Source organism: Aporhodopirellula aestuarii (genome assembly GCF_023701485.1).
Taxonomy (GTDB): Bacteria; Planctomycetota; Planctomycetia; order Pirellulales; family Pirellulaceae; genus Rhodopirellula; species Rhodopirellula aestuarii.
This window is the reverse complement of sequence record NZ_JAMQBK010000059.1, coordinates 1-57671: the sequence shown is the minus strand read 5'-3', so window position 1 is coordinate 57671 and position 57671 is coordinate 1. Positions and strand designations below refer to the sequence as shown.

Sequence of the window (57671 nt, the reverse complement as noted above, 5' to 3'; positions counted from 1 at the left end):
GTCGTCGGTTCGCCGACAATCCTGTCAGCGGCACCGCCGTCGGCTGAGGACGACATTGATTACGCGGCCAGCGGATTTATGCTTCCGCCTGGGGTTAACCCCTCGGCGTGGTCCACCGCCGCCGGCGTAAGTGCTGTCGGAGGAATGAATTACGCTAGTCAGCCGGCAGTCAGCGGCCCCATGCTCGGTGGCCAGATGCCTACCGGCCCAATGGTCGCGGCACCTGGCATCGGCGGCCCGATGATGGGCAACACGCCTTTGGCACAAACCATTCCGAGTTCGTTCCCATCGGGACCGATTCCTGGAATGCCCGTGCCGACTGGACTACAAGGGCCGATCGGGCCGGCAGCCTACCAGGCGGCGATGCAGAGTCCGTACGGTCACGTCATGCCGATCAGCTATCAAGATGGCGGAATGGGCGGGCAATACCAGGTTTACGACGGTGGCTACGCTGATTCATACGGCTATGCATGTAGCTCATGCGATGGCGGTTCCTGCGACGGTGCGGCGTGTGGCTCGTGTGGTGGCGGCGGAGGCGGGTTCAACGGAATTCTGCCCGCGTTGATGGGCAAGTGCGGCTCGTGCAACGGCCAAGGCTGTGGCATCTGTAACTCAAGCCTGTATCAAAGCGGGTGCCTCGGCAAAGGCGGCATGTTGGGTGATTGGTGCAGCGGAAAATGCATGCAAGGCGATTTCGGGCTGTTGATGGGAACCATCGGCGGCAACGTCGCGGCCATTTGTGATGCCATCAAACCTTACAGCGAAGCGGGCAAATGTGCTCAGCGTTGGTACGACGTGTCCGTCGAGGCGATGTTCTTGGGACACAATTTCACCCAAGACGACATGGTGATCAGCACCCTCGGTGTCAGTGGTACCCCACAGATTAGCCTGAGCGATGCAAAAGTAGGCGATCTGGAGGCGGGTGTGCGAGTCTCTGCTGCGATGATTATGGGAGTCGGTGGAAATTTGGAGATGGTGTATGTCGGGGGACATGAATGGAGTAACACCGCTCAAGCGGCAGCGACGAGCACCGTCGCTCCTAATTTGTATTCGTACATTTCGAACTACGGCGTCACTCCCGCAGGTGGCTATGACGACCCCGATCAATCGCTGACTCATTCAGTAACGGTTGATTCGGTGTTCCACAGCGGGGAATTGAATTATCGTCGCCGGACGGTGGGGCCGGGATGTCGCTTCCAAGGCTCATGGTTGGGCGGCTTTCGCTACCTGCGTCTGGACAACGGATTCGGCTTCAACGCGGTCGGTACGTTGACTGATGGTGCCGGAAACGTGGTCGCCGGAACCCCAGGCGGTCCGGGTAACGACGAACTGCGATTCTACAATTCGTCGACGCTTACGAAGAACAACCTGTTCGTCGGCCAGATCGGCTATGACGTTTGGTGGAACATGATGCCTGGCATCCAACTTGGCTTCGGAATGAAGGGTGGTTGGGGACAAAACGACTGGGAACGGAATACGTATATCAACGCCAACTCGGCGGGAGTGGGTGCGACGGCGGGTGTCGTCAGTATCAGCGACCGCGATCGGCTTTGCACGGTCATGGGCGAAATCGAAACCAAATTGGTTTACCGATTCTCGCACTCCTGGTCACTCCGAACGGCCCATCACTTGATCGCGATCGACGATGTTCTCGACACGGTTCCATCGGCCGGTTTCGTCCAGAATTCATTGACCACTGTCAGTGCGGGGAACCAAGTTACCACGCCACCTGCGGCAAGCTTCAGCTCGGTGGTGATGCAAGGTTTCACGATCGGTGCGGAATATATCTGGTAATTGGACCGGTATTGCCGAAATGCCGGCTCGCTCCTCGCGGGCGTCGCCGGCAAATCGAGATTCGGGGTGCGACGGCGCCGTTGAGCGAAGGAACCCTCTGTTGAGGGCCAATGCCGTTGCTGTGTGAATTTCGCACGGCTACGAAAATGGAGGGGAACGATCTACACTACGTTTCCCAGTACTCTTCGCTCCGACCTGAATATCTTCTCTTCATGATTCCACGCAAACCTCTTTTCCCCGGTGTCATCGAGCTTAACTTCCAAGCCGGTGAGGTCCTCGGTTGCAACCTTTATCTGGTCTATGACCAAGATGAGTGGGTGTTGATCGATATTGGGTACGAAGAAACGGTCGATGACTACATTCAGATCATCCGTGATTTGGATTTCCCTCTGTCTCGATGCAAATCGTTGATCGCCACGCACGCCGACGTGGATCACATCCAGGGTCTTGCGAAGGCCAAACAGGCACTCAAGACGACGGTAACGGCGCATCCCAATGCGGTGGAACCGCTGCGGACGGGTGACACCCTCAAGACACTGGCGTTGATCGAAGCCCAAAACCTGAATTTGGCCATGCCACCTGTCGAGATCGAGAACCAGGTCAATGACGGCGACATCATCCGCGTCGGAGACCTCGAACTCGAAGTCTGGCATACACCGGGACACACCGACAGCCAGTTGGCGTTTCGTTTGGGCGACGTTTTGCTCTCGGGAGACAACGTCTACCGCGATGGGTGCATCGGAGCGATCGACGCCCACCACGGAAGTGATATCAAAGCCTTCATTAAGTCTCTGACTCGAATCCGCAATAGCGACGTCCGATGGTTGGCCCCGAGTCACGGGCCGATCTTCGCTAAGGACAACGCGATGCTCGATAAAGTCATCGAGCGTGTGCAAGGCTATTTGCACATGGCGGACTTCGGAACCCTCGCTGACGGTTGGCCGTTGATGGATCAGTGGGACGATGAAGTCGCCCAGGGGATCCTTCCCGAAGGTTTGCAACTGCCGTCCTGATCTGTCCCGGTACGCCGCGGGTTGGGCGTATGAACAGGGCAATGTGTCAACAGATAAAAAAAGGCTGATGTGGGGACCACAGCAGCCTTTCGTTGGATAGTCGATTGTGAACCGTCGCTATTCGCCTTTTCCGATTTCTTCCGCTTCTGCGGCGAGTTTCGCTTCTTGTTCTACCAAGGCGTTGTAGTCATCGATCTGCTGTTGGCTGAGTCCGTCAGCAACGGACGAGGCTTCAGGTGACGAGCATCCGATGATGACACCCGCAATAAAGGTGCAAAGCAAAATTCTGGATCTCATGTAATCTCCTTAAAGATGTGTTAATGGTGGTGTGACGAATGGTACGGGCTTTAGGCGAATCTTGATGGGAACGGATGGCTCGAGCCCAATTCCGTCTACCTTCGCACTAACCGGGTGGTTTTTATCGCGGAGCGGCGCGAGCCACCCGGTAGATTTCGAACTTCTTACTCGCTGTAACCGGGCAGCTTGCGCCGCACCGCTAACAAAATAGATGGCATTGGGCTTAGCGCCGTCGGCTCTCTAAGCCTGTGCCATCGAGTGGTGTGACCCGATCCCGGCCATCGAACGCGATGGCCGGGGTTTGTGACTGGTCATTCGAACGTTCGGTCTAGAACTCTTCGTCGATCACTTCTTTGTTGGCACGTGTACCGAGCGAACCCCAAAGCCCATAAGGACTTGGCGAACCCGGAGCAGGAGTGCTCGTGTGGTACGACACCATTCTGGTATTGCTGTTGCCAGCCTCGATGGAATCGGTAACGAATTTCACTGCTCCGTCACCCATCAGGACGTGAGCACCGCCTTGGTGGCGACTGGAAACGGTGACCATCGAGTCATTGCTGGTCCGACCACCTGTGCAAATCCCTGAGTTCGGAGGCAGAATGGTGTGCACTTGGGTGAAGAAGTGCATGGCATCATGCCAGCGATAACCGCGTCCGATCAAAACACTTGGGTTTGCTCCGGATTGCCAGAACTGAGGCCTTTCGGGATCGTGGAACTGGTCCATGTAGCGTGGGTTCTTGCGGCACTCTCTTCGACCATGACCTGCTTTATCGTTGATCGAATCGTTCTGCGGCATCGATGTCCGGTTATCGGAATCGCCCAAGTCCGTGGCGATTTCACCACACATGACTGTATTGGATAGTCCGTCGAGCGTGTCCCGGAATTTCATTTTTGTGTTTAATATGAACATGCCGCGATGAACCATCCGTGATCGCTCAGCTTGCTGTTGATTGTTTGCCGTGTAAGGCATCGTTGCACCGCTGCTGACCTTGTGAACGAATACGGTTCCTTCACGAGACATGACCGACGAGTCGCCCGTGCAGGCGGCGTAGTTTGTGCGGCCGAGCGAAGGCAAGCCCGTGCCGGGGTCGCTGGGACAACGGAAGGTGGGGATGTTGGTTGCCCATGGACCGTAGTCGAGTCGAGCAACGCCAGGTCCCATCGCTTGCCATGGTGGATTCTTGCTCGATCCATCCGCCTTAACGTTGAGAGGATTGGAAATTTGCTCCCACAGTGCTTGCTGCTCAATGAATGGCAGGACACTGATCAGGAACGATCCGCGACGGTTGATGCTCGTTCCGTTGCTGTCACCCGCGTAGATCTGCTGGCCAGCAGGACGGTCCGTGCCGGTTCCGTGAACTGGGAGACCTTTGTATGCGGAGTGATAGTTGTGAATTCCCAAACCGATTTGTTTGAAGTTGTTGCTGCAGCTCATCCGACGAGCCGCTTCACGAGCCGCCTGCACGGCCGGCAAAAGAAGGCCTACGAGCACGCCGATGATCGCGATGACCACCAACAGTTCGACGAGAGTGAATGCCGATCGATAACGTTTCATGTGAATACCCTTAACAGAGAAGAATGTAACGGGAAATCGTTCCGCTTAAGTTGTTGTTTGCGGTGCTTTGGATTCCCTGGTAGTACATCCGGTCTCCATGCAGGTTATTTGCGCTAAAACTCAGAAGTTTTCTTTCTAATATAAGCCTGGCTTCTAAATGAGCGTTTCTGGGATTCCTCGCCGGGTCATGCACGCTCGGTTTGAAACCTCGGATTGTTCTTAAAAACGTCGGTTTCGACTTTGCGTCAAATGGTTTCGGTTGTGCGTCAGCCGAAGCAGTTGCGGTCGCGACGGCAGGCGATCGCTCCGGACGCGCTAGGCCGATACGACGTAGCAAGGTGGTTGCCGAGTTTGGCTACGTTCTTGATCGCATTCACTTTGCTTGACAATTGAAGTCGATCACGGTTGCTTTCGTGCGATTGCAGGCATGCGTCTGTGCGAAGCTTTGCCGAAAGCACGGTGATCCAAAGCTCCGCCTAAGCGTTAGCGACACCTTCACGACAAAAATGAAAGTAGCGATGCAGATGCTTCGTTCGACTTTTGCACTTTTCGGGCGATGCGTCGTCCTATTGTAGAACAATTGTCTCAATTGTTTCGCCAGCACAGCCGGCTCAGGGTTTCAAGCAACTGGCACAATTGTTTTACAAAGCGAATCGCAAGTGATTCGTCCAAAGCAAAACGTGAAAAGTCAAACTTAGAACGCGAGCTTGTGAGAACCGGAATGCGGCAGGATTCCGTTGTGGCGACGCCGCTGGCATCGTGTGTGGGGGGCGGTTTGCGATTCGCGTGACACAGTTATCATGCGAAGTTCGTCGAAAGATACGTTGACGTGAAAGTCCGAATTGTTGCCGTCTCGTGATGGATCCCATGCATAACCCATTGCCGCACTCCGGTGAGCCGACTGAGATTGTTTCGCCTCCTGTTCATGTGGTGTTGTATCAGCCCGAAATTCCTCAGAACACAGGCAACATCGGACGCAGTTGCGTGGCCGTCGGGGCGAAGCTGTGGATCGTGCTACCGGCCGCGTTTTCGTTTGACGAAAGACGCCTGCGTCGAGCCGGACTGGATTATTGGCAGCATCTCGATATCGAAATGGTTCCGAATTGGGAGACGCTGACTTCTCGACTGGATCCATCGAGATTCTTTTTTTTATCACGCTTCGCCAAACGCAGTTTGTGGGACGCTCCGATGAACGTCGGCGACGTGTTCATCTTCGGACGCGAGACGAGTGGTTTACCAGCTCATCTCATGGATCCCAACGATGAGCGAGCATTGCGTCTGCCCACGACCAGCAAGGTTCGCAGTCTGAACCTCGCAACGACAGCCGGGATCGTGCTGTTTGAACATGTTCGACAGTGTTCTTATTTGAGCTGAGTGTTGCTATTCGACTCCGTTGACTTGTCGTCGATTTGTCGTTGATTTGTCGTTGATTTGTCGTTGATTTGTCGTTGATTTGTCGTTGATTTGTCGTTGATTTGTCGTTGATTTGTCGTTGATTTTCTACGTCGTCGTTTGAGACCTTCGAAAGGCAACGGATTCCGTCTTCCAACGGCTCTTTTTCGATGATCTTGAGCGGCAGTTGGCCTCGAAGTCTGGGCCACGCGTGAAGGCGCGTCCGCAGACCATCTGTCTTCGCTGAGTCGGTCGATGAATACGGCGTAGCGGCCTCCACCGTCACCGGGAGTGAGGTCATGTTCAACGAAATGGGGTTTCATCGCGATTCGCGAAATCAGGTACTTCGCGGACTCGTAGCGTTGGCGAATGTACTGCGTCGGGCAATCGCAACGTCGAGGTAGGTTTGCAATGTCTTCGTGGCGCGTGGACCACATTTTTTTGGGCACGACAACGCTCAACGCCATTCGACTGTCGTCAAAGCAGGCATGTCGGATCGCGGGCAACGCAAACATTTTGTCAATGCCAACGGTGCACGGGTTGGTTATCGCGATAGCACACGGCCGTCGCGCAGAGCGGTCGTGAGTTGTGGAGCGTTTGGACGGTCACCGCGTCGGCCTCGTGGGCAGCCCGAATCGACAAAGGCGAATTCGCGGGAAACGTGTCGTGGGAATGCTCGAACTCGATTCGGTGTTCCTGGATCATCCGAAAAATGTCATCGACAACCGCACGATTCCAATCCGTATTCCTCCGATTGGCCGGCCGTCCCTGATTGACCATGTCCTCGTTGCGTCGTGTGTAGCACATTACCTCGTGCCCGAATCCTTCGAGCATGTCCGCCTCCGCCTCGAACACCACATCCTTTCCGCCACGCAATCGATCGTAGCTACGGACTAGTAGAACTGCGTATGCGAGGGTTGCTTGCAGTTGGAAAAATAAGATCGGATCGGCAGGAGATAACGTCCCGACTAACGCGGGCGAAACCGCCGAGCGATCGCTATCGTGGGACTCCGAGAGCAGACGGCGAATCGACAAGTTCGTCACGAATGGAGCTCAGTCCAGGCATGCGAGCCGACCCGTGGTGAGCCGATTCGTTGGTGGTGACGAACTCTCGTGACTCTTCGTTAGGGCGATCAAATCGAGGGCCGATCCGGGAAGTCAAGCCGCCACGCCGCACGGCGTGGTTGGGTGTTCGGTCGAACAATAGCCCGCGAGTGACCGCTTGGAAAATGCCAAATGCGAACGCCAACACGGTCACCAGAATTGCCAGGATGCCGCGTTGTGGTTTCACCTTTTTCAAACCCAAGCTGGCGTCTTGTACGACGGCGATTTCACTAACGCGGCCCGACGCGAGCTGGTCAATCATTTTGGCGTTGTCGCGTGCTTCCGCAGCCCGAAGGTATTCCTGCTCGGCCAGGGAAGCCTCCCAGTTCATCTGCGTCAGGTCGACTTCGTCGTGGTTAAGTTGATCGAGGTCTTCGAGAAGCTTTTCCCGTTGCGAATTCAATTCACGCTGTTTGGATTTCAGTCCGGCGAGGCGGCTCAAGGTTTGACGACGGGATAACTCGAGTGATTGTCGGATCGGATTGATCGCTTCGCGAGTTTGTGGCTGATCGCCACGTTCGGTGTTTGCGATTTTGGAGGAAGCGGCGAGCTGTTCTCGCAACGCACGCATTTTGGGGTGGTCGTCTTTGTATTTGGCATCCAGCTCGTGGTATTGGACTTCAAGATCATAAAGGCTTTGCCGCATCGTGCTGGCGGTCGTTTTGGGAATGCCGTGAATGACTTCGCTCTCGATGGTGCTCGGAGAGGATTGAATTTCGTCGCTGAGACCTTGGATCTCAGATACTGCGGATGCCAATTCGCTTTCGGTTTGGACGAGATCGCCTTCAATCCGGCTGAGGAGCGTTCGCAATGCGGTTTGCGAGGACCCCACGTCGATCATGCCACGATCGGAGTGGGCCAGACGCAATGCTTCTTTTGCGGCCATCGCTCGCTCGTAGGCGATGTTCGCTTGTTCGGCAAAGAATTCGTACGAGCCTTCTGAGCGATGAGCGGCGGCGTGATGTTCTTGGTAGACCTCGATCAACGTGTTCAGCAGATCACGCGATAAGAACGGATCTTCGGTGCGGACTTCCAAATCGATCGTGTAAGAATCGGGCGCTGTGAACAGATCCATCGCCTTCTGGAATTTCATGATCGCCAACTCCTCTTGGATCTGGGCGGTCACTTCTTCGGCGGACATGTCGCCGAGCGGCCTCGGTTCGCCTGCGGGAATCCACCCGGTCAGATTTTTGCTCAGTTTCGAGATCGTGCTACGTGGTTCGAGAATGCGTTGGGCACCTACCTCGCGCACGACACGCTGGGCCATCACGCGGCTTTGCAGCATCTCCCGCACGCTGTTGACCTGCGAACTGCGGCTGTCTTGCAGTGAAACCGACGGCGAAAGAGACGCGGTCGGGTCCAACGAAACCGCACCGCGGCCAAGCCGGACGAGCAGTTGTGCATACGAATCATACTGAGCCGGGATCAGAAAAACGGCTAGCAGCAGGAATGGCAACAAGAGAGTTGCGACCACCACCGCCGAAACGCGGTGACGCCAAAACGCGCCGAACAGATCGTCTAAACGCATCGGGCGGAAATGATCCAGGTCGATGCCGTTGTCTGGGGGTGGGGCGTGATTCATTGCAAAAACAACAAAATTGGGCGCGGTCAAGAAGCATCCAGCTTAGTTGGAATTTGCATTTTCGCAGCATTTGGTCCGTGCACCGGTGTGGATTTGCCCACCACAGCACGAAAATTCGGTGCGAGCATAAAAAAACCGGCAGGTTGTCTCCATCGAGACGACCTGCCGGTCCAATTCGGTCTCAGCCACGCGGCGGCAAATGGAGCCGCTGGGAGAAACGCGTGAGTCTCGGCGTGCTACTGCACATGCCTTGGATTGACTCAGGCGTGCCCTGAAAATGATCCCTCTGCCGATGTTATGGGCTGAGTCCTGACAAGCCTCACAAGGCTTGCTAAATGCATTCTAGGCACGAGGCCATCTGCAGCAAGGTAGATCGGCGAATTTCGTTGCGGAGTTGAACAGTTTTTAGAAAACTCACTCGCGAGCTTCGCGATTGGGGGTCTCTTCACAGTTCGATGCGGTGGCCGGATTCGCTGCTCAGCTCGGCGGCTTTCAGGATCGTGGCGGCTCGGAAAGCGTCTTCGAGTCCGCTGAGGTTTCGCACCAGGCTCGTCACCGCCCGATGAAATTGGCCCAAGATTTTTTCTCCCACCGGCGATTCGCTCTCGAGCGATTCCTGGTGACGCCCCGCATCATCGAACCAAACCAACGTCCCGGGGAGGTCGATGAAGGCGACTCCGTGTTCACAACAAACCTGCATTCCAGCGGGAGGCCGGAATCCGATCGCCTCCTGCCATTTGGCGGGGATGTAGTTGCCGCAGCTGATCTGCGCGGTTGCCACAGGAATCGCGGGCTCCGCAGGCGTTGGTGCGGAATATTGCGGGAAGGAGTGGGGCGATCGGGTTTCCCACTGCTTTGCGGCCGCCTTTCGCAGTTGAATCGGCGTATTGGATGGGGGCGAGAATCGAAGGCTCAAGGCCCGGTAGTCCCACTCGGTGTCGGGCGAGCAATTGGCCGACATCACACTCTCAGGTTTTCCTCCGACGACATAATTGCACCAATCGATCAGTTCGATTAGTTCGTTGCGCATTGTCGCCTGGGCGTCGACATGGCCGTGCGAATTCGTCGGCCTTGTGTCATCGCGGGATTTCTCGCCACCGCTGCGACGGACGGAATCACCCCGCCGGGAGAGCCGCGTTTGTTGCTCCAACAGGCTCAGCCGTTTGTGGCAAAAAAGCAGTCGCGGCGCACCGAGGTTGGTCGCGATCAATTCTTTCAAACGCAACGTCGCGGGTGCGAAGCGGCGTGGGAAACTGGCCATGAAGGCGATCCCTGAATCCTCCACACAACGTTTGAATTCGGCGTCTTCCACCGGATCAAAATCCAGTCCGCTGGCCCAATAGATTGCTTTCCCCTGGCTACAGGCGGCGAGGGCGGGGAGGTGTTTGAGCCAGGTCTGTTCCAGGATCAGAACCGCGTCGATGTCGTCACGGGCGACCATCGTTTGGTAGCCATCGACGGGATCAGCCTGGAAGTCAGTGACCGCATTTTCGGCCAACTTCGCCACCGAACAGTAGATGGCTCGGACGTCAAAACGCTCGCTGAGCATCCGTAGGGCGGGTCGGTGCATGGTTTGCCAGTGGTCACCCAGACCGATCAAGCCGACACGTAGCTTCACTTATCGCGAGTCCTGACGAGTATTCGAACGAGAAGACGGAACGAGCCATCATAACAGACCTCACGGGCAGGGGTTAGGCGACGACGACGGCACGAAAAAACCCCGCACGCGCGGGAGCGTACGGGGTTCTGGGTCAATTGAATTGACTGTGGGAATGATCTGTGCGGGCTTCTACTCCCGAGGGCGAATCGCTCCGGTCAGACCACTGTAGTCAACGCGATCGGTGGTGTGCCACAAAGGCTGGCCCAATTCCACTCGACGCCGCAAAACCTCGATCTTTTCGGGGCTGCCTGCGGGCGCGTCGGTAGCAACGAAACATTCATCCTCTTGTGGGCTGAAGTCTTCATCATGGCCATACCGAAGGATCGCTTCGAAAACGTTTTTGCAATGGGTCATGCGTCTCTTGTATTCCTGAAGGTATCGCTGTCCCATCCGTTCGGATCGCGATATCAAATAGTTGGTCGACAGTCCGGTGGCGAATTCCGTTTCGGCGTGGGACATCACACACGAGTGGATTATTCGCGAGAATGATGGGTAGTCAAGAAAATTCCATTGGAGCCTCGTGCACAAACCCCGATGAATGCGTTGCTGCGTTCGCCTAGCAGTTTCGTCCTGAACAGGTAAGGAGTGACGAAAAATGATGCGCCAAATTCCTGGCAAATCTTCATGAATCCTTCAAGGGGGGCGTATCTTACTTTGGCGTGCTTGTGAAGGGGCTGTTGGTGGTTTTGCTGAGTGGGGTTGCAATTGGGATTTAGGCGGTCTGAAGATTGCATCTGACCTCGTTTCCCCCCACTTTCGGATAATCCGCAGGACCGGTTGGGGCAACAGAAAAATTTTCGGTTTTTTTTTAGCACACCCCTTTTTTAGGACATTTCCGTGACCGCTTGGTATCAGTACGAACTTCAATTGCCGGCCCGACCGCGAGGATTTCACTTAATCACTTCGGCGATCGAACAAGCGGCAACCGATTTGTCACGATTGCGGATCGGGTTGCTGCACTGTTTTATCACTCACACCAGTGCCTCCTTAACGATCAACGAAAACGCCGATCCGGATGTGCGGATTGATTTTGAAACCGCAATGAACCACGCGGTGCCCGAAGATCTTGCCTATGTTCACACGCTCGAAGGACCCGATGACATGCCTGCCCATGTGAAGGCATCGATGATGGGAGCCAGTGTCTTTGTGCCGGTACGTGATGGTCGTTTGCGTTTGGGAACTTGGCAGGGAATCTATCTCTGCGAACATCGCGATCGTGCATCATCGCGGAGGCTCGTGCTGACGCTGCAAGGTGATCACAGCAGCGCCTAAGCCGTGGTCTGCAAACGTCACTTGGTTAAACTTGCTAGTTTGCCTAGCTTGAAGCGTCGCGGGGGTGCTTAGGATCGTGTTCGTTGCAGTTCGCTATCCGATGTGATCAACCGTCCATGATCGCTTCTTTAATCATTCGCACGATCGCTTGACGAGACATGCATGAGGCGGCGATCGATTCGACATCGAGGCCCAGGTCGACGGCAATCCGTTTTGCCAGATCGACGTCACGGACACCGTAGTACTGATTGACGATCCGGCGGCCGGTGTCAGGATCGGTAACGTATATCGTCTGGCTGCTGACACGGTAGCTCGTCTCGAACGCATCGGCCAGTTCGTCGATCCATGACTGCGGGACACGCCGTTGGAGACAATGCTCAACGCTCCATAAATCGTCGCCGGTGCATTCGTCGAGGAGTGCCAAGGCGACATCGGGGCTAAGTTTCATTTCAGGAGCTCATCAATTTTTGCAGCGATGATGAAGTCGTTTTCGCTCAGGCCTCCGATCGCATGGGTCGAGAGGACGATTTGGAGGTGGCGGTAACCGGTGAGATGGAGATCGGGGTGATGCGCTTGTTCCTCGGCGAGGTCCGCGATCTGATTGATCAAAGTCACCGCCCTGGCAAAATTCTTGGTGTTGATCTTACGGGAGATTTGGGTCCCGGTCTCATCCAGATTCCAGTCTGTTAAAGCCTGCACATATTGCTGGGCTTGTTCACCCGCAATCGGTTCGACTCCTCCCTCACAGGGGACACACCGTCCCTGAACAAGCGAATCACGCAAGTCGCAGCCTGGATGGGCGTCGTCTGGGTTGGGATTGGCGGAGGAGTTCATATCAATGCTCTTCGGAAAAATCCGAAATTCCACGGCGGGGAATTCGGAAGTAACTGGGGCACGAGTGTTTGGTCACCGTATCTTATCGATCAGGCTAGGATCGTGCCTGACTGACGAGAGTGTTAGATTAATTGTATGAGCGATCCACTTTCCGATGCCGCTGAAACGCCTGAGTCATCCGAATCCGAATTGATCGATGCGATCCAGGCCGGTGATGAAGCGGCGTGGCGTCGACTCATCGATCAATACGAGGGACGGCTGCTCGCCTATGTTCACCGGCGGCTACAGGACCGCAGCGTCAGCGAGGACATCGTCCAGGAAACTCTCGTCGGGTTCCTCGTTTCGCTGCCGAATTATGACAGGCGAAGGCGACTCGAGAACTACCTGTTTTCGATTTGCGGATACAAGCTGACTGATCACCTTCGTCGAACGGGGCGTCGGCCGACTTTGCCTTTATACGGGCGCGGTGAATCTCAGCGGTCGTCCGGCGAGGAGATGCAAATTCCGGGGCGGATGCGCGGGGCGAGCTCGATCGCACGAAGCGCAGAACGTATGGAGCTGGAACGAAAAGTGGTCGCCCACGCGATTCGCGACCAAATCGAGCGTTGGCGAGAAACCGGCAATTACATCAAACTGCAATCGCTCGAGCTAATCTTTGTGGCCGGACGAGGCAACATTGAAGTGGCCGAGCGTTTGGGGATCACACAACAACAAGTCGCCAACTTGAAAAGCGATTTCCTGACGCGCATCAAAGCGATCATTGCTCGCCAAGATCTTGATCCTGGCGTGTTTCCAGAACTCAGTGAAAACTCCTAGCCGGCGGTCGCTGACGCCGGCAAAGCGTCAGAGAGATATTTCACCGGCTTGCGGGAGCGACCGCGTAGCAGCCGACGACCACCACGAGGCACTGGCTGGTGGTCGAGGCGGCGGCGATGCTATCTCAAGTCGTCACGGTCGACGACCGGGTTGGCCGTTCCTTGGCCGATCAAGAACAGCACGCCCTGTTGTGGACGATTGGCCTTCATCGCAGTCCGGTCGAAGGGGATGCCATAGCTGGCGTAGTTGCCCGATGCAGTGTCGAGGACGTAGACGACGGAGAAACCGAGCGGACGATTGCTGCTGCTGGGGAAGTCAGCGGTACCGGTTGCCATGATGTAGTTGCCACCTTTTGCGTCCATCCCCAATGCGTCGGCGACGTTAACGGTGTACGTTGCCATGAATCGGCCGAGTCGCGGATAGAGCACGGAGCACTGCAGCAAACCCGAGTTGTGGTCGAGCACAAACAGGGCTTCGCTTTCTTCGCTGATCAGACCGGTGCACATCGAGAATTTTTCACTCGTGACTGCGGCGCTCGCATTCGCGATCGGTAGCCCCGCCCAGTTTACGGTCGCGTCGCTTGGTCGGGAGTTCGCGTGGTTTGCCATGCCGGCGAAGTAGGTTGCCGCGTAGGTCGCCGTCACGGCAACGATCGCGAGCAACGCAACACCCAATCGGCCAAGCGTCGTTGACTGAAATAGCCCACAACAGGACTGCGTGTTGACAACGGGGAGGCCCGTGAGGTCCTCCTCGGTTTGTGACGATGAGGAGGCGACAAAGTTTTCAGAGGAGTTTTCGTGCATCACGGGACCACATGGTTGGGTTGGCAGAAAAAACGGAGCATCCCGAATGGGAAACGCGTTGGACGCCTGTTGGCGCTCTGATTGTACCCGTTCCCTAAGAACTTTACGATTGGAGAATTCGCCGCTCTTGCACGAACCGGACGTGGGGGCATCGCGAATCGGTATCGGACTCGGTTTCTTGACTACTTACTTCTGAGAATTGACATGGCTTTGAATCCTCCCCTGAGTCGTAGACTTCGCATGGGCATCGTGGGCGGCGGACTGGGGTCGTTCATTGGTCGCGTTCACACGATGGCCGCGGGACTCGATCACCGCTGTACATTGGTAGCAGGCGCGTTTTCGAGTGACCCGGAGAAGAGCAAGAAGACCGCCCCCACCTACGGTGTCGATGAATCGCGAGCATACGGCAGCTACGAAGCGATGCTCGACGCCGAGTCACGCTTGCCCGACGACGACCGGGTCGATTTCATCAGCATCACGACACCCAATCACACGCACTACGAAATCGCCAAAGCGGCCGTGGAAGCCGGCTTCAACGTCATTTGCGATAAACCGATGACGTTCGATTTGGCTCAAGCGGAGTCATTGCTCAAAACGGTTGAGAATTCAGATGTCGTCTTCGCCCTAACGCACAACTACACCGGCTACCCGATGATCCGCCAAGCCCGCGAGATGATCTTGGCGGGCGAACTCGGACAGATCAATGCGATTCGAAGTCAATACATTCAAGGCTGGCTCGCCGAGAAGGTCGAAGAGGGGGATCACAAGCAGGCCGCATGGCGGACCGACCCGGAAAAAAGTGGTGCCGCCGGCGCGTTCGGCGACATCGCCACGCACGCGTTCAACTTGGGCCGTTATGTTACCGGGGAATTACCCGAGTCGGTCAGTTGTCACCTCAAAACGTTTGTGGAAGGACGGCGACTCGATGATTATGGAACCGCGGTGATCCGCTATCAAAACGGTGCCCTCGGCACGGTCACGGCTTCGCAGATCAGCCATGGACGCGAGAACGATTTCGAGCTCGAAGTCGACGGCAGCCTCGGGTCGTTGAAGTGGCGACAAGAATCACCCAACGAGATGATCGTGCGGCGAAACGGAAAGCCACACCAAATCTATACTCGCAGCCCTGGTTCGGGATTCATGACAACGCTTGCCGAAGCCTCTTGTCGTTTGCCGGCCGGACACCCCGAAGGTTTCTATGGCGCCTTCTCGAATATCTATGCCGCCGCGTTTGACGACATCGCCCGTCGCGCCCAAGGGTTGCCGTTCGAACGACGCAACACCGTATATCCGAACGTCTATGACGGCGTCGAAGGCATGTTGTTCATTGAGCAATGCGTTGCCAGTCATCAGCAGAACTCGGCGTGGATGCCGTTGAGCCATCCTGCGGCCCGGCGTTAGGCGATCCGGTGCGAACGCTCATGGGGCTTTCACGCTTGTGAAGCCCATCCGATTCCGAAAGCCCAGTCCATTTTAAGCTGCTGTTCGCTAAGTTAACGCTCGCTACTAAAAGCGATCGTTTTGCCATCGGGCGAAAAACTCATGCCACGGTTGATCGTTCCGATCCGCTGCGGTTCCAATAGCGAAATCAGTCCTGGGTCGGAAACCGAGAGCGTGTAGAGATAGGTGTTGTCCCATTGACCCGATTGCCGCTGCGGTTGAGGTTCCGCTATGGAAACGACGATTTGCTCTCCGTCGGGTGACCACGCGGGTGGTCCGTGCAAACGAAAACCTCGTCGGTGTTCGGTGTAGAGGATTTCGAGCGAGTCGATGTCACCGGATGCGTCAATCGTTGCGACGTGTTGTTGCCCATTACGCTCGCCGACAAAGACGAGCGCTTGACCGTCGGGAGACCAATTCCCGCCCGCGTATTCGATTTCCATCTCGTCTCCGAGGATATCGGTGAGGTCGCCGGTCTCGATGTCGTAGATCTGAATGCGATTGGGACGCTTGTTGATGCACTGAATGGCAAGCCGTGTTCCATCAGGGGACCAGCGAGGGTACCACCCGTCGCAAAGGTACTTTCGTTCGCTGCCGTCGGAATTCATGACCCAGATTCCACCGCGGTCGTTACGCGGGTTTGAGCCATTGAGCATGAATGCGATTCGCATATCGTCAGGCGACCAGGTCGGCACGTTGCCATGCCCGAGATCTTGAAGGCGTCCGCGAAAGGGGCCGGCGATCCCCGCAACCATGATTCGGCTCAGCGTGAATCGGCTCAGTTGAGGCGTCCCGTCGAATGCGATGTAGTGCCCATTGTGTGACCATTCGGGAGTTGCCGACGAAATCAAACCCGGTCCGGCCACGAGATAGCGAACATTTCCACCGTCCCGGTCCATCGTGTAAATCGCCCGGAACCCTTTTTCGTTGCGCCGGGCGTGCAAGTCGACAAAGGCGGCACGCTCGTCCGAATGGGGTTTGCCCAGCTCATGAACTGACTGTTCGATCCGTCGGAGCACGCGAATCTCGGTGTCGTCATCCTCTGACCAGCACGACGGCGCGAGGTAGAAGCCGAACAAAAGGATAGTGATGGTGAACTGACCTCGTCGTGGGGTGCGGATCAAGACAGGTTCCCTGTGTGAATGCGTTGGAGGCAACGTTGCGAGTTTATTCCAAGATAACGTTTGAGACGCGGCCGATAGGATGCCCGATCGCGGCAATCATGGGTGTTGCAAGATTTTCTCCGTCCATGTGATCGTTCGGTTGATCCGAGGTGAATTGCGCGGGGGCGAGTCCGAGCCTTCGCGGTGACTTGGGGAGGAAGTTTCGAGGCGTTTACGGTTGGAATAGCGGTCGATACGCTGGCATTTTTCCGCCCCAAAAAGCGTCTCGGCCGAAACATCTTCCCTGTCACACCGACTGTTCACGTCCCATGCAAGTGCTTCATCTCTGTCAAGCGATGTCCGAAATCGCGCCGCTGCGGCTCGCTGAGGATTGGGACAACGTAGGATTGCTATTGGGCAATCGTTCGGCTCCGGCCGCCCGAGTGATGACTTGCCTTACGGTGACGCCTGCCGTTGTCAGTGAAGCGGAGGACGAAAACGTCGATCTGATCATCGCCCACCATCCGTTACCGTTTAAACCGATGGGCAAAATCAACACCGACTCGGCGGCCGGGGAATTGGTGTGGCGGCTGTGCCGATCCGGGACTGCTTTATATAGCGCCCACACCGCCTACGATTCCGCGGCCGGTGGGATCAACGACCAATGGTGCGAGGCGATGAAGATTTCGGGCCTCAGGCCATTGATCCCGCAACTCGGCTCGCCGCTTCCCTCGGCTGCCGCCGGCGGAGGATCGTCAGTTTCCAGCGACGACACGGTGCCGCTCGGCGCGGGACGCTATGGAGATTTGCCGGAAGCCGTCGCGGCCAACGAATTCCTTCGCATGGCAGCGGAATTTTCGGGAGCCACTCTGCCGCGGCTGGTGGGCGATCCGCAACGGCCAGTTCGGCGGATCGGCGTCGGATGTGGCAGTGGTGGCAGTTTCGTGGGAGCCGCCCGACGGGTCGGTTGCGACATGCTGCTCACCGGCGAGGCAACCTTTCACACCTGCTTGGAAGCGGAAAACACTGGTTTATCGCTCGCCCTGGTCGGACACTACGCCAGTGAACGGTTTGCGATGGAGTCTCTGGCCCGGCGTTTGCAAACCGAGCTGGCTTCCCTCAAGCCCCAAGCCAGAATGGCGAATGAGGCAGGGCCGGAGGTCTGGGCGAGTCGCAGAGAGCGTGACGTGATCGCAGTTGACCCAGTTTCCCAGAACCCGTAACGTTGAACGCTGGCACGGTTTACGTAAACCGCACGCTTTTCCCCTTTCCTGACCGCACCGTTTCGCCCTCGCCCCCCTTAACATCTATGTCCATCCTCGAGCGCATCTGGGACCTTCTCGGCCTTCTTTTCGGAGGAACCTTCGAAAAAGTTGGTCAGCTCGCCACCAGCGTTTTCGGTTCGGCTAACGCACGCCACGTTGCCAGGTTGCAAGAACGCGTCGATAAAATTACCGCTCTGGAGTCTCGTTACGAGGCGATGAGTGATACCGAGCTTCGTGCCCAAACCGAAAACTTTCGGAAACGCCTCCGGCAAGGTGAAACGCTCGACGATCTTCTCGTGGAGGCGTTCGCCGTCTGCCGCGAAGGCAGTAAACGTTTCCTCGGGATGCGGCACTACGACGTGCAGCTCATCGGGGGCATGGTTTTGCATTCGGGTGCGATTGCGGAAATGGTCACCGGGGAAGGTAAAACGCTCTGTGCGACCCTAGCTGCCTACCTCAATGCGCTAGAAGGCAAGGGTGTTCACGTCATCACGGTCAACGATTATCTCGCCCGTCGTGACATGGAATGGATGGCACCGCTGTACATGAACCTGGGATTGACGGTCAACGCGATCCAATCGGGGATGAGCACTGAAGCCAAACAAGCCGCCTATCAATGCGACATCACTTACGGAACGAACAACGAATTCGGTTTCGATTATCTGCGGGACAACATGCGTCCGGCCGGCAAGGGCGACGATCGTTTCCCTCGAGAAGCTCAACAGTGCCAAGGGCCGCTTAACTACGCGATCATTGACGAAGTTGACAATATTCTGATCGACGAGGCTCGGACTCCCTTGATCATCAGCGGCCCTGCCGATCTTGATTTGGGACGTTATGCCGAGGCCGATCGAGTCGCTCGACAACTGCAAAAGGACATCCACTTCACCGTCGATGAAAAACAGCACAACGTCACGCTGACCGATGAAGGCGTGCGGGCAGCGGAAGAACTCGCGGGCGTGGAGAGCTTCTACACGGCCGGCAACATGGAATGGCCGCACCTGATCGATAACGCGCTCAAAGCACATTATCTCTACAAGCTCGACGTGAACTACGTGATCAAAGACAAGCAGATTGTCATTGTCGACGAGTTTACCGGTCGTTTGATGGAGGGCCGGCAATGGTCCGATGGTTTGCATCAGGCCTGCGAAGCCAAAGAAGGCGTGCCGATCAAGCAGGAAACACAAACGTTTGCCACGGCTTCGTTGCAGAACATCTTCAAGATGTACAAGAAGCTCTCCGGGATGACCGGTACGGCGATGACAGAAGCCGACGAGTTCTACAAGATCTACAAACTCGAAGTGGTCGCAATCCCAACGCACCGTCAAATGCAGCGGATTGAACACCCTGACCTGATTTACCTCACCGAAAAAGACAAATTCAACGCGATCGCCGACGACGTCGAACGGACCCATAAATGGGACGTCTTGTCGCTTAAAGACGGCAGCGAAATTTGGGGTAAGATCCAAAGTGAAACCGATGATGAGGTAACCATTATTGCCAAGAACGAGAAGGCCGCGAACACGGTTGCTCGTAGCGAGATCATCGCGATCGAGCGTGCCGGGCGTCCCGTACTCGTTGGTACCGTCAGCATCGAGAAGAGCGAACGGCTCGCTCACATGCTCGAACGCCGCGGCATCCCCCACAGTGTTCTGAACGCAAAACAACACGGTCGTGAAGCCGAGATTGTTGCACAGGCTGGGCGAATCGGTGCGGTCACGATTGCCACTAACATGGCCGGTCGGGGTACCGACATTATTCTCGGTGGTAACCCGGAAACGATGGCGTGGGCACAACTGCAACACACCTATCCGACGCGTCTGGAAGTGCCAGATGACGTGTGGAATCAACTCGTCAAAGTGATCGACGAACGCGAAGGCATGAAAGCCGAAGGCGAAGTCGTGCGTCAACTCGGTGGCTTGTACGTGCTCGGTACCGAACGTCACGAATCACGCCGGATCGACTTGCAGCTCCGTGGTCGTTGCGGTCGTCAAGGCGACCCCGGTGGCAGCCGATTCTTCCTGTCGCTCGAAGACGATCTGATGCGGATTTTCGCAGGTGATTTCGTCAAGAGCATTATGGAACGGATGGGCATGAAGGAGGGCGAAGCGATCGAATCAACGCTCGTGACCCGCCGCATCGCCGCCGCTCAAAAGAAAGTCGAAGAACGCAACTTCGAAATTCGCAAGAGCCTGCTCGAGTACGACGAAGTCATGGACGAGCAACGCAAACGTGTTTACCGTTACCGCCAAAACCTGCTCGACGGTCACTCGTCACGCAACATGATTCTCGGACTGATTCGTACCGAGATCCAAACACACGTCGACACCTTCCTCGAACCGAATTACGGCGTCGATACCTTCGCGACGTTTGCCGGGTCGAAGCTCCAGTGCCAGCTCGATTCTCGTGATTTCATCAACATGGATTTCGAGATGGCAGACAGCTATGCGAAAGACCAAGCGGAGCGGAAAGCCGAAGTCATGGTCGCCGAGGCGGTGGAAGAAAACTTGCCGAGCGGTATGGATGACGAGTGGAATTGGAAGGCCATGGCGACATGGGCCAACACGCGTCTGCAAACCCAATACGATGATCATCAACTCAAAAAACTCGATCGCGATGAGATGGTCGACACGTTTGTGGAGAAGGCTCACGAACTGATCGCGAGCACCGACCTCAGCGAAGGCGAACCGTTACTCGATGCCGAGTATGGGTTGCGAGTTCTGTGCGGTTGGATGCGTCATAAGTTTGGCATCGAGACCACCCCGGAAGAGTTCCGTGATGTCGAAGATCGCCGGACGGTCACCGAATCGCTGATGCTCCGCGCCGAAGCGGCTTATGCGGAAAAGGAAGCCGAATATCCAGTGCTCACCGGAATCTCGCGGTACACCGAAAAACAAGGCACGCAAGTTTCGCTCGACCGTGAAGGCTTGATCGGTTGGGTGAAGGGGCGGTTCAACACTGAGTTGTCGCTCGATGAGATCAAGCTCAACCGCGATGAGCTGAAACAGCAGTTGATCCAACACAGCAAGGCGACCGCAAGTGCGTCGGTTGTGGCTCAAGACGAAGCGATTGCGAAGGTTGCCGAGATCTTCTCGGGTGCCGACGACGAAACGACCGCTTTGTTGGCCAGTGGTGACAGCGGTCAGCTCGAGTCACTCGTCGATTGGCTCCGCAGCGATCTGGATCACGAAACCACCGTCGAAGACTTGTCGCGGATGAACCGCGCCGAACTGACTCTCGCAGTCCAAGGTGCGGTCGATGACCGATACTATCCGGAGATGCGGCGGATGGAGCGTCAGATCCTGCTGAATATCGTCGATGATTCGTGGAAGAATCACTTGCTAACGATGGATCACCTCCGCAGCAGCGTGGGGTTAAAGGGCTATGCCCAAATGGATCCGAAGGTCGAATACAAACGCGAAGGGATGCGGTTGTTCGAGACGATGTGGGGTGCGATCGGCGAACGTGTTTCCGATCTGATCTTCCGCATGGAATCGTTCAACGAGGAATTTATCCGCAGTACATGGATCGACGCACGAGCCCGCCATGACGACGCACACGAGGCTGGCTCGACCGCGAGATTGTCAGGCGATACCGCGGCACAGCGGGCTGCGTCTAGCAGCGAAGGCGATCGGGAAGAAGCCAAGCCGGAACCGATCCGCAAGGAAGAACCACGTGTCGGACGCAATGCGCCTTGCCCATGCGGCAGTGGCAAAAAGTACAAATCGTGCTGCATGAGAAAAATGGTTTGAAAGAGATAAAAGCGACCCGCTGCCGGAAAGACGGACGGATTCCTCTCTGAGTTAATCCGTCGCCCAGCAGACGCGGGCGTGATGCCGCTGAGCCGAGCGGGCCGACCAACATCGACCGTATACAAACTCGAAGGAACAAGGATGTTTCTGAATCTGCTTTACGCCGCTGCGCTGACGATGTTGTCACCGGTGATCCTGTACCGGATGTTTCGTCACGGACGCTATCGACGCGGTGTGGGGCAAAAACTATTCGGGTTGTCACGTCGCCGCGCCGCCGAGTTGGTTGGCGATCACAGAGAGACGATTTGGTTGCACGCGGTGAGCGTGGGCGAAGTCGGTTTGCTGCCCGAACTCGTCAAACGGCTTGCCCGGCGTTCGCCCGACACCGGGATTGTGATCAGTTCGTCGACCGACACCGGGTATGACTTGGCGGTAAGACTTTTTGGGGCCGACCAGGTCTTTTTCTGTCCGCTTGATTTCTCGTGGGCGGTTTCTCGCACGCTCCGCAATCTCCGGTGCAAACAATTGGTGCTCGCGGAGCTGGAGTTGTGGCCCAACCTGATCGCCGCCGCGGATGGAATCGGATGCCCGGTCGCCGTGATTAACGGGCGACTGAGTGAACGAAGTGCGGCAGGCTATCAGAAGTTCGCCAAGCTGCTCGCACCCACTTTCTCACGTCTCTCGGCGGTCGGATGCCAAGACGTCACGACGGCCAAGCGATTTGTCGATTGTGGTGTCGATCCGACGCGAACGCGTGTAACGGGATCGTTGAAATTCGACAACGCTCCCCGCTCGCGAGAAACGGCCGAAGTCGCCGCCCGAATGAACTGGGCCGGAGTGGACGCGTGGCATCGTGTCTGGTGCTTCGGTAGTACCCAGTCGGGTGAAGAGGCATTGGCCCTGAGCGTTTATCGTCGCCTTCGTCAGGAGCACCCCGAGTTGCGATTGATCCTCGTCCCGAGGCATCCGGAGCGTTTTGACCGCGTCGCCGACTTAATCACCACAAGTGGTGATCGTGTGATCCGGCGGAGTCGAAATGACAGCCAATACGCGGATCAGTGGGAGAGCGACGAGATTATCCTTATTGACACGATTGGCGAGCTAAAACACTGGTGGGGCGTTGCCCATCTCGCGACCGTTGGTGGCAGTTTTGGCGACCGGGGCGGGCAAAATATGCTCGAACCGGCCGGCTACGGGTGCGCGGTCTCGTTTGGTCCCAACACGAAGAACTTCGATACGATTGCAGGTCGGCTCATCAATGGCGGAGGCGCGGTTCGGGTTGCCGATGAGGCTGAGCTCGAAAAGTTCGTTCGACGTTGCCTCGATGACATACCCGCCGCTGACGAACTCGGGCGAACCGCTCAGTCGATTGTTGAAGAGCATCGCGGAGCCTATGACCGAACGATTGACATGCTCGGCATTGGCAATTCACGGGCAAGGCAGCAACGCCGAGCCGCTTAGCAATCGCTCCCGTTGCGAAGGCGGTTTGTAAAGTGATCCGCAATCGCATTCCATAAGTTATTGGTCGTCGGTTGGATCGGTAGCGGGGATCTGCTGTTTCTGAAATTGGCGAAACGCATCGGTGTCCCGGATCGAGTTGAGATCGGCATCGCCTTTGAATGTCGATCGCCAAACGGGATCGTCAAAAATGCCCCCCGCAGTGGCTTTCTCGAGACCATCGATGGCGTTGGTCAGATACCACTGTGAGAGAGAGTCTCTCACCGGTTGGCTCATTGCCGTGTCGAGCTTTATGGCCCTGATCGCGAGCGAAAAGTTGACTGCGAGGTTGTAGTACGACATGGCATCGAGATTGTCGAGCTTGAGCAACGGCGCCGATCGTTCTGTTCCCGCTAGAAACGAACCGAGCCGGATCTCCGCGTCGCTCAGGTTGACGGCGATCGTCGACGCTTGCGGGCTCTCGTCGCTGATCTTGTAGGCTTCGGACAAAAAGTACCTTGCCTGTTCGTAGCTTTTCTTGCTGTGAAAGTGGGCTGCGGTTTGGCGATACGCGAGCATCGCGGTGTCACGAACGTTCGCGGTATGTTGGTAATCAATCAGCATGCTTGTGACCGTCTGGTGCAACGAGTTGACCAAGTCGTCGACGTCACGGTTGAGTTCGAGCAGATAGCCGATGAGCAGGTTGTCGACGAGCAATCGATACGTGAGATGATCGATCGTCGGTGAGCGACGGTGCAGTTCGAGTGCCGCCTCGCGAGCCCGGGTGCAGTCTTCCACCGCGGTTTCGATTTCTCCGGTGGCGGAATGAATCGTGGCGAGTTGTGCGAGGTCGCCGATCATCGATTGCAATTGCGAATTTTCCAATTCCTTCCATTCGACGTCTTTGAGAATATCGAGACTCTGCCGCGTGTACGCATTGCTACGGCTGTCGGCATTTTCGAGATCGAATTCTTTCAACCAATCGCCGTAGTCTCGCAGTGACAGTGCGAGGCTTTTGCGAAGCGTCGGCTCGGCTGGGAAACTGCTGACGAGCGTTTGCCGGATCGCGATTGCGTCGTCGAGTCTTTTGAAACCCTCGTCGACCTGCCCCGCCGCGAAACGGTATTGCGCTTCGGTGTCGAGCGAATCGACACTTCGTTCGTTCGGGAATGGAAACGCCCAATACTCCGTCGGGAATTGTTTCATCAGTTCACGTCGTTCGACTTCCTTGTTTGCCGCATCGATCCAGTTTTCTGATGCCTGATCGATTCGTCCAAATACTGAATAGAGGGTCGCCCAGGTTTCGGTGCAATCGACCCGTGCCGGCAAACCGTCCAGTCGTTTCAAGACACTGGCCGCGTCTTCACACCGTCGCCGGATTTGCGGTATCGATGAGCCGTCATCAAACCACAGCGACAACAGGGCGTTGTTGATCAATGTTTTTGCGTAGAGCACTTGAATCACGGGCAGCTGCGGAAACTGCATGGCGAGATCGTCGACGGCAGCCAAAATCTTGGACGCTTCGGCTTTGGCATCGTCCGGTGAATTGCCGGCTCTGAGTTCCGCGAACACCAGATTCAGACGAGCTTTGAGCCAGCGATAACGGCGCATCACCACACGCGGATTTTCGTCGACGAGTCGACCGTATATTTCGATGCCTTTGGTCAACCCGTTTCGAACCGCATCGGGATCGACGCCCGGTCCGGCGATCGCACGCATTGTCACCAAGGTGTTTTCAACGTCGATCAGGAGTTCAGCGTAGGTGAGGTTGTCCGGGTGTCGGTTGGCGAGTTGTTGTGCGAGCTCTCGTGCTTGTTGCGCGTACTTGAGTGAACGATGCGGCAGGCGAGCGTTTCCGATTTCTCTGGCGATCTCGATCAAAACGCGGGTGCGAAATTCGATCGCGGTGATTTTGTTTTCGCGGCTGATTTCGAGTGATTCGACCTGATCCAATGCCGATTGCCAGTCATCGACCGCAGCTTGAATGTCTCCCGTTGCCGCCCGGCAGTCGGCGCGGGCAACCAAGGCATGGTTGAGTCGTAGACGCCACTCGTCGGGGAAAAGATCGCTCGCCGAGGCACGGCGGTTGATCGCGGTATCGAGCGTTTTAATGGCAGCATCGGTTTGTCCCGTGACGAATTGTGTTTTCCCCAATTGCGTCAATGCTTCGATCTGCGTCAATGTCGTTTGAGGGCTGACGACTTCTTCTGCGTATTTAATCGCTCGCCGAGCGTGGTCGATCGATTGATCGTATTGGCCGGTCAGCTCATAGAGCGACGCGAGTTGCAATTGCGTTGCCGCACGCAGGTTGGCGTATTCGATTCCCGTCGTCTTGTCTGGCCACGAGTTTGGCGATTCGAAATCATCGGCGAGGCTTTGCAGGTTTTCCTGAACCGTTTCGTAAAGTTCGATCGCGTCGACGGGTGATTCGGTGTTGCGAACGATATCGGCGAGCAATGATCGCCACTGGGCCTGTTCCAAACGGAGTCGCGGGTCTTCTGGTTTTTGAGCGAGGAATTCGACGAAGAAGGGTTCGGGCGATTTGAGAAGATTGAGGCGGAGTTGTTCGAGTCCTTCAGCTTTGAGCCGTTCGTCCTCGCTGATTTTGACGAATGATTCCCTTACCGCTTGGCGGGCCGCGACGAGGTTGCGCTCGGCGGTGTCACGTTGTGCGGCGATCTCGTCATTTTTCGTCGAAAGCAGCACGGCGAAGATGCTCAGTCCGATGATCGACATCAGCAATGCCGCCAGCGTGGTCGTCACGAACGTTCTGTGTTGTCGCATCCAGCGACGGAGTCTTTCGTGCCAACGTTCTTGGTAGGCGGTAATGGGCTCGTCGGCGAGCCAAGCCTCGAGGTCGTCCGCGAGTTGTTTGGCGGTTTGGTAGCGATCGGATTGGGATTTGGCGGTCGCTTTTTCTAAGATGGCGGCCAACGCAACGGGGATGCTGGGATTGATTTGGGTGGCGTCAATCGACTCACGCAGTTTGGCTTGCTCGAGCAGACGTCCGTTTGACGATGCCGAGTACATGAGTGTCCCGGTGAGGATCGTATACAGCGTCGCGCCGAGGCTGAATACGTCGCTGGAAGGTTGCATCTCCGCTTGTCGGCCCTGTGCCTGCTCGGGCGACATGTAGGGCACGGTGCCGAGGACTTTGTCATCGGAAGCGTCGGTCAGACGGATCGATTCAAATCGGATTGCGTGGTTGTCGAATGAATCTTCGATGGTGCCGTCACCATCGGCACCCTGACGTTGATAGATCGCGGCGAGTCCCCAATCAACGACGAGAGTTTCTCCGTAAGGCCCGAGCATGATGTTGTCGGGTTTGATATCGCGGTGAAGTACCCCGCGACTGTGCGCGTAGTGGATCGTGTTGCAGACGTCGAGGAATCGATTGAGAAGTTGCCGCAACGCGAGCGAAGGGTCGCGCGCGTTCGTAAAAAGAGGCTCGCCCGAATGAAGCTGTTTGATCGCAGCTTTCAAACTCTCGCCGTGAATGAAACGCATCGCGTAAAATGGGCGGCCGTCTTCGTATTGCCCCATGCCGTAAATCGGCACGACACCGGGGTGTTCGAGCGACCCGGTGATGGAACCTTCGACGATGAACAGTTGCCGACTCGCCAGGTCATCGGCATAGTGATTCTGGATTTCCTTCAATGCGACTTCGCGTTGGACTTCCACGTCGGTGGCGAGATAGATTTCGCCGAGTCCGCCCCGAGCATGAAATCGCTTGGAACGAAAACGAGAAGGAATGCTGGCTTTGTCGACCGCATGATGTCCTGAAACGTTCGAGGAAGTGTTGCCGAGTTCGTCAGGGACAATCGTGCGATAGGTCAGTTGCGATTCGGGCTCGACAGCGAGATTGACATCGTCCGGATCGCAGGTTTTCAAAAAATGGTCGAAAATGGATAAGGGGAACGGGAGCGGATCGATTGCCGCCAGACCCGCTGAACTGTCGTTTTGATGCCGGCTCAGGTGGTTTTCAATGGCGGCATCGATTTCCCGGCGTTGTGTTTCGTCGATCATGCCGGAGCTGACCAACGTCTCGGCGATCGTGTTGCCGACGCTCGTTTTCGCTACCGCTTCGCTGAGTTGTTCACGGTCGATATTAGCTTTCTTAACTGCAAAGGCGGCAAAGAGTAGTTCAAGGTCGATCTGACGGTTCATGACTCTGCTCGAATCGTTTGCTGATGAGGGCGGCTGTTCACATCTTCCGTAGAATACCGAATTGACTGGCCGTATTTCGATTGATCGATCGGTTTTGGTCGTCGACAATGAATTCTGCTTCATCATCACGACTGCCCCAGGATGAATTCGATGTGTCGTCAGTCCTCCCGATCATTCGTTGCGATTTGTTTCGCGGCGTTGCTGCTGTCCGGTTGCGTTCAAAAGGTTTATGAAATCCATCTTCAACCCGACGGGGCGTCGATCACGCGAACCCTGACGGTATGGACTGAAACCACTGGCTCGGATGATACGAAGATCTCTCCGCTGCCTCAGGCCGAGTTGGATCGGGTGCGTGAGTTTTACGATCCCAAAAACGACGTCATTGAAGGTGACAGGCACGTTTTCGTCGGTCAGTTCGGTGAGAACATGCCGGGCGACGTGGGAGGTGCAGGGCGTTATGTTTTTTTCGATTCGTCGCTCGGTTCGACATCGTTTTATAGCGAGCGGTTTCGCGGTGATGATGATTTGCTGGCGTCCATCGATGCGCGGCATCAAGCAGTCGACAATATCATCACGCTGTTGTTGCACTGGTCGCGATCGGAATTTTCGCAACCCGAGGTTCGGGAGCGTGTTGAGTCGTTTGTCGACCAAGACTTGCGGCGAGATCTCAAAAATTTCTCGACGTATTGTTGGACGCACGCGATGCTCAGCGACCTTGATGAGCAGAAGGTGCTCGAGCGATTTAGTGCTCGGATGATGCAGTATCTCGTCGAACGCGATTACATCTCTTGGCAAGACGTGCCCAAGGTGCTGCGTGCGTTTCAGTCCGAAGACCCGCAACGCCTCGCGGAACTGCTGCATGAGACCGTCGTGCGTAAGTTGGGATTGCCCGAACGTGAGTCGGTCGCGATCCTTGCCGATCCTGAGCGGCTGGCGACTTCGCTGAGAGAATCCATTCGCGAAACGGAAATTTTTCGAAGTGAGTTCACGCGACACCAACAGGAGCACGCGTCGAGTGTTGATGACGGCGAAGAACCCGAACCGTTTGATCCTCTCGGTTTATTGACCAGTTATGCGTTGCAGGCGACGCTGCCCAAGAGCGATTCGGGGCGGACGACGGTCCGGGTTAAAATTGATTGTGGCGTCGAACCTTATGCGACCAACGGGGACTGGGATGACGATCAACAAGCGGTGACATGGTCGGATTCGATCGACGATGTGAACATACCGGCGATGGTGTTCGCCGGATGGAGCAATCCCGACGAAGAAATGCAACAAGCGGTTTTTGGTAAGGTCGTGTTGTCGGGCGAGGAACTCGCCCAGTATGTTTTTTGGTTCCAGGGATTGGACACGGATGAGAGAACTCAGTGGGACGCATTCCTTGGCGGATTGGACCCGGGTGACAACCTGCTTGGCCAGATCGAAGCGTTTGAATTTACCGATGATGAGAACCTCGCGGAGACTCCCCGCGAGTTGTTGCTCGAAGCGTTAAAAGAGGCAGAGTCACCATGACGGTCCCGAGTGTTTTTGCAGATGCGTCGACGCTCGTTGACCGATTCCGAGAATCCGGGTGGCGGCTCGCTCTCGCTGAAAGCTGCACGTGCGGCATGGCGGCGGCGATGATCGGTCGGGTTGCCGGGGCGAGTGATGTGTTCTGCGGTAGTGCGGTGACCTATCGCGAGTCTGCCAAATCCGAATGGCTCGGCGTCGACCCGGGCACCCTGCGACAGTTTGCCGCGGAAAGCCGGCAGACCACCGACGAAATGGCTGGCTGCCTTTTGCGACGAACGTCGGAAGCCGATTGGGGCGCCGCAATTACAGGACACCTCGGTCCCGGAGCCCCTCTTGAGATCGACGGACATGTTTTCGTTTCGTTGGCAAATCGCGAAAGAGGCGCGAGTGAGGGTCGATTGGTCGCGAATCGGGAGTTCGTTCTCGCGAGCGAAACGCGAATCGAACGGCAGATCGAAGCCGCCGAAATCATGATTCGGTGGATTCTCAACGAAACCGTGGGGCGAGTCGGTTCGTAAAGGAACGTCCATTCCGGATGGCTTGATGAGAACAATTGCAATGGATGTCGCGTTGAAACCTGCATAGCGGTTAGGTTTAAACGGACTCATTTGGTATTCTGGTGCGTTGGTTCACTGACCTAGCCCTCTGCCACGTGCTCCGGCCCGTAAAACCTCCCGCCTCAGCCTCCCCCTACCTCCCCTGTGCTGTTCAATTGTCTACTCTTTTTGATTCGTTGAATCTGATTTCTTCCAAAACGCTTGCTCGGTTTTGCGTCCTTGGAGGCATTGCCGCCTGTTTGTTCCTGTCAGGATGTGCCGAAGAGGCGCCGATCGTGACTTATCGCATTCCGACTGCGGTACCCGCGGCGCTGGCGACGGAGGATACGCGGATGGTTGCCGCGATCCTGCCGCAAGAGAAGCAGGCGTGGTTCTTCAAAATCATGGGGCGTGTCTCGGCGGTGGACCGGGTTGCCGATGATTTTCGCAAATTCGTTGAGCAGATTGAATTTAAAGACGGCGAACCGGTGATCGGCGAACTTCCCGAGAATTGGAAACGGGGCGGAAACCGAGCGATGCGTTTTGCGTCGATCGATATCAACACGCCCGAGCAGCAGCTCGACTTGAGTATCTCGCAACTCGCCCGGATGGAAGATTGGGACGCGTTGGTGACTAGCAACGTTGTGCGGTGGCGAGGACAGGTCGGGCTCGACCCTTCCGATGAGAAATGGTCAGGCGCCGAAGAATTGGATTGGGAGAACGCCGATCCGAGTGCCGCCGGTGAGGAGGATGCGGCTGCGGTTTGGGTCGATATCACCGGTCGTCCCGAGAACGCAGGTCCGCCGGCAATGGGCAGCGCTCCGTTTGCGGGTGGGGCTCCGTTTGCCGGGGGCGGTCCGTTTGCCGGTTCGATGCCGCCGGCGGATTCGGGGGCGGACCCTCACGCCGGATTGCCTCAGTCGGCACGCGAAGAGATCGCGGCGCGGTCGAAAGCCAAAGGTTCAAAAAAAGGCTCGAAAGAGGCGACCGCGAAAAAGGACGACGATTCATCGGATGCCGACGATGCTGAGTCCAAACTCAAATACGACCAACCCGAGGGCTGGCGCGAGGGACGAATGAGCATGATGCGGATGGCCGCTTTCAACGCCGGTCCTGAAGACAGCGCTGCCGAGGTCACCATCATCACCGCGGGCGGAGACCTGCGAGGAAACGTTGCCCGTTGGATGGGACAAATTCGCCAAACGGCAGTTTCGGACGAAGAAGTTGACGCGGCTCTGGAAGACGCCGAGAAACTCGAAGTCAGTGGGCGACCGGCGCAGCGTTTTGTTCTTTTGCCCCCTGCTAGCGGCGCCAACGACGATGCCGATGCGGCACCCACCGCGATCGACGCGACGATCATCCCGCTCGAAGAAGGGTTCAGCATGTTCGTGAAAATGACCGGACCGGTTGAGACGGTCAACGCACAGGCCGAACAGATGAAAGCCTTCTTGAAGAGCATTCAGTTTTGACGGCCAACGTCATCACAAAACCCTACCTCAATCCCCCGCCTCCAGGCCTCAACGATCATGGCTTCTGTTACTACCAATTTTCCTGCTGATACATCCTCGTCATCGACGACATCTGAGCAGGGCCGGACGGCTTATGGTGTGCTCGCCGCACTCGGTTCACTGAAGATGACCGTGGTGCTGTTTGCGTTGTCCATTGTGTTGGTTCTGGTCGGGACGTTGGCGCAGGACCAGATGAACATGCAGGAGGTGAAAGAGCGATACTTCCTGTCGTGGATTGCACCGCTGCATATCGACGATTTTTTCCCGCAAGCGTTCTATCGTCATGACACGCCGATTCCCGGTGTGATCCCGTTTACGGGTGGAGCTCTGATCGGGTTGCTGTTGATGGTCAACTTGATCGCAGCGAAGATTACTCGGTTTCGATTGCAGGCGACCGGTGGACGACTCGCCGCAGGGCTCGCGTTTCTCGCATTGGGGATCGGGATCGCAGCGATGGTTGTCTTTCTCGGACACAACGATGACGGGTTGCAGGGCACGCCGCCTAAGTGGCTCGGTTACGAGCGTTTATGGGCTTTGATCATGGCGACCTTGGCCGTTGGCGCGGTCGCCTGTGGCGTCGCCGCATCGAGTGCCCGCACGATCGTCTTTCGACGACTCGGTTACATCACGGCAGCGTTGCTCGCGATCGCCGTAATCGCTTCGTTGGTGACGGGTTTTCGAATTGGTGATCCCGGTTTGCGAATCGTTTGGCAATTGGCCAAGGGGCTCGGCGCGGGGCTGGTGATGCTACTCGGGTGCCAGATCGCGTTTGGCAAACAAGGCGGGAACGTGTTGTTGCACCTCGGCGTCGGGCTGTTGATGGTCGGCCAGTTTGCGTTTGGCGACCGGCAGACCGAACAACGACTCAGTTTGGTCGAAGGCCAATCGACGAATACTTTTGTCAATCTCGATCAAGTCGAGTTGCAACTGATTCGCACCGAAGATGAGGTGCAAACCGTCACCGCAATCCCGTCACAGCGATTGGTGGATGCGGCTAATCGTGAGGCCGTGATCAGCGATCCGGCGCTGCCGGTGGACGTGCGAGTGATCGAGTTTTTTGAAAACTCCTCGCTCGTGGATGTGAAGGAAGACAATCCCGCGACGCAGGGCGTTGGACTCGAAGTGGCTGCGGCGCCGCGCGACAAGTCCGGTGGTGCGAAGATGGAAATGAACACACCTTCGGCCTACATCGAACTGATCAACTCGGCCACAAAGGAATCCCTGGGGACCTTTCTCGTCAGCCACTCCTTGAATGATCGTGCGATCTTGGTTCCCGACGGCAAGAGCAAGGACATTATGGATTCGGTCACGGTCGATGACGCGACCTATGAATTCGGTTTGCGTCTGCATCGTGAAGTGAAACCGTATTGGGTGCAACTCGATGATGTTCGCCGCGTGAACTGGAGCGGGTCGGACACGCCTCGTGATTACTCATCGTTCATTCGCATCGTCGATGAAGAGACTGGCGATGACCGGAAGGAACGCGTCTGGATGAACAATCCGTTGCGTTACCGAGGCGAAACATTTTATCAGTCCAATTACACCGAGTTGCCAGGCGGGAAAGAGCTGACCGGGATCCAGGTTGTGCGTAACTCCGGTTGGTTGATTCCGTACGTTGCTTGCAGCATCACGGCATTGGGGATGCTCGTCCACTTTTGGGGAACACTGACCCGATTCATCGCTCGTCGAAAACGTGAGACGAGTGGCAGCGCGGCGTCGCCGATGGAAGCCGATCCGTTCGGACGATTTAGCGAAGAGGAACTCTCGGGTGTGCCACGCGATGCCGAATTGAAACGTGTGGTCAAGGAGGATCGTCCGTCGTGGCCGATCGTGTTGTGGGTTTCCGCTGTTGTATTGGGGGTCGTGTATTTATTGCTGCCCGCCTCATCGATGCAGAATTTGCGGCGTCCGACTGAACGCGACGCGAAGTTTGATTTTGCCGCCGCGGGAAAAATCCCGGTGCAGTTTGGTGGCCGCGTCATGCCTCTCGACGCCTACGCACGGCAAACTCTCAAAGCGATGACGAACAAGGATTCGTTGCCGGTCACTGGTGCCCCATCGAAGATCCAAGAGCGGGTGAAAACTCGCAAAATGCCCGCGGTTCAGTGGTTGATGGAAGTCGCCACTGACAGTGAAGAGATTCGCCGGTTGCCGATGTTTCGAATTGACGCCGAAGAAATTCGTGCCGAACTCGACCTCGAACGACGCGAGAGCAAACTGTATTCGCTGCAAGACATTGGCGATAATCTCGAACGATTCACCACGTTGGTGCGGGAGGCCGGTGCGAAAGATACCCGCGAGCAAGATTTCAAGGACAAGAAGCTGATCGAGCTCGATTTGCGGACGCGGCAGTACACTCTTGCCGCGGCGGCATTCCGACTGCCGATTCCTGACGCGATCCCCGCGGACTTTTTCCCCGAAGGAACGAGCGAGCAGACCCGTCAGCTCTTTGCACTTCGCCGACTCGAAGAACGAATGAACAGTCTGGCAAGTATGAAGGCCCCATCGCTGATTCCGCCAGGCCAAGAGGCTGCTAGTTCGACGGTGAATCAGCCGAAGTGGATACCGTTTGCTCCGGCGTTCTTTGACATGGCAAAGAACGGCTTGGACGAAGACGAAACGCCCGCCGGCATTCGCACGTTTAGCGAGATGATTCGTTCGTATGGGAATGAAGACGCGGCAGCCTTCAACGCGGCCGTTGACAAGCATCTCGCGAGCGTGCAGTCGTATCCGATTGTCGGTTACGATCATACCGCCGTTTCGTTGGAACGTTGGATCGGCGGTGCCAGTCCCACGAATGTTGCGATTGTCATTTACACGCTCGCATTCGTGCTCGGGCTGATCGCGATGGCGATCGATGCTCCTCGTCTTAACACGGCGGTGTGGGGGACGATTGCCGTGGCGTTCATCGTGCATACGATTGTGATCGGGGCACGGGTTTACATCACTGGACGGGCTCCGGTGATCAATCTCTATTCGTCGGCGATCTTTGTCGGCTGGGCTGCGGCGTTGTTTGGATTAGTCGTCGAACGGATTTTCCGTTACGGGACTGGTAACCTGCTCGCCGCGTTTGCCGGGTTCATGACCCTGCAGGTGGCCGACTATATCACGCTGCCGGTCGGTCAAGCAGAAACGATGGGTGTGTTGCAGGCCGTGCTCGACACGCAGTTCTGGTTGTCGACGCACGTGATCACGGTTGCCCTCGGATACGTCGCCACGTTGGTTTCGGGAATGCTCGGCATCGGTTACCTGATTTCGGGTTGGATCGGTGCGAGCGATCGAGCGAAACGCGACTTGTACCGCGTCATCTACGGGGCGTCGTGTTTTGGGATCCTGTTCAGTTTTGTCGGCACGGTGCTCGGCGGCCTGTGGGCAGACGACTCGTGGGGACGTTTCTGGGGTTGGGATCCGAAGGAGAACGGTGCTCTGCTGATCGTGATTTGGAACGCGCTAATGTTGCACGCCCGTTGGGACGGGATGGTGAAGGCGAAGGGATTTGCGATTCTTGCGATTGGTGGCAACATCATCACCGCGTGGAGCTGGTTCGGAACGAACGAACTCGGGATCGGGCTGCATAGCTATGGATTCACCGAAGGCATGCTCAAGGCGTTGGCTCTGTTTTTCGCCGTGCAGCTGGCCTTTATCGTCGCTGGCGTTTTCGTTCCCAGTCGCAATTCGAAGGGTGTGCTCCCTGAATGAGCCTCGTGATTTGGGGAGCCGACCGCGGTTGAGTGGCAGCTGAGTCGGCGACGCGGTCAGGCACTTGTTCGAGAGTGGCGGCTTTCGATCCCTAATAGGCGGCTTTCGGTGGTGGTCGGGGCATGGTGCGTCGATTTCCATCGCCGAACGCTCACTACCCGGTGGAGCGTGGGCGTGTTCAGATTTCCATGATTCGGGTTGGATTGCCCGTCTGGTGAAATGCCCGTCCATGCGTGTAGAATATGACGACACAGGAATGGTCGCCTGGCAATGTTTGTGAGGCGACTGCAGCATGACGCCGCTATCAACCGGATCGTCTCACGCAAACTCGTTTTATCCGCCGGAGCCCTCTGCCGTGAAAAAAGTCGAAGCCATCGTTCGCCACTTTAAGCTCGAAGACGTTAAAAACGCACTTACTGAGCAAGGCATCCACGGCATGACCGTTAGCGAAGTACGCGGTTTTGGTCGTCAAAAAGGGCATACGGAAATCTATCGCGGCACCGAATATGCCATCGATTTCGTGCCGAAAGTCAAGATCGAGGTCGTTTGCACGAGCGACAATTTGCAAACCGTGATCGACACGATTTTGCAAACCGCCCAGACCGGCCAGATCGGTGACGGGAAAATCTTCGTCACCAACCTGGAAGACTCCGTCCGGATCCGGACGGGCGAACGGGGCGAAGAGGCCCTCTAAAAACCCAATGGCTCGTTTTCGAGTAGATTGGTAGGCTCGCTATTCTCCCCCCGAGCACCCGGAATTCACGCTGTCCGATCAAAAAACTGTGGCTAAGTCAATCACTTTAGCCTCATCAGCTCTGAGATATAGAGATCAACTTTCCGAAGGAAGATCTCGAGTCGAGTCACGATTTCGAACCGGGTTGCCTAGTTTCCAGACCGCGACGGCACTTAGCGATCTGTACGATCAGATCGTTAGTTCTGTGTTTGAGGAAGCGCTCCAGCACGCTCTTACCGGCGGTGCCAAAAGCCTGCACACCGAAAAATTGGCGCTGGTTGCCCACGGGGGGTACGGGCGGCGGGATATTTCACCGTACAGTGATGCCGACCTGATGTTATTAACGCCGCGGGGTAGTGCGTCGTGTGCTGCGCCCGTCGCTGGTGCCCTGGTCCGCGATTTGACTGATGCGAGCTTGGACGTGGGGTTCTCGGTGCGAACGCCTGCGGAAGCCTGTTCGCTGGCGTGGACGGATCCCAAGATTTATACGTCGTTGACTGAGTCGCGATTGTTGTGCGGTGACGAGACGACCTTTCGAAAGTTTCATGAATCGTTTCGCACTGGTGCGAAACGACGTTGGAAAACGTTGAATCAGAACGCAATCCAAACGCGCCGCGAGGAGCGGCGGAAATGGGGCGAGACGATCTATCTGTTGCGTCCCAATGTCAAACGTTCCCGGGGCGGATTGCGTGACATTCAGTTGGTGCGTTGGCTCGGCTTCGCCACGCACGGGGAAACCGATTTGGCGCAACTGTTTAGTCTTGGCGCGTTGTCGAGTGATGACCTCGAAACGCTGCGGCGTGCCCACGGTTTCATGTTGCGTCTGCGTCACGAGTTGCACTTCCGAGCGAAGCGTAGCCAAGACGTGTTGGACCGACCGACGCAGATGGAGATCGCCCGCGATTGGGGGTATCGCGGTGAACTCGGGGTGCTGCCGGTCGAGGAGTTCATGCAGGACTATTTCGAGCACACGCGTGGCGTGCGTTATGTCTCGGCTTTTTTTGATGACGATCACCGCGCCCGTTCGCGTACCGCGATGGCGCTCGAACGTGTGTTGTCACGGCGGATCGACGATAAGATCCGCATGGGGCCGACTCATATCTGGGTGATCCCTAAGCGGCTCGATGCGTTTGCGACCTGTTTGCCTGATGTATTGCGACTGATGCAGTTTGCCAATGAAAATCGCAGGCGAATCGCGCACCCGACGTGGCAGGCGATTCGGACGGCGATGCAGAATCGGCGACTGAGTCCGCCCGATCCACAGAGCGTGCAGAGTTTCCTGGCGCTGCTGAGTCAGCCCGGGCGGTTGGCGTCATTGCTCAGGCGGTTGCATGAATTGCGGGTGATCGAGCAACTGATTCCGGCGATGCGGCGGTGCCGAGGGCTTTTGCAGTTCAACGCCTACCATCAATTTACGGTGGATGCCCACTGTCTCCGGGCCGTGCAAGCGGCCACCGAGTTTGAGGACGAAGAAACTGCGATGGGGCGACGATATCGCCGCATCAAAGACAAGACGCTGCTGCATTTGGCATTGTTGATTCACGATCTCGGCAAGGGGTACGACGAAGATCACAGCGAGGTGGGACGTCGGATCGCGGGCGATGTTGCCGATGCCCTCGAGCTCGAAGCCAACCAGAAAGAAACGCTGCAGTGGTTGATTCACAAGCACCTGCTGATGAACACCGTTGCGTTTCGGCATGATCTCAACGATCCCGATGTCGTGCATGATTTTGCTGCCGAAGTCGGTTCGGTCGGACGCTTGGAATTGTTGCTCGTTCATAGCGTGGCGGATCTGATCGCTGTCGGACCCGACGTGCTCAGCGATTGGAAGATGAAACTGATCGAGGATCTGTATCTTCGAACGCGTCGGTATTTTGAAACCGGTAACTTGCCCGGCGAAAACGATCCTGAACTGGATTTGCATCGCACCGAAATCGTCAGTTTGATCGAAGCGGCGGGTGGTAGTCGATCTGTCGTTGATCTGGTTAGTGAGTTGCCGTTGTCGCTGTTGCGGCATCGCGCGAGTGATGAGATCGCAAACGAGCTTATTCAGGTTGGTAAGTGGCTCGGCGAGGAGAAGGGGTGTTACTGCGCCGGTGTGATCGAGCCCGATGGCAGTGCGGTGCGTTACAACGTAGTTGTTCGCCAGGGTGATCGTCGCGTCGGTACGTTTGCCCGGATTACGGGGGCGCTCTTTGCGTGTGGGTTGACGATTTTTCGCGCGAACATCGAAACCGTCGGCGAGGATCTGTTGTGGGACTCATTCTGGGTGAGTGATCCCGACTTTGCCGACCAACCCCCGGTGGATCGGATCCAAAAGGTTTGCAAGGTGATCCGCAAAGCGATCGACGAACCGGAGTCCACCCTGCCGGCGGCACGACGGGTTTGGAAGACCAAGGGAAGTGACGAACCCGAAGTCGTGCACCTGTTGCCGACGAAAATCATTTTCGACAACGACACATTTGATCATCAAACCATTCTGTCGCTTTTCACCTATGACCGACTGGGATTGTTGGCTGAAATCGGAATGGTCTTGTTCGCGAACGACGTGTCGATTCAGTTTGCCAAAATCGATACGCATTTGGATCAGATAGCCGACGTGTTTTACATCACCGATGCCGCCGGCCAGCCGATCATTGACGAGGCGTACCAGAATCAAATCCGCGAGGCGATTCTCGAGGTGATCAACAAGAGCACGAAGTCTTCATAGTTGGCGGCACAAGCGACTGAGCAAAAGCATCTGCTGTCGTCGCCATGTTTTTCAATCGGACGCGTGTGTTTGGTCTATCATCATCGATCCAGATGATGGATCACCGTTTCGATTTTCTTTGAGTGAGAGCTAGCATGAGAGTGAGCTGCCCGGCGGGCTGGTGTGTTGTCGTCGTCTCGATGGTTTCAATGTTCGGGTTGTGGGGGATGGCCAATGCGGACGACGAGCAAACGCCTCGTCGATGGCAACCGTTGATCACCGAAGGCTTACCAACCGCCCGGCATGAAGCCGCTTTCGTGGAGTGCGGAGGTCGCTTTTATCTGTTAGGCGGGCGGCGTCTCAACCCGGTCGATATCTTTGACCCGGAAACCAATACATGGACGCAGGGTGCGAAGCCTCCGATCGAAATCCATCACTTTCAACCGGTGGTGTGGGAGCATCGCATCTGGCTCGCCGGCGCGATGACGGGACGGTACCCGCATGAGACTCCGATTGATCGGATTCTGATCTATGATCCGAGGACCGACGAGTGGTCATGGGGCAGCGACATCCCCACGGACCGTCGACGCGGAGGCGCGGGTGCGGTCATTCACGATGGTGGCTTGTATTTGGTGTGTGGGATTCGCAATGGCCACTGGGATGGCTGGGTGAATTGGTTGGATCGGTTTGATCTCGCGACCAAACAGTGGCAGCAGTTGCCGGATGCGCCACGCGTTCGGGATCACTTTCAAGCCGCTGTGGTCGATGGAAAGCTGTACGCCGCGGGCGGTCGTAAAACATCCGGGATCAGCAAAGAGGTGTTTTCGTTGACGATCCCCGAAGTCGATGTTTTTGACATTTCGACGGGGACTTGGTCAACGCTCCCTGAGGAGGGCAATTTGCCAACTCCTCGGGCGGGATGTTTTGCGATGTCGCTTGAAGGGAAGCTCTTGATCGCGGGCGGTGAAAGCAGCACGCAGAAGCAGGCGTATTCTGAAATCGAGTCGTTTGATCCAGAGTCGATGCAGTGGGAAACCATGTCGACGTTTTCAGTGGGGCGACACGGGACAGGAATCGTTTACTGGGACGGAGCACTGTATACGTGTGCGGGCAGTGGCGGCCGGGGCGGAGGTCCTGAGCTCAACACGACCGAGACGCTGCGTTTGAAAAAATGAGCTGCTTCCGACGCTGCCGTTAACGTTTCAGTACTCTGGAATGAATCGAGCACGTCCGCTGCAGCGCAGAAAAAAAGCCGGGGAAGTCGCCCGGCTTGTCGGTATTTGCAATCCGTTGATCGCAAGGTGCTGGCTCGGTCAGGACACGTTTAGGTCTTTACCGAAACCGTTCGCAGTTGCAATTCATTGAGTTGGTCTGCGTCGACGGCACCAGGAGCTTGTGTCATCAGGTCGGCAGCTCTCTGTGTTTTGGGGAACGCGATGACTTCGCGGATGTTCTCCAAGCCGGCGAACAGCATGACCCAGCGGTCGACCCCGAGGGCGATCCCGCCGTGCGGTGGGGCACCGAAACGCAGTGCGTCGAGCAGGAAGCCGAATCGGTCTTTTGCGGTGGCTTCGTCCATGCCGAGAAGTTCGAAGACTTGCGATTGCACTTTGCTGTCGTGAATTCGAATCGTGCCACCACCCGCTTCACTTCCGTTGATGACCAAGTCATAGGCTTGAGCACGACATTTTTCAGGTGAATCAACCAAGTATGGCAGGTCTTCGGCGAGCGGTGCGGTGAACGGGTGGTGCATCGCGACATAACGGCCGCTCTCTTCGTCGCGTTCGAACATCGGGAACTCGGTCACCCAACTGCAGTTGAGTTCGCCGGGCGAGTAGAGCTTCATCTCCACTGCGAGGCGTTTGCGAAGACCTGAGAGGCCTTTGCACGTGACTTCCCAAGTATCGGCAAGGAACATCAGCAGGTCGCCGGGCTCACCGCCGAGCAGTTCCCGGATTTCCTCGAGATGTTCCGGTTCGAAATTCTTGGCGATCGGACTCCACAGGGTTTTGTCGTCTTCGACACGGAACCACGCGAGGCCTTTGGCACCGAAATCTTGTTGAACGTAGGCGGTCAGTTCGTCAATTTGGCGTCGGGAATACTGCGTGGCTGCACCGGGAACGCGGATCCCGCGAACAAAGTTTCCGGCGTCTGCGGTTCCCCGGAAAACGCGGAATTCGGTTTTTGCCGCGACGGGCGTCACGTCAACGATTTCGAGACCGAATCGCAAGTCGGGTGCATCGCTACCGAAGCGTCGCATGGCTTCGGCGTATGTCATCCGCGGCAACGGTAATTTGATGTCTTTGCCGAGCACCTGTTTGGCGGTTCGGGCGACGAGTCCATCGATCAACGCCATGATGTCGTCGGCGTCAATGAACGACATCTCGAGGTCAAGCTGCGTGAATTCAGGTTGGCGGTCCGCTCGCAGGTCTTCGTCACGGAAGCACTTCGCGACTTGCACGTAACGATCAAAGCCGGCGACCATCAGGATCTGTTTGTAGAGCTGAGGCGATTGCGGGAGGGCGTAAAAATGACCCGGGTGCACGCGGCTGGGCACGAGGTAATCGCGAGCTCCCTCGGGCGTGCTGCGTCCCAGGATCGGGGTTTCGACGTCAATGAAGTCGTGTTCGGCGAAGTAATCTCGCATGCATTTGATGATTTGGCTGCGGCGGATCAATGCTTGCTGCATTTCTTTCCGACGCAAATCGAGATAACGGTACTTCAAACGCAGGTCTTCACCGGGCAGATCGGATTGGCCGGGGGTGAACGGTGGCGTTTGGGCGGCGGAGAGGATTTCGAAATGCTCGCTGCGGACTTCGATTTCGCCGGTCGCGAGTTTGGTGTTCGTCTTGCCTTCGAGACGATCGGCAACGAGGCCACGGATCAGCACCACGCTCTCGTTAGGTACGTGTCCGGCGGCGTCGATCAGTTCCGCGCTCGCTTCGGGCGGTCCCACGACGACTTGTGTCAGTCCGTAGCGGTCTCGCAGGTCGATGAATACCGCACCGCCGTGGTCGCGTTTGTTTTCGACCCAGCCACAGAGGGTGACAGGTGAACCGACGTCGGATTTACGGAGTTGGCCGCAGGTGTGGGTACGGAGCACAGGAGGGGAACCAAAGGCGATGTGAAAAGGAACTGGAATTGCCGACGCGTAAGATAAACGCTGGCGTATAAACCGCAACGGGCTGCATGATTGAGGGTGAGAAACAACCGTGACGGGCCGTTCGCAGTGCAAGAGTGGCGGGCGGCCCGGTGAAGGTTCGCCCGCCGGCAATGGTTCCGGCACTCGCCGCAGTGAAGCGTCTCAGTGAAACGGCGAGCGGAACGACTAATTGCGTTTTTTGTTAGGCTTGGGCCGTTTTCGGTCTCGGGGCAGTGGTGCGGCAGGCTCTTCCGGATTCATCCGTTGCCGCAGGCGATCCGCCCACGATTCTCCGCCGCCACTGCCGGTCGGCGAGTTGACCGGTTTTTTGGGTGTGACCAACTCACCACCGGGGCCTTTTCCGTCGCCTCCACCGCCGCCGCGATGGTTGACCTTCCCTTCCAGGACGGCTTTGTCGAAGTGTGGCGACTTGGGCAGTGTTTTCTTGACCAGGATTCGCTCTCCGATGCCCCAGATACTGCTCGTGATGAAGTAGATGCACAGGCCAGCGGGGACTCGGAAGAAGAACAGACCCATGATAAGCGTCATGTAGCTCATCATCTTTTGCGTCATCGCGGTCTGTTCGTCAGTCGCAGGCGGCATGAACAGTTTTTGTTGCGCCAAGAACAATCCCATCACGATGACGGGCAGGATGTTGAAGTACGGGCCGAGCCAACCGGTGCCCCGGCCGGCCATGTAGTCCCACATCCAGTCGCCCCAGTAATACAACATGTCGGGGGCGGCGAGGTTGGATGCCCATGTGGTCCAGGACGCGAACGCGGCTTGTCGAAGTTCGATGTCGACCGACAGGGTGCGGTAGAGCCCGATGAAGATCGGCAATTGCAAGAACATCGGAAGGCAACCTGACATCGGGTTAAAGCCGACTCGCTGTTGCAGTTCTCGTTGGGCGCGAACCCGGCCCTCCATGTCGTCTTTGTACTGCTCCGAAATCTTCTTGAGCTCTGGTGCGAGCTCTTGCATTCGCTGTGCATTGACGGCAGCTTTACGAGACAACGGGAACATGGCTCCGCGGACGATCACGGTCAGCAAGAAAATTGCGAGCGCGTAATTGCCGACACCGGAAAGCACGTGGAGTAGCCTTCCGAGCAGTTTGGCTGGCCAGGAGAACCAACCGTAGTAGATGCAGTCTTCAAGGCCGTAATGTGCGAACAGATCGGGTTGTTTGGGGCCGGCGAACAAACGCAGGCTCTGTTTCAGACTTGAGCCTGCTGGGACCTCGACGACGGCGCTATCGAGATAGAACGTCGTATTGACGGCACGTTCTTTGTTTTTGGGGATCGCGTCGGGGTCAGCCGCCAAAGATGCGATCGCGCGGCGGTACGTGTTGAGCGTTTCTTTGCCTTCTTGGGGCAAGTAAGCGACTGTGAAATACTGCGCGTCGATGCCGATATAAGACAGATCGCGTTCGGGAGCCTGTGAGTCGGGGGCAAACAGGTTCTGATCGTCGGGGGTCGTTTCGTTACGTGCCCGTTTGAGAAGCCCGTAACCCGAAACGAGTTCATGACCCTCAGCTGTGGTTTGGTAAACGAGATCGCGAGCCGCCGAGCCACCCCAGTTCGGGCTGATCTTGTTGCTGTACCACCAGCCCTCGAGGGTCACGCCGTTGATGCCTTCGAGTCGGTAGGCGAGCTCTTGCGCCTCCTCGGCGCGGTTGTCGATTTGGACATCCATGTCGAGTACGAAACTGCCCGGCGTTAACGTGTAAGAACGTTGCAGTCCGATCGCATGGCCACCGACGGCTTGCATTTCTTTTTCGCTGAGTTGGACTTCAAACGACAGCGTTTGGGCTTTGCCCGAATCGGCGGCGTTCTCGCCTTCTTCGTTAATGTTCCAAATCAGCCGGGTGGGGTCGGTTAAGGAAGCGATTGTTCGTTCGCCGGGAGCGATCTCACGTCGGCCTACCTTGCTGACGGTGAGCAACGATGACAGACGCGACAGGTTGCCAGCGATTTGGTCATCGCCTGCGGTATCGGCCAAGCGAACGAGGTCGAGCGGGTGTTCGGTGAGCGTGACGTCAAACTGAACGATCGAGCCTTGTCCGCGAATCACGTCGAGCGTGACCAGGTCGTCAGGCTTGGTTCCGTCGAGCCAGTTCTCCAGCATCACAATGTTGCTGACCGTGACTCCGTTGATCGCTACGATTTTGTCGCCGGGTTTCAAACCGTTTGGGACGTTCGCGGCTTTTGAAACGGCGTTGTCGATGGGCGTTCCTGGGCCGACGACATTCACGACGACGCCGTCGGTGGTCGCCGTCGCGTCAGCCGCGAGATAGCCCATGTATCCGCTGCGGACGTCCACGCGTCGGTATTTCAGACGTCCATTTTTCTTGCGTTCGGTGACTTCGATGCGTTCGATACCCGCGCCCCGGCTGTTAAGCGTGACGAGCATCAGGTGGCCGCTGGCCGGGTCCATCGATCCGAGCGTCCGCCACTGCGGAGACTCGGGGCGGGTGATCGGTTCGTCGGTGTCTTCGCCGTCCGAAGCGGTCTCGATGGCATCCGAGGAAGCGATGTCGATTTCCGCGGGTTCGACCTCGGCTACCGCATCCGGCTCAGGCGGAAGTGCAATCGGCTGCGGAGGGACAAACATTGTCCGCAACGACATGTAGATAAGGAAAAACGCGGTGGAGGCGAGTAGGAATGAAGAAAAGCGACGATCCACGAAATTATTGGCCGATCGAGATGGGCGGACGGTGGGCGCCAATCGGCCCCTGGAGGCACTGTTGGCGAAACCCGCATTCTTGCCGCTGGGGAGATTTTTGAAAAGGCAAACCGGCAGAAGAACCGAAGATTGCTGCGAATCAGGCGGTTAATGGCAACGGCGTGTTGCAGAGTTCCTCGCCATATTGGCTCAAATCTTCTGCGGACACGCCCGCTTCGCTACGATCGAGGATGACCCAAGGGCGTGCTTTGCGAATGACGCCCTTTTCAAGAAACTCGCCGAAAATTCGCAGGTCGAGCCGGTTGCCGCTCGAGCGGTCTTTCGTGAATGGGGCATCGTGGGGGCCGAGCAAGACGATGAGTTGGCCTGAATCGTCGCTGGGGCGGGCGACCGAGGCGGAAACGTCAGGCGGCAGGTCTGCGGCGAGGAGATTGGCGGTGCAACCAACAGCGGTCAGTTCGAGCGAAGGATCCGTGTCCAGAAGCGATGTTTGGATTGAAAAAGTCGGTTCCCAAATGATCCGAGTTGCCGTGGCGTGTACGACCCGGATCGAGAGGCGGAGGCAGTATTTCCCCGATTCCTGAGGGTAATCAATCTTCCACGAATCGCCGCAAACGTACTGTTCGCCCGCACTCGGAAGTGCATCAGGGCCGACATTCGCGACCCTGAGGTGCAGCGAATGATCCACGTCGCCGAGCGAGATGCCCGAGTCGCCGCCAAGGGCGTGACACGTCCAGTTGGTGCCCTCGGCTGGCCAAATTCCGATCAATTTCGGTTGGCTTGGGGGCGTTGGATCTGCGATCGTGTTTTGGATCTGCCACATGGGTACGTGAACTCGGTCAATAGGACGGGGGGCACTCTGCCGCGTTATTAGTTGATCATAACGGCAGTGGGCCCTCGGGAGGAGTTAGGGCGTCAACCGGAGTCCGTTTTCCTCAATCACGTACGGGACGATGGACTCGTCGCAGGCACTTCCCCGATGTTTGGAAATGTAGATTGCGCGGCCCATTCGATTGCCATCGCGGATTTTGCCCATCAGGATAATCGTGTTGGCATTGGATAGCAGGTCGCCGCTCTCGATCCGTCGCGTGATCAGGTCGTCGAGCATGACCTCGTGGCTCGTGGCGAGCAGCAACCCGCCGATCGATTCGTGATCGTACGCCTGGGCGGCGACCCGCTCGGCATTCTCGCGATAATGAACACGAAACAAGTCACGTGCGAGCCAGTCGTATTCCTTACGAATGATCTGCTGATAAACGTATTCAAACAGTTCGAACTGGATCGACTCCGCGGCCCGGTCGACCGGTTCGATGCCGTCGATGACCGCGCGGCGGACACCATGAATGAAGTTGCCGTAGAAAAAGGCGATCGCCTGATCAAGTTTTTTGATCTGTTCGCTCTTCCAAAGACGCCATTCATCGGCGTCCATGTCTGCTGACGTGACGCGTCGTCCGGCATCCTCAAAGAGATGCATCGCATCGCGGCGAGCGAGGCTGCGGTCCCAAACGTGTTCGGCGGCAAGGCGTTGGGTGGCGTCCGCCGGGTTGAGGTCCCAGTCAAAGAGTCGCTGGGCGTAGTCGCGGTGATTTTGGGAGTCGCCTCGAGAAGTCAGATCGAAAAAGATCCCGCGTTCGCCTTCCTGCGCAGCACCCTGATTGGCGAAGCTAATTCCGAGTTGGGTTTTGCCGATGCCCGTGGCGCCGAGCACGACGGCGAGTTTTCCAGGCAGCAGTCCCCCGCCCAACATGTCGTCGAGCGCGGGGATGCCTGTTTTCAATCGATCTGTCATCAAGTCTAGCTGGCCGAGTATTCGGCGCCGAAGAACTCTTTGCTGCCGTCGACGTCAGCCTTGATGGTGCGCGAACCTTCTTGCCAGTTTGCAGGGCAAACTTCGCCGTTGGTTTCGAAGAACTGAAGTGCCTTCACCATCCGGAGTGCTTCGTCAACGCTGCGGCCGAGTGGCAAGTCGTTGACGACTTGATGACGCACGACGCCGTTCTTATCGATCAGGAACAACCCACGCAATGCAACGCCACCGTCGAGCAGCACGTCGTAGTCACGCGAGATTTGTTTGTTCAGGTCGGCGACGAGCGGGTATTCGGTTTTGCCGATACCGCCTTGGTTGCGCGGGGTGTTGGTCCATGCCAAGTGCGAGAAATGGCTGTCTACCGAAACACCGATGATGTTCACGCCGAGGGCTTCGAATTCCTTGGCGCGGTCGCTGAAAGCGATGATTTCGGTCGGGCAAACGAACGTGAAGTCCAACGGCCAGAAGAACAGCAAGACGTACTTGCCCTTGTAATCGCTGAGCGAGAAGTCGTCTTTGAATGTGCCGTCGGGCATGACGGCGGTGGCGGTGAAATCAGGGGCTTGTTGAGTGACCAAAACGCTCATTGTCTATCTCTTTGTAAAGTCTCTTGAAGGGATGGTTTTGTAACGGACGAGTTCGTCTGCCGTGAGGCGATCAATCTCGAAGGTTCGTATCGAAAACTTGGACCGAGTCCCAGTTGTCTTTTTGCTGTTCGATGAATTTCAGGTGCCGCTCAGCGACTTGATATTTGTCATGCGAGGCCTGATCGACAAACACGACGTGCAAGGCGACGTCGTAGTCTGCGTTGACCGGGCGGTCGTATCGCGGCTCTCGTTGCCCGATGGCGAAGTCCAAAATACCTTCGTGGCCCGTCAAGTATTCTTCGCAGGCGTCGAGTAGTTTCGTGACGGATGCTTCGTCGCGTTTTTTGAGTTTAAAGAAAACTTGATGAGCGAGTCGGGGCATGATTTTTGGTATCGGTGGGGGGAGTGTGGGGAAGTGCGGTCGGGCGCGAGTGTCACCTGCGGTCGCCGGGCCCAAACTTTAACGACTCGGTCGGCCCGACCCAACCGGGGAAGGTGGCCGGCGAGGCGTGTAGGTGCAGCAGTCGGCGGGACAGACATCGTGCCATGGGCCGAGGTCGCCGATGGCGGGTTTTTCGTCGCTGAGGCCGAGGCGTTCGGCGACGAGCCCGCGAATCATTGACACGAACTCAGGATGCGTTCCGGCACTCGCCGCACGCGCCATTTGAATGCCGCGTTCTTGGCACAACGCCGCAGCTTCTTCGTCCAAGTCGAACAGGACTTCCATGTGGTCACTGACAAAACCGATCGGCAGAATGACCAGCGAGGAGAGTTTGTTCTCATCGTCGAGTTTTGAGATCGCGTCGAGCACATCGGGTTCGAGCCAAGGTTGGTTCGGCGGGCCGCTGCGGCTTTGATAGACGAGGTCCCAGTCGGTGGCTCCGCACGCGGCGGCGACCAAACGGCTGGCTTCGCGAAGTTGTTTTTCGTAATCGCAGTTGTCTGCCATGCTCATCGGGATGCTGTGCGCGGTGAACAGCACTTTGGTTTCTCCCGGAGTGACGCCAATCGACGAGGCCGCTTTCGCGATGTTGTCTGCCATCGTGGCGACGAATCCGGGATGGTTGAAACCCATGCGGACCTTTTCCACGATCGGCGCGCCTTCACCGACCTCTTCACGAGCGGCCGCGATGTCTTCGCGGTATTGGCGGCAGCCGCTGTAGCAACTGAACATGCTGGTGAAGAACGCGAGTGAACGCTGGCAACCGTCGGCTTTCATTTGACGCAGCGTTTCGGAAAAATACGGCGTCCAGTTGCGATTGCCCCAGTACACAGGCAGGTCAATTCCGGCGGCCTCGAATTCCGTTTTGATGGCGGCTAACAGTTCTCGGTTGTGCTGGTTGATCGGGCTCACGCCATCGAAGTGCGCGTAGTGTTCGGCGACTTCGAGCATCCGCTCGCGAGGGACGTTTTTGCCACGCAGCACGTTTTCCAGAAACGGCATCACGTCGTCTTGCCCTTCGGGGCCGCCGAACGAGACGAGCAAAAAGGAGTCATAGGGGGGGAGGTCTGACATCTTAGACCCCGTCTCCGGTTCCGGCGTCATCGCCATCGAGGTCCGCCTCGGTAATGATTCGGAAGCCCTTTTCGTGCAACGTTTTCATCGCCATGTCGATCCCCTCGACCATGATCGCGACGGCGGGTTTGCCGTGGGGGCGAACGATCAGAGGATAGGCCTGGATGATGTTCAGTTCCGCTTGCAGCAACGCCGTGCAAACTCGCAACAAAGGTTGCGGGCCTTCGGGGAGTTCAACTCCGATCAGATCGGTTTCGATGATCGCGAGCCCGGAGCGTTCAAGGATCTCGCGACCACGGTCCGCGTCGCTGATTAAAAATCGAACGAACGCACATTCGGCGGCGTCGTTGATCGACAGGGCAACGATTCGGATCCCAGTGCCCTCAAATCGGCGAACGACTTCGAGGAGTTGGCCAACCCGGTTCTCAAGAAAAATGGTGAACTGACGGATCGCGGGAAATTCTCGACCCCTCATCGTCGCGTAAGGGGTATTCACTTCGGAACCAAAGCTCATGCGTCCGTTCTCGTTAATAAGGCGGCGGGCAAAATCTGTACGGGAGTGTAGCGAGAGGCGGTTTTTTCGGCAAACTGGGTAATTGCCAAGACGGGGGGAGTTGCCTCATCGAGAAAGCGAGGGCTCCTGCGTCCCCCTAAGGGTGCGTTTCGTAGCGTTCCCGAAATTCGGCTTCGGTCAGAATTTCGACGCCGAGGCTCTCGGCCTTGTCACGTTTGCTACCGGCTTTCTCGCCCGCGATCACAAAGTCGGTTTTCTTGCTGACGCTACCGGCGGCGCGGCCGCCGAGGGCCTCGATCCTCGCTTTGATTTCATCCCGGGTGTAGTGTTCGAGCGTTCCCGTCGCGACGATGTTTTTACCGGCCAAAGGCAATGCCTCGGCGTCGACCTCCGTCTCCGTCGGTTCAGGTTCGGCGAGCACCACGCCGACCGCTTCCAGATCGGCGAGTGTTTGCTCTCCCGTCTCGCTTTGAATGAAGCCGACAAGACTCTCGGCGATCCGGTCACCGATTTCGTGGATCGAAGCGATCTCTTCCGCGGTGGCTTGCTTCAGTAGTTCAATGTTCCAGAACTTGGCCGTGATCAATTTTGCTACGCGGGGGCCGACGTGTCGGATGCTGATCGAGGACAGAAGTTTAGCCAGCCCGCGAGTTCGACTGGCTTCGATCCCGGCGACTAGGTTCTCCGCGTTCTTGCGGCCGAATTGGACGTCGATCATTTCGTCGCCTTTCCCTTTGCGTTGTCGCGGCCAAGTCAAATCGGCCAGGGTGTCGACGTCGAGTCGATAGAGATCGGCAAACGAGCGGACGAGTTGTTTTTGCAGTAACAGGTCGACAACTTCTTCGCCGAGTCCGTCAATGTCCATTCCCGCGCGACTGCCGAAGTAAACCAAGCGTTGGCGTAATTGGGCGGGGCATTGTGGGTTGGTGCAGCGGATGTAGACGCCACCCTCATCTCGCGTCAGCGGTTCGCCGCACTCGGGGCATTCGGTCGGAAATTCGAACCGGGGCAATTCGGTGGTCCTGGCGTGTTTTTCCACGCGGACGACCTTGGGAATGATTTTGCCAGCTTTTTCCACCACAACGAGGTCGCCGACCCGCACGTCGAGACGCTCGATTTCGTCGACGTTGTGCAGCGAGGCTCGCGAGACCGTGGTGCCCGCGATTTCCACGGGCGAAAGATAGGCGACCGGTGTGATCGTGCCCGCTTTGCCGACTTGCACCTCGATCGCCTCGAGTTTTGTGGTGGCTTCATAGCGTTCGAACTTGTACGCGATGACCCACCGCGGGCTCTTGCTGCGAATACCGAGTTTTTCACGTTGGGAATACGAGTCGACCTTGAACACAATGCCGTCGACTTCAAACGGCAGGTCAGGCATTTCCACTTCGAGTTTGGCGACCGCTTCGAGTGCCTCGTCGATCGAACGCAGCGGCGTGGCGTCAGGTGTGCAGGGAACGCCGACCGAACTGACCCACTTGAGAAACGACATGTGATCGGTTGCCTGGACGCCTTCGAGTTCGCCGTTTCCGTGGCAGAAGAATCGTAGTTTTCGCTCGGCAGCGATTTTGGGGTCGAGCAAGCGGATCGTGCCTGCGGTCACGTTGCGGGTGTTTTTGTAGGGTTCGGCACCGGCGGCGGCCTGTCTCACGTTGAGATCCGCCAGGTCCGCTTCGGTCATGTAGATTTCACCGCGCAGTTCCGCGACCGCTGGAGGGTTTTCGCAGTGCAGCGTCAGCGGCAGGTCGCGAATCGTTTTGACATTATGCGTGATGTCATCGCCGACGACGCCGTTGCCTCGGGTCAGCGCGAGAGCGAGTCGCCCGTTTTCGTAACGGATCGATCCGGCGACTCCATCGATTTTGTACTCCATCACCCAATGAACTTGTTCGTTTTCCTCAAGTGATCCTTCGAGCGATTTCTCGATCCGTAGCATCGCCGCCTTGAGTTCCTCGCGACTGTACGTGTTGTCGATCGACAGCATCGGGACTTTGTGGGGCACCTGGACCAAATGGTCCACGACATCGCCACCGACACGTTGGGTGGGCGAGTCAGGCGACGCGAACTTCGGGTGCTCCTTCTCGAGACGGACTAGCTCGTCCATCAATTGGTCATACTGCAGGTCCGTGATTTCAGGCGCGGCCTCCTGGTAGTACAGCCGGTCGTGGTGTCGGATCTGTTGGGCGAGTTCGTTAATTCGTTGTTGGGGGTCTGCAGCCGCCATCGCCACTCCGGTACGTGATTTGCGAAAAGATTGGTTTGCGAACGAGATGGATTGTTCGAGTTGATATTTGTTCACTGAAGCGGGTGTGGATATCGGTGAACTCCCCGAATTCTAGGCGAGTGACCGCTCGAAAACGCCCCCACGTCCGAACTCATTGGAGGACCATTTTCCACCCATGGGTGTACAGCCGATCGGTTCTAAATGGTTCAGAGAGCAATGTTTGGGAAAGAATATCCAAAATGTGGGGAACGCCTGAGTCCGTGATGCCGCCGCTAGGGGGGCTTAAGGGGCCATAACGCTTTTCCTAACCCATGCAATCCGATTCGCTGTCTGTCCCAGACGATCGTAACGCTAGTATGATGCAGCTTAAGACGTTTCACTTCCTTCAAAGGAGATCGAATTCGAGTCCATTGAGATGATTCTTATCGTCTCAACGGGTTCCTCAATCACCCGCCCGGTCCGCCCTTCGCAGTACTGTGATGGTCGAGATTGCCCCGCAGTTTTGGCACGAGAGTTTTATTCGTAATCCCTCTCACGCCTTGCCTGGAACTAACCGATTGCCCCACTAGCACGCAAGTGCCGGCTAGGTGTGGATTTCAAGGCCCGGTTTTGAGATTTGGCAGCGCGGCGCCAAGCTTGGTGGTAGGGTTTAACTGACACCGGAACCCAACAGGACAACAGCGGTAAATCGTTGTCGACGATTGAGAAATCGTCTGCAATCTGGTTGATGCAAGTTGTCTTGAATGAATGACTCAAGGAGCGATCTTTCAATGCTGATGCGACAACCGTGCCCCGACCTTCAATTTGCCTACGCGCTTCCCTTCGGCGCCACGCCATCGGCAACCGGAACTCAGTTTTCGGTTTTCAGCCGCTCGGCGACGGAGATGCGATTGTTGCTCTACAACAAAGTCAACGATCGAGAGCCTGCGCAGGTCATCGACTTCGACCGCGATACAGATCGTTGGGGTGATATCTGGAGTTTAAATGTTCCTGGGCTCGAACCGGGGCAGCTTTATCACTTCCAAGCCTCGGGACCCTGGGAACCCGAAAACGGGCACCGTTTTGACGCGTCAGCGCGTTTGATCGACCCCTATGCTCAGGCGCTCGCGGGCACGTACCAGACCGGAAAGGATGGCCTCGTGCGCCCGCCCAAGTGTGTGGTCGTTGATCACTCGTTTGATTGGGAAGGTGACCGTCACCTGCGTCGCGACATGAGCGAGACGGTGATCTATGAAATGCACGTGCGAGGTTTCACCAAGAGTCGGACGGCGAAGGTCAAGGCCGGCGGCAGCTACCTCGGCGTGATCGAGAAGATCCCTTATCTGAAATCGCTCGGCATCACCGCCGTGGAACTGATGCCGGTGCACGAGTTCCCGATCCGTGATCCACACGGCAAGAAAATTACCCGCCCCAACTATTGGGGTTACGACCCGATGGCGTTCTTTGCGCCGCACCGTGGGTACGCCCATAGTAGCGCCCCGGGGGCGCAGGTGGTTGAATTCAAGCAGATGGTCAAGGCGCTTCACGCGGCAGGCATCGAAGTGATTCTCGACGTCGTCTTCAACCACACCTGCGAAGGCAACGAGAACGGTCCGACGCTCTCGTTCAAGGGTCTCGAAAATCAAGTCTATTACATCCTCAGTGAAGGTCAGCATTACTGTAACTACAGCGGTTGCGGTAACACGATCAATGGCAACCACCCCGTTGTCCGTGAGATGATTTTCCATTGTCTGCGTCACTGGGTGCACAACTATCACATCGACGGTTTCCGTTTCGATTTGGCGAGTATTTTGAGTCGTGACCGGTCCGGTAATCTGGTGCCCAACCCACCGATGGTCGAATTGATCGCCGAAGATCCGATGCTCGCCGACACGAAGATCATCGCTGAAGCGTGGGATGCCGCCGGCGCCTATCAGGTCGGCAGTTTCGGCAACCACCGTTGGGCGGAATGGAACGGGCGGTACCGTGACGATGCACGCGGTTTTTGGCGTGGTGACGGCGGTACGCTGGGGCCTTTGGCGACCCGTTTGGCGGGCAGCAGTGACCTCTACGAACATGCCGGACGGCCTCCGTTCTGCAGCATTAACTTCATCACCAGCCACGACGGCTTCACGATGAACGATTTGGTTTCGTACAAGGACAAGCACAACGACGCCAACGGCGAAAACAACAACGACGGCGACAACCACAACATCAGTGATAACTATGGTGTGGAGGGTCCGACTCGCAAGAAATGCATCTCGACGATTCGCGGCCAGCAAGTTCGAAACATGTTGGCGACGTTGTTGGTCAGCCAAGGGGTTCCGATGATCGTCAGCGGTGACGAGGTTCGTCGAACGCAAAAGGGCAACAACAATGCGTATTGCCAAGACAACGACATCTCATGGTTCGATTGGAGGCTCGTTGACAAGAACGCTGACTTGATGCGTTTCGTCAGTGGGTTGATTCAATTCCGTAAGAACCAGCCAACGATCCGTCGTAAGGAATACCTGACCGGTCGTCCCGTTGACGGTCGAAAGATTCCTGACGTGTCCTGGTACGGTGCCGACGGCAGTCCGCTGCACTGGGATCAAGGTGCCTTGGCGATGACCGCGTACATTGCCGCACCGAGTCGTTTGGACGATCCCGAAGGTCTTGGTCGTGACTTGGTGATGATGTTCAACAGCACGGGCGACAACCTCGAGTTCGAATTGCCTTCCATCGGCCGCGGCGCGATTTGGAATCTGTTCGTTGATACGTCGGCCCCGTCGCCGAATGATATCTATCCCGAAGTCGACGGCCCCGTTGCTCCGAGCAATCGTATCATCGAGGTCGGGCGGCATTCGCTGAAGATTTTCGTTTGCAACGCCTCGTTGAGCTAGCGTCGGTCGCCCTGTTGGTCGTCGATGGAGTCCGTTCACGCTCCGTCGACGCGTCGCAACGAACATCGCATTGATTTGTCGGATAGGTCAGGTTTCGCCTGGCCTATTTTTGTAGAACACCGCAATCCAAACGGTGAGTGTTTCCGTGGCTGTCCATTCCACACGGTGCCGTCGGTGTGCGTTGATCATGACATGATCACCGCTTCTGAGATGGAGGATCGTGTCATCATCTTCGAAGCGTAGTTTGGCTTCTCCTGAGATCAACGCGACCCATTCGTGTTCGTCTTGGTCGTACCAGAATCCCGGTGGGCTGGACTGTCCCGTTGAAACGATCCGCTCGATGCGTACGCCGTGTCCGTGTTGGATTGTTTGGACGGTTTCTTCGTCAGCGGAGTTGACGATCGCTGATAGGAGGTTGTCGCGGAAAAGTTCGTCCATGATGAACAGCGTTGCTGAGGGAATGGTGTGGGGTCGTGCAGTCTGTTGGGCACGGTCTGGGTTCGGTTGGTGATTATCTAGTGCGTCAACGAAAAAAAGCCCGGACCGCCATAAGGCAATCCGGGCTTCGGTTCGAGTTTCGCTATTGTCAGCGAAGATTAGACGTTGGCAGGGATCTTTGCCGTGCGAACCGTTGCGATAATCGCGCTGGCGACCATGTATGGGTCGGCGTTGGACGCTGGGCGACGATCTTCGAGCCATCCCTTCCAGCCGTGCTCGACGGTGAAGATCGGAATCCGGATCGAAGCCCCACGGTCGGAGATGCCGTAGCTGAACTTGTCGATCGATTGAGTTTCGTGCAGACCGGTCAGGCGTTGATCGTTGTCGGCACCGTAAACGTCGATGTGCTCGGCGATACGTGGTTCGAACGCTTGGCAGACCGCTTCGTAGACTTCTTTGCTGCCGCAGGTTCGCAGGAGCGTGTTGGAGAAGTTGGCGTGCATGCCGCTGCCGTTCCAGTCGCCTTTGACTGGTTTGCAGTGATAGTTGATGACCATGCCGTATTTTTCAGCGGTGCGGTCGAGCAAGTAGCGGGCAACCCAGACTTCGTCACCGGCGCGGCAAGCGCCCTTGGCGAAGATTTGGAATTCCCACTGGCCCATCATGACTTCGGCGTTGATGCCTTCGACGTTCAGGCCGGCTTCCAAGCAGAGTTCGAGGTGCTCTTCGACGATTTCACGTCCAACAGCTTTGCCTGCGCCGACGCTGCAGTAGTAAGGGCCTTGAGGGGCTGGGAAGCCTTCGGCTGGGAAGCCGATTGGGCGGTTGGTTTGAGGATCGAAGATCGTGTATTCCTGCTCGAAACCGAACCAGAAATCATCGTCTTCGTCTTTGATCGTTGCGCGGCCGTTGCTGCGGTGTGGCGTGCCGTCAGCGTTGAGCACTTCGCACATCACGAGGAAACCCGTGCCGGAGCGATCAGGATCGGGGCAGCAAAAAACTGGTTTGAGCAAGCAATCGCTAGCACCGCCGGGGGCTTGTTGGGTCGACGAACCATCGAACGACCACTGGGGTGCGTCTTCAAAATTGCCGCTGAAATCTTCGACAATTCTGGTTTTGCTACGCATGCTCTGGGTCGGCTGGTAGCCGTCGAGCCAGATGTACTCCAACTTGCACTTAGTCATCTACGGGAGTCTCCTCAGACTAGTAGAGGCCTGCGAATCGTTCTGAAACGCCGTGGCCTGAAAATGAAACTTCGGACAAAAAACGGTCTACCCAACCGCACGCGTGTGTGTGTTCTGCCCATGCGACGAAGCGAGCTTTTTAGCTGTTCATCGTGACACTCCATAAAATAGCCGAATTCCTCTCGCGCTCCAGTGGTGAAATTGAAATCGGTTTCGGTGGGACCATGAATTTGCCGCGAATTTCACCCGATTCACCTCTCGTCGTCGGGCAATTGGGCGGATGGTTTGGGGGGCGAAAACCCGCTGTAAGCTCTTTGGGGAGGGGAACTCTCCTCAATGGTTTTCATGCCGCCGCGGGCAAGGATCGGAGCCCGTGCCAAAAAATTGGGCTGAGGTGAGACAAAATGACGCAAATGAATGGTGTGGGTGCGTGCCGACTCCCGCCTCTGACCCCACTTCGCTAAAATGCTGCGTTTTGCGGGAACCAACCCACGTCGCCGTGTCGACTTCGCTCGAGATCGTTGCTGAGGTTTGTTGCCCTTTGTTACCCCCTAAATGGATTAACGGGCGATGATGTCCAACGACCCTCTGAAGTCCGGAAACCACACAGACGGTGTCGGAGTCGCCGGGAACGAACCGGGCGTGGCCGCTCCTAAAAAGAATCGCCGCACTTGTTTGTGGATTGCCGGCATCGTAATCGGCGGCGGGTTGTTTAGCCTGATCGTGTGCTGCGGTGTCGGGTTGTACCTGGTTCAAAATTATGGCTCGTCGATTTTCGAGCCCGTCCGAGGAGAATTGAATCAGTTGGCCGATTTGCGGAGTGAGGTTGGCAACATTGAGTCGCTGAGCATGAACGTGTTTGCGACCGTCGATGAAGGCAAATCCAACCCGGACTTCATGATCCTTGATGGGAAAGCAGAGCAGAGGGACTTTCAGGTTTCCGTCAAAATGACCAACGCCGGCGAGCTGCAGAAGGTGTTCCTCGTCATGCCCGATGGCAGTCGCAAGCCGATCAGTTTGGATAATCGGGTCGGTTCCACGACGGTTGTGCCGTCACCCGATTCGGCAGACGACGACCAAGAGGCAACCGCGGGGGCTGCGGCGACAGATGCGGCAAGTGATGAGACGCTCGACCCGACAGAATTGGAAATCCGTGAGCTCGAATCGGAGCTCGACCTCGACTAACGGGCGATCGAAGACCGCTGGTGAGCCGCTCGGCGTTTGCGAAAGTTCGTATTTCACCTCGCTGCGTTGGTGAGGTGAGGGTGGCAGACGCGGCGGCATCATTGATCCGGCGCGTTGAGTCCGGTATGGTCCCGCCTGCTAGATTGAGCATCTTCCCCAACACACTTGCACAACGAAAAACCACGATGAAAGTTGCAACCTTCGAAACCAACCGCGGTACGATCAAAGTCGAACTGTTCGAAGACAAAGCCCCCAAAACGGTCGGTAACTTCGAAACGCTTTGCGAAAAGAAGTTCTACGACGGGCTGACGTTTCACCGTGTGATTGCTGACTTCATGATCCAAGGCGGTTGCCCGTTGGGAACCGGCACCGGGGGGCCAGGCTACAAGTTCGAAGATGAGTTTGACGCTTCGCTTCGTCACGACGGCCCTGGCGTACTTTCGATGGCCAATGCCGGTCCGAACACCAACGGTTCCCAATTCTTCATCACGCACGTAGCCACGCCGCATCTCGATGACCGGCACACCGTGTTCGGTAAAGTCATTGAAGGTCAAGACGTCGTCGATTCGATTCAAAAGGGCGACGAGATGACCACGGTCCGTGTGACCGAAGAGTAGGCCCTACTGGTCGCACCCGGATTCGCATGTATCGCAGGGCGTGGCCGCCTCGCACGTGTTGCAACCAGGTTCGAGCAATCCGCCTTCGTCACACGTGCGCCAGGTACCGAGAACGTGCGGGCTGGTGTTGCGGCAGCGTGAGCGAGTCTCTTCGGCGTAGCCAGACCATATCGTCGAGTACGAATTCTTGCTGCGGAACATTTGCAGCAGGCTGCTCGGTGGTGGCAATGCCGGACGTTGGTGAGGTCGGCACTCACTGAGTCCCTTGCAGTGGCATGATTGGTTGCAAGGGATCATTTCGCCTCCCCCACCGCAACCGCACGAGAACTTCTTCTTGGCTTGGCCCGAGTCGCATCCGCAGTCTTCGGACGAGGGGGTGTAGTAGGGGTTGATCGTCGGCGTGATGGCTTCATACGTATCGGCAACCGCCACTTCGCTGTCGAGGTCATGCACCACATCGGCATGGTTGGACGTGAGCGTCTTGTCCTTGCTTGGCTTTCCGCTGATATCTTCCTCGGCGAGGCCGGCGCTCGCCGGCGCGAGCGTGAAGCCTTCGGTCGTGTAGTTGCCCGAATCGTAGTTATCCGAATCATGGGATGCTGCTTCCGCCCAGTCTCCGAGTAATGAATCAAGGTCTGCTCGGGCGGCGGGTGCACCGCATGCGGTGGCAATGATGGCGAGAACGACGGAAAGCGAACGTTTCATGATTGATCCTTGGAGATGTCATCCCGATCTGCGGTCGGAGTACCGTTGTTTGGTATCGACGCATTCCGCGGTATCGCAACGCAACAAATCCCAAGGCGGTCACCCGTTCGCCAACCGATGCAACCAGGGAATCGGCGTAATCGGTACGAGCGGTAATTCCTCGCTATTCGGGGGGCGGCGGGGCGGTCCGTAACGGCGCAGTCGATCGACTTAACGGCGAAAGAGACCGTATTTGGCGATGCAGAACAG

43 protein-coding genes and 2 pseudogenes (1 of these 45 running past the window's edge) are annotated in these 57671 nt (G+C 56.8%); 21 read left to right on the top strand and 24 right to left on the bottom strand.

Annotated features, from left to right (window positions below; all coding sequences use genetic code 11):
* Together NB063_RS20465 and NB063_RS20460 are read left to right on the top strand one after the other, a co-directional pair.
* Positions 1–1794 carry the 3' portion of a BBP7 family outer membrane beta-barrel protein gene (locus tag NB063_RS20465; protein ID WP_250930627.1) on the top strand. It extends 96 nt beyond the left edge of the window, so the window shows 1794 of its 1890 coding nt (coding positions 97–1890); its start codon lies off the left edge, out of view; it ends in the stop codon at positions 1792–1794.
* Between the two features lie 212 nt (positions 1795–2006).
* Entirely contained in the window at positions 2007–2807 is an 801-nt protein-coding gene (locus NB063_RS20460; protein ID WP_250930626.1) for an MBL fold metallo-hydrolase, read from the top strand.
* Positions 2808–2924: 117 nt separating this feature from the next.
* Here NB063_RS20460 and NB063_RS20455 read toward each other — a convergent pair whose 3' ends face one another.
* Both NB063_RS20455 and NB063_RS20450 read right to left on the bottom strand, forming a co-directional pair.
* A complete protein-coding gene (locus tag NB063_RS20455) occupies positions 2925–3104 on the bottom strand; it encodes a hypothetical protein (protein ID WP_250930625.1) in 180 nt (59 codons plus the stop codon).
* A 328-nt stretch (positions 3105–3432) separates the two neighbouring features.
* Positions 3433–4659 (bottom strand): DUF1559 domain-containing protein, encoded by a 1227-nt coding sequence (locus NB063_RS20450; RefSeq protein WP_250930624.1) that lies wholly within the window; start codon positions 4657–4659, stop codon positions 3433–3435.
* Between the two features lie 867 nt (positions 4660–5526).
* Between NB063_RS20450 and NB063_RS20445 the strand changes: the two genes are divergently transcribed.
* Positions 5527–6033 (top strand): tRNA (cytidine(34)-2'-O)-methyltransferase, encoded by a 507-nt coding sequence (locus NB063_RS20445; protein WP_250930623.1) that lies wholly within the window; start codon positions 5527–5529, stop codon positions 6031–6033.
* On the opposite strand, the gene NB063_RS20440 is transcribed toward NB063_RS20445, so the two are convergent.
* From NB063_RS20440 to NB063_RS20420, 5 genes are all read right to left on the bottom strand, one after another.
* Complete coding sequence (locus NB063_RS20440; protein WP_250930622.1) at positions 6021–6566, bottom strand: hypothetical protein; 546 nt, start codon at positions 6564–6566, stop codon at positions 6021–6023. The two genes, NB063_RS20445 and NB063_RS20440, sit on opposite strands and share 13 nt — an antisense overlap.
* A 4-nt stretch (positions 6567–6570) precedes the next feature.
* Entirely contained in the window at positions 6571–7095 is a 525-nt protein-coding gene (locus tag NB063_RS20435; RefSeq protein WP_250930621.1) for a glycosyltransferase family protein, read from the bottom strand.
* Complete coding sequence (locus NB063_RS20430) at positions 7049–8737, bottom strand: GumC family protein (RefSeq protein ID WP_250930620.1); 1689 nt, start codon at positions 8735–8737, stop codon at positions 7049–7051. The genes NB063_RS20435 and NB063_RS20430 overlap by 47 nt, the downstream gene beginning before the upstream one ends.
* A 445-nt stretch (positions 8738–9182) precedes the next feature.
* On the bottom strand, positions 9183–10355 hold the full coding sequence (locus tag NB063_RS20425) for a Gfo/Idh/MocA family protein (RefSeq protein WP_250930619.1): 1173 nt from the start codon (positions 10353–10355) through the stop codon (positions 9183–9185).
* 171 nt (positions 10356–10526) lie between these two features.
* Positions 10527–10856, bottom strand: coding sequence for a hypothetical protein (locus tag NB063_RS20420; protein ID WP_250930618.1), 330 nt, complete (start codon positions 10854–10856; stop codon positions 10527–10529).
* A gap of 378 nt (positions 10857–11234) precedes the next feature.
* On the opposite strand from NB063_RS20420, the gene NB063_RS20415 reads away from it, so the two are divergent.
* A complete protein-coding gene (locus tag NB063_RS20415; RefSeq protein WP_250930617.1) occupies positions 11235–11669 on the top strand; it encodes a secondary thiamine-phosphate synthase enzyme YjbQ in 435 nt (144 codons plus the stop codon).
* 106 nt (positions 11670–11775) lie between these two features.
* Here NB063_RS20415 and NB063_RS20410 read toward each other — a convergent pair whose 3' ends face one another.
* Complete coding sequence (locus NB063_RS20410) at positions 11776–12117, bottom strand: hypothetical protein (protein WP_250930616.1); 342 nt, start codon at positions 12115–12117, stop codon at positions 11776–11778.
* Entirely contained in the window at positions 12114–12503 is a 390-nt protein-coding gene (locus tag NB063_RS20405) for a 4a-hydroxytetrahydrobiopterin dehydratase (protein WP_250930615.1), read from the bottom strand. Before NB063_RS20405 ends, NB063_RS20410 begins: the two co-directional genes overlap by 4 nt.
* A gap of 135 nt (positions 12504–12638) precedes the next feature.
* Here NB063_RS20405 and NB063_RS20400 point away from each other — a divergent pair, with 135 nt between their 5' ends.
* Complete coding sequence (locus tag NB063_RS20400) at positions 12639–13319, top strand: RNA polymerase sigma factor (protein ID WP_250930614.1); 681 nt, start codon at positions 12639–12641, stop codon at positions 13317–13319.
* Positions 13320–13438: 119 nt separating this feature from the next.
* Here the strand turns inward: NB063_RS20400 and NB063_RS20395 are convergent, their stop codons facing one another.
* Positions 13439–14122 (bottom strand): hypothetical protein, encoded by a 684-nt coding sequence (locus NB063_RS20395; RefSeq protein WP_250930613.1) that lies wholly within the window; start codon positions 14120–14122, stop codon positions 13439–13441.
* Between the two features lie 240 nt (positions 14123–14362).
* Between NB063_RS20395 and NB063_RS20390 the strand changes: the two genes are divergently transcribed.
* Entirely contained in the window at positions 14363–15523 is a 1161-nt protein-coding gene (locus NB063_RS20390) for a Gfo/Idh/MocA family protein (protein WP_322975258.1), read from the top strand.
* A 92-nt stretch (positions 15524–15615) separates the two neighbouring features.
* Here the strand turns inward: NB063_RS20390 and NB063_RS20385 are convergent, their stop codons facing one another.
* Positions 15616–16686, bottom strand: a complete 1071-nt coding sequence (locus NB063_RS20385) for a TolB family protein (RefSeq protein WP_250930611.1) — start codon at positions 16684–16686, stop codon at positions 15616–15618.
* Positions 16687–17021: 335 nt separating this feature from the next.
* On the opposite strand from NB063_RS20385, the gene NB063_RS20380 reads away from it, so the two are divergent.
* The 5 genes and pseudogenes from NB063_RS20380 (at position 17022) to NB063_RS20365 (ending at position 23143) form a co-directional block, all read left to right on the top strand.
* Positions 17022–17888 carry a Nif3-like dinuclear metal center hexameric protein gene (locus NB063_RS20380; RefSeq protein ID WP_250930610.1) on the top strand — a complete coding sequence of 289 codons (867 nt, stop codon included), beginning with the start codon at positions 17022–17024 and terminating at the stop codon, positions 17886–17888.
* 86 nt (positions 17889–17974) lie between these two features.
* A pseudogene (locus NB063_RS32760) lies at positions 17975–19198 on the top strand (preprotein translocase subunit SecA); the annotation flags it as partial.
* Positions 19175–20023, top strand: a pseudogene (locus NB063_RS32755) (preprotein translocase subunit SecA); the annotation flags it as partial. The pseudogenes NB063_RS32760 and NB063_RS32755, both read left to right, overlap by 24 nt.
* The gene (locus NB063_RS32750) at positions 20009–21682 is read left to right on the top strand and encodes an SEC-C metal-binding domain-containing protein (RefSeq protein WP_456061997.1); all 1674 of its coding nucleotides are present in this window, start codon (positions 20009–20011) and stop codon (positions 21680–21682) included. The pseudogene NB063_RS32755 and the gene NB063_RS32750, both read left to right, overlap by 15 nt.
* A gap of 141 nt (positions 21683–21823) precedes the next feature.
* Positions 21824–23143: a 3-deoxy-D-manno-octulosonic acid transferase gene (locus NB063_RS20365; RefSeq protein WP_250930609.1), complete on the top strand. Its 1320-nt coding sequence runs from the start codon at positions 21824–21826 to the stop codon at positions 23141–23143.
* A 57-nt stretch (positions 23144–23200) separates the two neighbouring features.
* On the opposite strand, the gene NB063_RS20360 is transcribed toward NB063_RS20365, so the two are convergent.
* Positions 23201–27286: a protein kinase domain-containing protein gene (locus NB063_RS20360; protein WP_250930608.1), complete on the bottom strand. Its 4086-nt coding sequence runs from the start codon at positions 27284–27286 to the stop codon at positions 23201–23203.
* 150 nt (positions 27287–27436) lie between these two features.
* Between NB063_RS20360 and NB063_RS20355 the strand changes: the two genes are divergently transcribed.
* From NB063_RS20355 to NB063_RS20325, 7 genes are all read left to right on the top strand, one after another.
* Positions 27437–28798, top strand: a complete 1362-nt coding sequence (locus NB063_RS20355) for a hypothetical protein (protein ID WP_250930607.1) — start codon at positions 27437–27439, stop codon at positions 28796–28798.
* Entirely contained in the window at positions 28795–29316 is a 522-nt protein-coding gene (locus tag NB063_RS20350; RefSeq protein ID WP_250930606.1) for a CinA family protein, read from the top strand. Before NB063_RS20355 ends, NB063_RS20350 begins: the two co-directional genes overlap by 4 nt.
* 215 nt (positions 29317–29531) lie before the next feature.
* Positions 29532–30803, top strand: a complete 1272-nt coding sequence (locus NB063_RS20345) for a hypothetical protein (RefSeq protein ID WP_250930605.1) — start codon at positions 29532–29534, stop codon at positions 30801–30803.
* A 57-nt stretch (positions 30804–30860) separates the two neighbouring features.
* Complete coding sequence (gene ccsA, locus NB063_RS20340) at positions 30861–34541, top strand: cytochrome c biogenesis protein (RefSeq protein ID WP_250930604.1); 3681 nt, start codon at positions 30861–30863, stop codon at positions 34539–34541.
* Positions 34542–34896: 355 nt separating this feature from the next.
* Positions 34897–35235 carry a P-II family nitrogen regulator gene (locus NB063_RS20335; protein WP_008684605.1) on the top strand — a complete coding sequence of 113 codons (339 nt, stop codon included), beginning with the start codon at positions 34897–34899 and terminating at the stop codon, positions 35233–35235.
* Positions 35236–35323: 88 nt separating this feature from the next.
* Positions 35324–37984, top strand: coding sequence for a [protein-PII] uridylyltransferase (gene glnD, locus NB063_RS20330; protein ID WP_322975253.1), 2661 nt, complete (start codon positions 35324–35326; stop codon positions 37982–37984).
* A 134-nt stretch (positions 37985–38118) separates the two neighbouring features.
* Complete coding sequence (locus NB063_RS20325) at positions 38119–39138, top strand: Kelch repeat-containing protein (protein WP_250930602.1); 1020 nt, start codon at positions 38119–38121, stop codon at positions 39136–39138.
* 149 nt (positions 39139–39287) lie between these two features.
* Here the strand turns inward: NB063_RS20325 and aspS are convergent, their stop codons facing one another.
* The 9 genes from aspS to ligA form a co-directional block, all read right to left on the bottom strand.
* Complete coding sequence (aspS, locus tag NB063_RS20320; protein WP_250930601.1) at positions 39288–41066, bottom strand: aspartate--tRNA ligase; 1779 nt, start codon at positions 41064–41066, stop codon at positions 39288–39290.
* Positions 41067–41291: 225 nt separating this feature from the next.
* Positions 41292–43787: a YidC/Oxa1 family insertase periplasmic-domain containing protein gene (locus NB063_RS20315; RefSeq protein ID WP_250930600.1), complete on the bottom strand. Its 2496-nt coding sequence runs from the start codon at positions 43785–43787 to the stop codon at positions 41292–41294.
* Between the two features lie 139 nt (positions 43788–43926).
* Complete coding sequence (locus NB063_RS20310; RefSeq protein WP_250930599.1) at positions 43927–44610, bottom strand: hypothetical protein; 684 nt, start codon at positions 44608–44610, stop codon at positions 43927–43929.
* Positions 44611–44694: 84 nt separating this feature from the next.
* Complete coding sequence (locus tag NB063_RS20305) at positions 44695–45576, bottom strand: RAD55 family ATPase (RefSeq protein WP_250930598.1); 882 nt, start codon at positions 45574–45576, stop codon at positions 44695–44697.
* Positions 45577–45581: 5 nt separating this feature from the next.
* The gene (locus tag NB063_RS20300) at positions 45582–46181 is read right to left on the bottom strand and encodes a peroxiredoxin (RefSeq protein WP_250930597.1); all 600 of its coding nucleotides are present in this window, start codon (positions 46179–46181) and stop codon (positions 45582–45584) included.
* Positions 46182–46251: 70 nt separating this feature from the next.
* Positions 46252–46563 (bottom strand): Dabb family protein, encoded by a 312-nt coding sequence (locus NB063_RS20295; protein ID WP_250930596.1) that lies wholly within the window; start codon positions 46561–46563, stop codon positions 46252–46254.
* Positions 46564–46641: 78 nt separating this feature from the next.
* On the bottom strand, positions 46642–47697 hold the full coding sequence (locus NB063_RS20290; protein ID WP_250930595.1) for a ferrochelatase: 1056 nt from the start codon (positions 47695–47697) through the stop codon (positions 46642–46644).
* A 1-nt stretch (position 47698) separates the two neighbouring features.
* Positions 47699–48172 (bottom strand): acetolactate synthase, encoded by a 474-nt coding sequence (locus NB063_RS20285; protein ID WP_407652670.1) that lies wholly within the window; start codon positions 48170–48172, stop codon positions 47699–47701.
* 175 nt (positions 48173–48347) lie between these two features.
* Positions 48348–50432 (bottom strand): NAD-dependent DNA ligase LigA, encoded by a 2085-nt coding sequence (gene ligA / locus NB063_RS20280; protein WP_250930660.1) that lies wholly within the window; start codon positions 50430–50432, stop codon positions 48348–48350.
* A 770-nt stretch (positions 50433–51202) separates the two neighbouring features.
* Between ligA and glgX the strand changes: the two genes are divergently transcribed.
* A complete protein-coding gene (gene glgX, locus NB063_RS20275; RefSeq protein WP_250930593.1) occupies positions 51203–53293 on the top strand; it encodes a glycogen debranching protein GlgX in 2091 nt (696 codons plus the stop codon).
* A gap of 87 nt (positions 53294–53380) precedes the next feature.
* Here the strand turns inward: glgX and NB063_RS20270 are convergent, their stop codons facing one another.
* Together NB063_RS20270 and NB063_RS20265 are read right to left on the bottom strand one after the other, a co-directional pair.
* Positions 53381–53731, bottom strand: a complete 351-nt coding sequence (locus NB063_RS20270) for a cupin domain-containing protein (protein ID WP_250930592.1) — start codon at positions 53729–53731, stop codon at positions 53381–53383.
* A 158-nt stretch (positions 53732–53889) separates the two neighbouring features.
* Entirely contained in the window at positions 53890–54915 is a 1026-nt protein-coding gene (locus tag NB063_RS20265) for a glutamine synthetase beta-grasp domain-containing protein (protein WP_250930591.1), read from the bottom strand.
* A gap of 570 nt (positions 54916–55485) precedes the next feature.
* Between NB063_RS20265 and NB063_RS20260 the strand changes: the two genes are divergently transcribed.
* Both NB063_RS20260 and NB063_RS20255 read left to right on the top strand, forming a co-directional pair.
* Complete coding sequence (locus NB063_RS20260; RefSeq protein ID WP_250930590.1) at positions 55486–56100, top strand: hypothetical protein; 615 nt, start codon at positions 55486–55488, stop codon at positions 56098–56100.
* A gap of 185 nt (positions 56101–56285) precedes the next feature.
* Positions 56286–56717 carry a peptidylprolyl isomerase gene (locus tag NB063_RS20255; protein WP_250930589.1) on the top strand — a complete coding sequence of 144 codons (432 nt, stop codon included), beginning with the start codon at positions 56286–56288 and terminating at the stop codon, positions 56715–56717.
* 3 nt (positions 56718–56720) lie between these two features.
* Here NB063_RS20255 and NB063_RS20250 read toward each other — a convergent pair whose 3' ends face one another.
* On the bottom strand, positions 56721–57422 hold the full coding sequence (locus NB063_RS20250; protein WP_250930588.1) for a hypothetical protein: 702 nt from the start codon (positions 57420–57422) through the stop codon (positions 56721–56723).
* Positions 57423–57671: the final 249 nt, after the last annotated feature.

Excerpts from the sequence above, each read along its gene's own strand:
- NB063_RS20360 (WP_250930608.1), bottom strand. The coding sequence starts at position 27,286 with ATGAACCGTCAGATCGACCTTGAACTACTCTTTGCCGCCTTTGCAGTT.
- NB063_RS20310 (WP_250930599.1), bottom strand. The coding sequence starts at position 44,610 with ATGTGGCAGATCCAAAACACGATCGCAGATCCAACGCCCCCAAGCCAA.
- NB063_RS20355 (WP_250930607.1), top strand. The coding sequence starts at position 27,437 with ATGTGTCGTCAGTCCTCCCGATCATTCGTTGCGATTTGTTTCGCGGCG.
- NB063_RS20420 (WP_250930618.1), bottom strand. The coding sequence starts at position 10,856 with ATGTCCCACGCCGAAACGGAATTCGCCACCGGACTGTCGACCAACTAT.
- NB063_RS20450 (WP_250930624.1), bottom strand. The coding sequence starts at position 4,659 with ATGAAACGTTATCGATCGGCATTCACTCTCGTCGAACTGTTGGTGGTC.
- ligA (WP_250930660.1), bottom strand. The coding sequence starts at position 50,432 with ATGGCGGCTGCAGACCCCCAACAACGAATTAACGAACTCGCCCAACAG.
- NB063_RS20380 (WP_250930610.1), top strand. The coding sequence starts at position 17,022 with ATGTCCGAAATCGCGCCGCTGCGGCTCGCTGAGGATTGGGACAACGTA.
- NB063_RS20350 (WP_250930606.1), top strand. The coding sequence starts at position 28,795 with ATGACGGTCCCGAGTGTTTTTGCAGATGCGTCGACGCTCGTTGACCGA.
- NB063_RS20390 (WP_322975258.1), top strand. The coding sequence starts at position 14,363 with ATGGGCATCGTGGGCGGCGGACTGGGGTCGTTCATTGGTCGCGTTCAC.
- ccsA (WP_250930604.1), top strand. The coding sequence starts at position 30,861 with ATGGCTTCTGTTACTACCAATTTTCCTGCTGATACATCCTCGTCATCG.
- NB063_RS20250 (WP_250930588.1), bottom strand. The coding sequence starts at position 57,422 with ATGAAACGTTCGCTTTCCGTCGTTCTCGCCATCATTGCCACCGCATGC.
- NB063_RS20265 (WP_250930591.1), bottom strand. The coding sequence starts at position 54,915 with ATGACTAAGTGCAAGTTGGAGTACATCTGGCTCGACGGCTACCAGCCG.
- NB063_RS32750 (WP_456061997.1), top strand. The coding sequence starts at position 20,009 with ATGGAACGGATGGGCATGAAGGAGGGCGAAGCGATCGAATCAACGCTC.
- NB063_RS20325 (WP_250930602.1), top strand. The coding sequence starts at position 38,119 with ATGAGAGTGAGCTGCCCGGCGGGCTGGTGTGTTGTCGTCGTCTCGATG.
- NB063_RS20295 (WP_250930596.1), bottom strand. The coding sequence starts at position 46,563 with ATGCCCCGACTCGCTCATCAAGTTTTCTTTAAACTCAAAAAACGCGAC.
- NB063_RS20395 (WP_250930613.1), bottom strand. The coding sequence starts at position 14,122 with ATGCACGAAAACTCCTCTGAAAACTTTGTCGCCTCCTCATCGTCACAA.
- NB063_RS20260 (WP_250930590.1), top strand. The coding sequence starts at position 55,486 with ATGATGTCCAACGACCCTCTGAAGTCCGGAAACCACACAGACGGTGTC.
- NB063_RS20440 (WP_250930622.1), bottom strand. The coding sequence starts at position 6,566 with ATGTTTGCGTTGCCCGCGATCCGACATGCCTGCTTTGACGACAGTCGA.
- NB063_RS20365 (WP_250930609.1), top strand. The coding sequence starts at position 21,824 with ATGTTTCTGAATCTGCTTTACGCCGCTGCGCTGACGATGTTGTCACCG.
- NB063_RS20285 (WP_407652670.1), bottom strand. The coding sequence starts at position 48,172 with ATGAGGGGTCGAGAATTTCCCGCGATCCGTCAGTTCACCATTTTTCTT.
- NB063_RS20405 (WP_250930615.1), bottom strand. The coding sequence starts at position 12,503 with ATGAACTCCTCCGCCAATCCCAACCCAGACGACGCCCATCCAGGCTGC.
- NB063_RS20460 (WP_250930626.1), top strand. The coding sequence starts at position 2,007 with ATGATTCCACGCAAACCTCTTTTCCCCGGTGTCATCGAGCTTAACTTC.
- NB063_RS20270 (WP_250930592.1), bottom strand. The coding sequence starts at position 53,731 with ATGGACGAACTTTTCCGCGACAACCTCCTATCAGCGATCGTCAACTCC.
- glgX (WP_250930593.1), top strand. The coding sequence starts at position 51,203 with ATGCTGATGCGACAACCGTGCCCCGACCTTCAATTTGCCTACGCGCTT.
- NB063_RS20400 (WP_250930614.1), top strand. The coding sequence starts at position 12,639 with ATGAGCGATCCACTTTCCGATGCCGCTGAAACGCCTGAGTCATCCGAA.
- NB063_RS20410 (WP_250930616.1), bottom strand. The coding sequence starts at position 12,117 with ATGAAACTTAGCCCCGATGTCGCCTTGGCACTCCTCGACGAATGCACC.
- NB063_RS20255 (WP_250930589.1), top strand. The coding sequence starts at position 56,286 with ATGAAAGTTGCAACCTTCGAAACCAACCGCGGTACGATCAAAGTCGAA.
- NB063_RS20445 (WP_250930623.1), top strand. The coding sequence starts at position 5,527 with ATGCATAACCCATTGCCGCACTCCGGTGAGCCGACTGAGATTGTTTCG.
- NB063_RS20455 (WP_250930625.1), bottom strand. The coding sequence starts at position 3,104 with ATGAGATCCAGAATTTTGCTTTGCACCTTTATTGCGGGTGTCATCATC.
- NB063_RS20430 (WP_250930620.1), bottom strand. The coding sequence starts at position 8,737 with ATGAATCACGCCCCACCCCCAGACAACGGCATCGACCTGGATCATTTC.
- NB063_RS20305 (WP_250930598.1), bottom strand. The coding sequence starts at position 45,576 with ATGACAGATCGATTGAAAACAGGCATCCCCGCGCTCGACGACATGTTG.
- NB063_RS20290 (WP_250930595.1), bottom strand. The coding sequence starts at position 47,697 with ATGTCAGACCTCCCCCCCTATGACTCCTTTTTGCTCGTCTCGTTCGGC.
- NB063_RS20300 (WP_250930597.1), bottom strand. The coding sequence starts at position 46,181 with ATGAGCGTTTTGGTCACTCAACAAGCCCCTGATTTCACCGCCACCGCC.